The organism is Micromonospora sp. NPDC005710, from assembly GCF_040630995.1.
Classification (GTDB): Bacteria; Actinomycetota; Actinomycetes; order Mycobacteriales; family Micromonosporaceae; genus Micromonospora.
In genome coordinates, this window is the sequence record NZ_JBEXYP010000022.1 from 1 (window position 1) to 54793 (window position 54793).

Annotated in this window: 61 protein-coding genes, 1 pseudogene and 1 riboswitch (1 of these 63 cut by a window edge); of the genes and pseudogenes, 23 read left to right on the forward strand and 39 right to left on the reverse strand. The window is 70.8% G+C overall.

Going from position 1 to position 54793, the window contains the following annotated elements; translation table 11 throughout:
- Positions 1–88: pseudogene (locus ABZ406_RS24955) on the forward strand (phytochelatin synthase); the annotation flags it as partial.
- 528 nt (positions 89–616) lie between these two features.
- Here the strand turns inward: ABZ406_RS24955 and dusB are convergent.
- The 4 genes from dusB to ABZ406_RS24975 all read right to left on the reverse strand — a co-directional run bounded on the left by dusB (position 617) and on the right by ABZ406_RS24975 (position 4191).
- Positions 617–1789, reverse strand: coding sequence for a tRNA dihydrouridine synthase DusB (gene dusB / locus ABZ406_RS24960; RefSeq protein ID WP_357766156.1), 1173 nt, complete (start codon positions 1787–1789; stop codon positions 617–619).
- A gap of 64 nt (positions 1790–1853) precedes the next feature.
- Entirely contained in the window at positions 1854–3233 is a 1380-nt protein-coding gene (locus ABZ406_RS24965) for a glycine--tRNA ligase (RefSeq protein WP_357766159.1), read from the reverse strand.
- A 112-nt stretch (positions 3234–3345) separates the two neighbouring features.
- On the reverse strand, positions 3346–3825 hold the full coding sequence (locus ABZ406_RS24970) for a hypothetical protein (protein ID WP_357766161.1): 480 nt from the start codon (positions 3823–3825) through the stop codon (positions 3346–3348).
- 24 nt (positions 3826–3849) lie between these two features.
- Positions 3850–4191, reverse strand: coding sequence for an antibiotic biosynthesis monooxygenase (locus ABZ406_RS24975; protein ID WP_357766164.1), 342 nt, complete (start codon positions 4189–4191; stop codon positions 3850–3852).
- Positions 4192–4220: 29 nt separating this feature from the next.
- Here ABZ406_RS24975 and ABZ406_RS24980 point away from each other — a divergent pair, with 29 nt between their 5' ends.
- Genes ABZ406_RS24980 through ABZ406_RS25005 form a run of 6 tightly spaced genes read left to right on the forward strand, consistent with a single transcriptional unit; the run spans position 4221 to position 7845 of the window.
- Entirely contained in the window at positions 4221–4478 is a 258-nt protein-coding gene (locus tag ABZ406_RS24980; RefSeq protein WP_357766167.1) for a hypothetical protein, read from the forward strand.
- A gap of 54 nt (positions 4479–4532) precedes the next feature.
- A complete protein-coding gene (locus ABZ406_RS24985; RefSeq protein WP_357766170.1) occupies positions 4533–5480 on the forward strand; it encodes a metal ABC transporter substrate-binding protein in 948 nt (315 codons plus the stop codon).
- Entirely contained in the window at positions 5477–6238 is a 762-nt protein-coding gene (locus ABZ406_RS24990; protein ID WP_357766173.1) for a metal ABC transporter ATP-binding protein, read from the forward strand. Before ABZ406_RS24985 ends, ABZ406_RS24990 begins: the two co-directional genes overlap by 4 nt.
- A gap of 2 nt (positions 6239–6240) precedes the next feature.
- Positions 6241–7107, forward strand: coding sequence for a metal ABC transporter permease (locus ABZ406_RS24995; protein ID WP_357766176.1), 867 nt, complete (start codon positions 6241–6243; stop codon positions 7105–7107).
- 43 nt (positions 7108–7150) lie between these two features.
- Positions 7151–7450 carry a metalloregulator ArsR/SmtB family transcription factor gene (locus ABZ406_RS25000; protein ID WP_330438583.1) on the forward strand — a complete coding sequence of 100 codons (300 nt, stop codon included), beginning with the start codon at positions 7151–7153 and terminating at the stop codon, positions 7448–7450.
- The gene (locus ABZ406_RS25005; RefSeq protein ID WP_357766178.1) at positions 7447–7845 is read left to right on the forward strand and encodes a Fur family transcriptional regulator; all 399 of its coding nucleotides are present in this window, start codon (positions 7447–7449) and stop codon (positions 7843–7845) included. The genes ABZ406_RS25000 and ABZ406_RS25005 overlap by 4 nt, the downstream gene beginning before the upstream one ends.
- Before the next feature lie 87 nt (positions 7846–7932).
- Here ABZ406_RS25005 and ABZ406_RS25010 read toward each other — a convergent pair whose 3' ends face one another.
- The gene (locus tag ABZ406_RS25010; RefSeq protein ID WP_357766180.1) at positions 7933–8820 is read right to left on the reverse strand and encodes a hypothetical protein; all 888 of its coding nucleotides are present in this window, start codon (positions 8818–8820) and stop codon (positions 7933–7935) included.
- 218 nt (positions 8821–9038) lie between these two features.
- On the opposite strand from ABZ406_RS25010, the gene ABZ406_RS25015 reads away from it, so the two are divergent.
- Entirely contained in the window at positions 9039–9647 is a 609-nt protein-coding gene (locus ABZ406_RS25015; RefSeq protein WP_357766183.1) for a hypothetical protein, read from the forward strand.
- A 271-nt stretch (positions 9648–9918) separates the two neighbouring features.
- Positions 9919–10086, forward strand: coding sequence for a hypothetical protein (locus tag ABZ406_RS25020; protein ID WP_357766186.1), 168 nt, complete (start codon positions 9919–9921; stop codon positions 10084–10086).
- A gap of 85 nt (positions 10087–10171) precedes the next feature.
- Here the strand turns inward: ABZ406_RS25020 and ABZ406_RS25025 are convergent, their stop codons facing one another.
- The 5 genes from ABZ406_RS25025 to ABZ406_RS25045 all read right to left on the reverse strand — a co-directional run bounded on the left by ABZ406_RS25025 (position 10172) and on the right by ABZ406_RS25045 (position 15329).
- Positions 10172–12169, reverse strand: a complete 1998-nt coding sequence (locus ABZ406_RS25025; RefSeq protein WP_357766190.1) for an acyl-CoA dehydrogenase family protein — start codon at positions 12167–12169, stop codon at positions 10172–10174.
- Positions 12170–12255: 86 nt separating this feature from the next.
- Positions 12256–12759, reverse strand: a complete 504-nt coding sequence (locus ABZ406_RS25030) for a DUF6328 family protein (RefSeq protein ID WP_357766192.1) — start codon at positions 12757–12759, stop codon at positions 12256–12258.
- A gap of 140 nt (positions 12760–12899) precedes the next feature.
- Positions 12900–13649, reverse strand: a complete 750-nt coding sequence (locus tag ABZ406_RS25035; protein ID WP_357766195.1) for an SIS domain-containing protein — start codon at positions 13647–13649, stop codon at positions 12900–12902.
- Positions 13646–14452, reverse strand: coding sequence for an AAC(3) family N-acetyltransferase (locus ABZ406_RS25040; RefSeq protein WP_357766198.1), 807 nt, complete (start codon positions 14450–14452; stop codon positions 13646–13648). Before ABZ406_RS25040 ends, ABZ406_RS25035 begins: the two co-directional genes overlap by 4 nt.
- Positions 14453–14480: 28 nt before the next feature.
- Positions 14481–15329 carry an alpha/beta fold hydrolase gene (locus tag ABZ406_RS25045; RefSeq protein ID WP_357766201.1) on the reverse strand — a complete coding sequence of 283 codons (849 nt, stop codon included), beginning with the start codon at positions 15327–15329 and terminating at the stop codon, positions 14481–14483.
- 106 nt (positions 15330–15435) lie between these two features.
- Positions 15436–15541, forward strand: a riboswitch (TPP riboswitch).
- Positions 15542–15615: 74 nt separating this feature from the next.
- Between ABZ406_RS25045 and ABZ406_RS25050 the strand changes: the two genes are divergently transcribed.
- The 3 genes from ABZ406_RS25050 (at position 15616) to ABZ406_RS25060 (ending at position 18541) form a co-directional block, all read left to right on the forward strand.
- Complete coding sequence (locus ABZ406_RS25050; protein ID WP_357766204.1) at positions 15616–16209, forward strand: ECF transporter S component; 594 nt, start codon at positions 15616–15618, stop codon at positions 16207–16209.
- A gap of 104 nt (positions 16210–16313) precedes the next feature.
- Positions 16314–17744, forward strand: coding sequence for an ABC transporter ATP-binding protein (locus ABZ406_RS25055; RefSeq protein WP_357766207.1), 1431 nt, complete (start codon positions 16314–16316; stop codon positions 17742–17744).
- Positions 17741–18541, forward strand: coding sequence for an energy-coupling factor transporter transmembrane component T (locus ABZ406_RS25060; RefSeq protein WP_357766209.1), 801 nt, complete (start codon positions 17741–17743; stop codon positions 18539–18541). The genes ABZ406_RS25055 and ABZ406_RS25060 overlap by 4 nt, the downstream gene beginning before the upstream one ends.
- 347 nt (positions 18542–18888) lie before the next feature.
- Here the strand turns inward: ABZ406_RS25060 and ABZ406_RS25065 are convergent, their stop codons facing one another.
- Positions 18889–19317 carry a hypothetical protein gene (locus ABZ406_RS25065; RefSeq protein ID WP_357766213.1) on the reverse strand — a complete coding sequence of 143 codons (429 nt, stop codon included), beginning with the start codon at positions 19315–19317 and terminating at the stop codon, positions 18889–18891.
- A gap of 292 nt (positions 19318–19609) precedes the next feature.
- Here ABZ406_RS25065 and ABZ406_RS25070 point away from each other — a divergent pair, with 292 nt between their 5' ends.
- Positions 19610–19906, forward strand: a complete 297-nt coding sequence (locus ABZ406_RS25070) for a thiamine-binding protein (protein WP_196919265.1) — start codon at positions 19610–19612, stop codon at positions 19904–19906.
- A 189-nt stretch (positions 19907–20095) separates the two neighbouring features.
- Positions 20096–21538: an NADP-dependent phosphogluconate dehydrogenase gene (gene gndA / locus ABZ406_RS25075; protein WP_357766216.1), complete on the forward strand. Its 1443-nt coding sequence runs from the start codon at positions 20096–20098 to the stop codon at positions 21536–21538.
- Between the two features lie 126 nt (positions 21539–21664).
- On the opposite strand, the gene ABZ406_RS25080 is transcribed toward gndA, so the two are convergent.
- The 5 genes from ABZ406_RS25080 to recO all read right to left on the reverse strand — a co-directional run bounded on the left by ABZ406_RS25080 (position 21665) and on the right by recO (position 24731).
- The gene (locus tag ABZ406_RS25080) at positions 21665–22426 is read right to left on the reverse strand and encodes a pirin family protein (protein WP_357766219.1); all 762 of its coding nucleotides are present in this window, start codon (positions 22424–22426) and stop codon (positions 21665–21667) included.
- A complete protein-coding gene (locus ABZ406_RS25085; protein ID WP_238690171.1) occupies positions 22423–22650 on the reverse strand; it encodes a thioredoxin reductase in 228 nt (75 codons plus the stop codon). Before ABZ406_RS25085 ends, ABZ406_RS25080 begins: the two co-directional genes overlap by 4 nt.
- 140 nt (positions 22651–22790) lie before the next feature.
- Positions 22791–22976, reverse strand: coding sequence for a hypothetical protein (locus ABZ406_RS25090; RefSeq protein WP_124820420.1), 186 nt, complete (start codon positions 22974–22976; stop codon positions 22791–22793).
- A gap of 71 nt (positions 22977–23047) precedes the next feature.
- A complete protein-coding gene (locus ABZ406_RS25095; RefSeq protein ID WP_357766223.1) occupies positions 23048–23860 on the reverse strand; it encodes an isoprenyl transferase in 813 nt (270 codons plus the stop codon).
- Positions 23861–23864: 4 nt separating this feature from the next.
- Complete coding sequence (gene recO / locus ABZ406_RS25100) at positions 23865–24731, reverse strand: DNA repair protein RecO (RefSeq protein ID WP_357766225.1); 867 nt, start codon at positions 24729–24731, stop codon at positions 23865–23867.
- Between the two features lie 102 nt (positions 24732–24833).
- Here recO and ABZ406_RS25105 point away from each other — a divergent pair, with 102 nt between their 5' ends.
- Complete coding sequence (locus tag ABZ406_RS25105) at positions 24834–25640, forward strand: DUF4097 family beta strand repeat-containing protein (protein WP_357766228.1); 807 nt, start codon at positions 24834–24836, stop codon at positions 25638–25640.
- Positions 25641–25766: 126 nt separating this feature from the next.
- On the opposite strand, the gene era is transcribed toward ABZ406_RS25105, so the two are convergent.
- The 7 genes from era to ABZ406_RS25140 form a co-directional block, all read right to left on the reverse strand.
- Positions 25767–26672 (reverse strand): GTPase Era, encoded by a 906-nt coding sequence (gene era, locus ABZ406_RS25110; RefSeq protein ID WP_357766231.1) that lies wholly within the window; start codon positions 26670–26672, stop codon positions 25767–25769.
- Positions 26669–27055 carry a cytidine deaminase gene (locus ABZ406_RS25115; RefSeq protein WP_357766234.1) on the reverse strand — a complete coding sequence of 129 codons (387 nt, stop codon included), beginning with the start codon at positions 27053–27055 and terminating at the stop codon, positions 26669–26671. Before ABZ406_RS25115 ends, era begins: the two co-directional genes overlap by 4 nt.
- Positions 27048–28472, reverse strand: coding sequence for a hemolysin family protein (locus ABZ406_RS25120; RefSeq protein ID WP_357766417.1), 1425 nt, complete (start codon positions 28470–28472; stop codon positions 27048–27050). Before ABZ406_RS25120 ends, ABZ406_RS25115 begins: the two co-directional genes overlap by 8 nt.
- Positions 28448–28921 (reverse strand): rRNA maturation RNase YbeY, encoded by a 474-nt coding sequence (ybeY, locus tag ABZ406_RS25125; RefSeq protein ID WP_357766236.1) that lies wholly within the window; start codon positions 28919–28921, stop codon positions 28448–28450. The genes ABZ406_RS25120 and ybeY overlap by 25 nt, the downstream gene beginning before the upstream one ends.
- A gap of 15 nt (positions 28922–28936) precedes the next feature.
- Entirely contained in the window at positions 28937–29995 is a 1059-nt protein-coding gene (locus ABZ406_RS25130) for a PhoH family protein (protein ID WP_357766240.1), read from the reverse strand.
- Between the two features lie 131 nt (positions 29996–30126).
- Positions 30127–31521 carry a serine hydrolase domain-containing protein gene (locus tag ABZ406_RS25135; RefSeq protein ID WP_357766243.1) on the reverse strand — a complete coding sequence of 465 codons (1395 nt, stop codon included), beginning with the start codon at positions 31519–31521 and terminating at the stop codon, positions 30127–30129.
- Positions 31518–31877, reverse strand: coding sequence for a histidine triad nucleotide-binding protein (locus tag ABZ406_RS25140; RefSeq protein WP_124774517.1), 360 nt, complete (start codon positions 31875–31877; stop codon positions 31518–31520). The genes ABZ406_RS25135 and ABZ406_RS25140 overlap by 4 nt, the downstream gene beginning before the upstream one ends.
- Before the next feature lie 91 nt (positions 31878–31968).
- On the opposite strand from ABZ406_RS25140, the gene ABZ406_RS25145 reads away from it, so the two are divergent.
- Positions 31969–32730 (forward strand): SDR family oxidoreductase, encoded by a 762-nt coding sequence (locus ABZ406_RS25145; protein ID WP_357766246.1) that lies wholly within the window; start codon positions 31969–31971, stop codon positions 32728–32730.
- 32 nt (positions 32731–32762) lie between these two features.
- On the opposite strand, the gene ABZ406_RS25150 is transcribed toward ABZ406_RS25145, so the two are convergent.
- Positions 32763–33443: a hypothetical protein gene (locus ABZ406_RS25150; RefSeq protein ID WP_357766249.1), complete on the reverse strand. Its 681-nt coding sequence runs from the start codon at positions 33441–33443 to the stop codon at positions 32763–32765.
- A 168-nt stretch (positions 33444–33611) separates the two neighbouring features.
- On the opposite strand from ABZ406_RS25150, the gene ppk2 reads away from it, so the two are divergent.
- Complete coding sequence (ppk2, locus tag ABZ406_RS25155) at positions 33612–34523, forward strand: polyphosphate kinase 2 (RefSeq protein WP_357766252.1); 912 nt, start codon at positions 33612–33614, stop codon at positions 34521–34523.
- Between the two features lie 111 nt (positions 34524–34634).
- On the opposite strand, the gene ABZ406_RS25160 is transcribed toward ppk2, so the two are convergent.
- Both ABZ406_RS25160 and ABZ406_RS25165 read right to left on the reverse strand, forming a co-directional pair.
- Complete coding sequence (locus ABZ406_RS25160; protein ID WP_357766254.1) at positions 34635–34829, reverse strand: DUF397 domain-containing protein; 195 nt, start codon at positions 34827–34829, stop codon at positions 34635–34637.
- A complete protein-coding gene (locus tag ABZ406_RS25165) occupies positions 34817–35563 on the reverse strand; it encodes a DUF5753 domain-containing protein (protein WP_357766256.1) in 747 nt (248 codons plus the stop codon). The genes ABZ406_RS25160 and ABZ406_RS25165 overlap by 13 nt, the downstream gene beginning before the upstream one ends.
- Before the next feature lie 309 nt (positions 35564–35872).
- On the opposite strand from ABZ406_RS25165, the gene ABZ406_RS25170 reads away from it, so the two are divergent.
- A complete protein-coding gene (locus ABZ406_RS25170) occupies positions 35873–36094 on the forward strand; it encodes a hypothetical protein (protein ID WP_357766421.1) in 222 nt (73 codons plus the stop codon).
- 276 nt (positions 36095–36370) lie between these two features.
- On the opposite strand, the gene ABZ406_RS25175 is transcribed toward ABZ406_RS25170, so the two are convergent.
- The 3 genes from ABZ406_RS25175 to hrcA all read right to left on the reverse strand — a co-directional run bounded on the left by ABZ406_RS25175 (position 36371) and on the right by hrcA (position 39350).
- Positions 36371–37105, reverse strand: a complete 735-nt coding sequence (locus ABZ406_RS25175) for a 16S rRNA (uracil(1498)-N(3))-methyltransferase (RefSeq protein ID WP_357766258.1) — start codon at positions 37103–37105, stop codon at positions 36371–36373.
- Position 37106: 1 nt separating this feature from the next.
- Complete coding sequence (gene dnaJ / locus ABZ406_RS25180) at positions 37107–38252, reverse strand: molecular chaperone DnaJ (RefSeq protein ID WP_203124704.1); 1146 nt, start codon at positions 38250–38252, stop codon at positions 37107–37109.
- A gap of 75 nt (positions 38253–38327) precedes the next feature.
- Positions 38328–39350: a heat-inducible transcriptional repressor HrcA gene (hrcA, locus tag ABZ406_RS25185; RefSeq protein ID WP_354946410.1), complete on the reverse strand. Its 1023-nt coding sequence runs from the start codon at positions 39348–39350 to the stop codon at positions 38328–38330.
- A gap of 224 nt (positions 39351–39574) precedes the next feature.
- Here hrcA and ABZ406_RS25190 point away from each other — a divergent pair, with 224 nt between their 5' ends.
- Positions 39575–40201, forward strand: a complete 627-nt coding sequence (locus tag ABZ406_RS25190; protein WP_357766262.1) for a DUF4870 domain-containing protein — start codon at positions 39575–39577, stop codon at positions 40199–40201.
- A 66-nt stretch (positions 40202–40267) separates the two neighbouring features.
- Here the strand turns inward: ABZ406_RS25190 and hemW are convergent, their stop codons facing one another.
- Positions 40268–41491, reverse strand: a complete 1224-nt coding sequence (gene hemW / locus ABZ406_RS25195; RefSeq protein ID WP_357766264.1) for a radical SAM family heme chaperone HemW — start codon at positions 41489–41491, stop codon at positions 40268–40270.
- A 19-nt stretch (positions 41492–41510) separates the two neighbouring features.
- Here hemW and ABZ406_RS25200 point away from each other — a divergent pair, with 19 nt between their 5' ends.
- Entirely contained in the window at positions 41511–42299 is a 789-nt protein-coding gene (locus ABZ406_RS25200; protein WP_357766266.1) for an enoyl-CoA hydratase-related protein, read from the forward strand.
- Between the two features lie 49 nt (positions 42300–42348).
- Here ABZ406_RS25200 and ABZ406_RS25205 read toward each other — a convergent pair whose 3' ends face one another.
- Positions 42349–43113 carry an SDR family NAD(P)-dependent oxidoreductase gene (locus ABZ406_RS25205; protein WP_357766269.1) on the reverse strand — a complete coding sequence of 255 codons (765 nt, stop codon included), beginning with the start codon at positions 43111–43113 and terminating at the stop codon, positions 42349–42351.
- 323 nt (positions 43114–43436) lie between these two features.
- Between ABZ406_RS25205 and ABZ406_RS25210 the strand changes: the two genes are divergently transcribed.
- Positions 43437–44297: a hypothetical protein gene (locus ABZ406_RS25210; protein ID WP_357766272.1), complete on the forward strand. Its 861-nt coding sequence runs from the start codon at positions 43437–43439 to the stop codon at positions 44295–44297.
- 222 nt (positions 44298–44519) lie between these two features.
- Positions 44520–45422: a phytanoyl-CoA dioxygenase family protein gene (locus tag ABZ406_RS25215; protein WP_272613023.1), complete on the forward strand. Its 903-nt coding sequence runs from the start codon at positions 44520–44522 to the stop codon at positions 45420–45422.
- Between the two features lie 137 nt (positions 45423–45559).
- Here ABZ406_RS25215 and ABZ406_RS25220 read toward each other — a convergent pair whose 3' ends face one another.
- From ABZ406_RS25220 to ABZ406_RS25255, 8 genes are all read right to left on the reverse strand, one after another.
- A complete protein-coding gene (locus ABZ406_RS25220) occupies positions 45560–46201 on the reverse strand; it encodes an MOSC domain-containing protein (RefSeq protein WP_357766275.1) in 642 nt (213 codons plus the stop codon).
- Between the two features lie 100 nt (positions 46202–46301).
- Complete coding sequence (locus ABZ406_RS25225) at positions 46302–47132, reverse strand: carbohydrate ABC transporter permease (RefSeq protein ID WP_327034365.1); 831 nt, start codon at positions 47130–47132, stop codon at positions 46302–46304.
- Positions 47129–48115 (reverse strand): sugar ABC transporter permease, encoded by a 987-nt coding sequence (locus tag ABZ406_RS25230; RefSeq protein ID WP_357766279.1) that lies wholly within the window; start codon positions 48113–48115, stop codon positions 47129–47131. Before ABZ406_RS25230 ends, ABZ406_RS25225 begins: the two co-directional genes overlap by 4 nt.
- Entirely contained in the window at positions 48112–49398 is a 1287-nt protein-coding gene (locus ABZ406_RS25235) for a sugar ABC transporter substrate-binding protein (protein ID WP_357766282.1), read from the reverse strand. The genes ABZ406_RS25230 and ABZ406_RS25235 overlap by 4 nt, the downstream gene beginning before the upstream one ends.
- Before the next feature lie 249 nt (positions 49399–49647).
- Positions 49648–49932 carry a GlsB/YeaQ/YmgE family stress response membrane protein gene (locus tag ABZ406_RS25240; protein ID WP_179780541.1) on the reverse strand — a complete coding sequence of 95 codons (285 nt, stop codon included), beginning with the start codon at positions 49930–49932 and terminating at the stop codon, positions 49648–49650.
- 633 nt (positions 49933–50565) lie between these two features.
- On the reverse strand, positions 50566–50850 hold the full coding sequence (locus ABZ406_RS25245; protein ID WP_357766285.1) for a GlsB/YeaQ/YmgE family stress response membrane protein: 285 nt from the start codon (positions 50848–50850) through the stop codon (positions 50566–50568).
- Between the two features lie 503 nt (positions 50851–51353).
- Positions 51354–53231, reverse strand: a complete 1878-nt coding sequence (gene lepA / locus ABZ406_RS25250) for a translation elongation factor 4 (RefSeq protein WP_357766288.1) — start codon at positions 53229–53231, stop codon at positions 51354–51356.
- A 116-nt stretch (positions 53232–53347) separates the two neighbouring features.
- Positions 53348–53884, reverse strand: a complete 537-nt coding sequence (locus ABZ406_RS25255) for a DUF4240 domain-containing protein (protein ID WP_357766291.1) — start codon at positions 53882–53884, stop codon at positions 53348–53350.
- Between the two features lie 61 nt (positions 53885–53945).
- Here ABZ406_RS25255 and ABZ406_RS25260 point away from each other — a divergent pair, with 61 nt between their 5' ends.
- Positions 53946–54793, forward strand: the 5' portion of a protein-coding gene (locus tag ABZ406_RS25260; RefSeq protein WP_357766294.1) for an aminoglycoside phosphotransferase family protein. It continues 139 nt past the right edge of the window; only the first 848 of its 987 coding nucleotides appear in the window; it begins with the start codon at positions 53946–53948; its stop codon lies off the right edge, out of view.

A 54793-nucleotide genomic window follows, 5' to 3' on the forward strand; every position in this document is an offset into this window, starting at 1 on the left:
CTCCGCCGACCCCAACCAAGCCGCCTACCAAATCAGCGTCGAACACCTCGCCGACTGGATCGCCACCCGCGGCTACACCACCAACTGACACCACCGCACCAACACGCACGAAGCGAAGGGCCGGACCCCCACCACGGGGCCCGGCCCTTCGGTGTGCCCGGCTCACTGTCCAGACCACCACGGCGGCGACCCCATCTACTGAGGTACGGGTCCTCTGGAGCTGATGCCGTAGACGAATCAGGGGATGGCCGACCGAGCCGGGCGGATGATTCGTTAACGACATCAGCTCGACAGGGCGCAGTACTGAGATGTCAGCCGTACCGTCGAGGCCGCGCTCGGGAAGGAACCGGCCTCCACCAAGGGGGTGTCGGAGGTAGACGCGCCGGTGGCCGTCGCTGCTCGAGCGAACCAGCACGCTCAGCCACCGGCAGGGCTGCGCCGCCGCAAGGGCACAGCCCTCGCAGCGGCCGGCCGCCGCAAGGGCCAGCCAACGCGAGGGCCAGCCAACGCGAGGGCCAGCCAACGCGAGGCTGCACCACCGGAAGGGCTGCGCCCCAGCGATGGCCCAGCCGCCGCAAGGGCCATCCGGGCAAGGGCCGCCATCCGCCGGATCGGCTCAGCCGCCGGAGTCGTCCATCTCGGCGCCCTCGGGAACCGTGTCGTCGTCCCGGCTGGCCAGCCAGCCTTCTGGCAGGAAGACCTTGCCCGGTGAGTTGGTACGCCCGCGCGGCTGGCCAAGGGCGGTAACTGGGAACGGCTCCGCCGGGTCGAGTTTGCCGAGCAGGTCGTCGAGCTGGGCCAGGCTTTCGATCATCGCCAGCGAGCGGCGCAGTTCGCCGCCGACCGGGAAGCCCTTGAGGTACCAGGCGACGTGCTTGCGGAAGTCGGTGCAGCCGTCGCGTTCGCCTCGGGCCGGGTTGCGGGCGCCGGCCTGGAACTGGTCGACAAGCAGCTCGGCGTGCCGGCGCATGGTCACCGCCACCTCGCCGAGGGTGGGCAGCCGCCGCTCCGGTCGACCGTTGAAGGCGGCCTCCAGGTCGGCGAAGAGCCACGGTCGGCCCAGGCAGCCGCGCCCGATGACCACGCCGTCGACGCCGGTGTGGGCCACCATGCGCAGGGCGTCGTCAGCTTCCCAGATGTCGCCGTTGCCGAGGACCGGCACGTCGAGGGCCTGCTTCAGCGTGGCGATCGCATCCCAGTCGGCGGTGCCCGAGTAACGCTGCGCGGCCGTCCGCCCGTGCAGGGCCACAGCGGCCACGCCGGCTTCCTGGGCGGCGAGCCCGGCTTCGACGTACGTCAGGTGGTCGTCGTCGATGCCCTTGCGCATCTTGACCGTGACCGGCACGCCGGACGGTGCGGCGGCGGCCACCGCGGCCCGCACGAGGCGCCCGAAGAGCCGGCGCCGCCACGGGAGGGCCGCGCCGCCGCCACGCCGGGTGACCTTGGGTACGGGGCAGCCGAAGTTGAGGTCGATGTGGTCGGCCAGGTTGCGTTCGACGACGATCCGCACGGCGGCGGCGGTGATCTCCGGGTCGGTGCCGTAGAGCTGGAGGCTGCGGGGATTCTCGTCGTCGCCGAACGCGATCATGCGCAGCGTCTTCGGGTTGCGCTCGACGAGCGCCCGGGTGGTGATCATCTCGCAGACGTAGATGCCGCCACCCTGCTCGCGGCAGAGCCGACGGAACCCGATGTTGGTGATCCCGGCCATCGGCGCGAGCACGACCGGCGGCCACACCTGGTGCTGGCCGAGCGTCAGCGGGCGCAACGCGGGCACGGTCGAGGCAGTCACCGGACAAGTGTACGGGGCCCCGACCGGCGCTTATCGCGTCGGCCGAGGCCCCGTGCGCAGAGCCTCAGCAGCCGGGGAGACGCTCGATCAGGTAGCGCTCGACCTGGTCCAGGGAGACGCGCTCCTGAGCCATGGTGTCGCGGTTGCGTACCGTCACCGCGTTGTCGTCCAGCGTGTCGAAGTCGACGGTCACGCAGAACGGGGTGCCGATCTCGTCCTGCCGGCGGTAGCGGCGCCCGATCGCCTGGGAGTCGTCGAACTCCACCACCCAGCGCTTACGCAGCAGCGTCGCGAGGTCCTTGGCCTTCGGCGACAGCGCCTCGTTGCGGGACAGCGGCAGCACCGCCACCTTGACCGGGGCAAGCCGGGGGTCGAACCGCATCACGGTGCGCTTGTCCACGCCGCCCTTGGTGTTCGGCGCCTCGTCCTCGTCGTACGCCTCCAACAGGAAGGCGAGCACCGCGCGGGTCAGACCCGCGGCCGGTTCGATGACGTACGGCATCCAGCGCTCACTCTTGCCCTGGTCGAAGTACGACAGGTCGACGCCGGAGTGCTTGCTGTGCGTGGAGAGGTCGAAGTCGGTGCGGTTGGCGACACCCTCCAGCTCGGCGAACTCGGTGCCACCGAACTGGAAGCGGTACTCGATGTCGACGGTCCGCTTCGAGTAGTGCGACAGCTTCTCCTGGGGGTGCTCGAAGAGCCGCAGATTGTCCGCCGAGAGGCCGAGGTCGAGGTACCAGTTCCAGCGCTCCTGGAGCCAGTACTCGTGCCACTGCTCGTCGGTGCCCGGCTCGACGAAGAACTCCATCTCCATCTGCTCGAACTCGCGGGTCCGGAAGATGAAGTTGCCCGGGGTGATCTCGTTGCGGAACGACTTGCCGGTCTGCGCGATGCCGAACGGCGGCTTCTTACGGGCGACCGTCTCCACGTTCTTGTAGTTGACGAAGATGCCCTGCGCGGTCTCCGGGCGCAGGTAGTGCAGCCCTTCGTCGCTCTCCACCGGGCCCAGGTAGGTCTTCATCAGGCCGTTGAACATCTTCGGCTCGGTGAAGGTGCCCTTGTTGCCGCAGTTGGGGCAGTTCAGCTCGGCCAACGAGGTGAGCGGCCTGCCGTGCTTCTCGGCGTACGCCTCTTCCAGGTGGTCCGCCCGGAACCGCTTGTGACAGAACTGGCACTCGGTGAGCGGGTCGACGAACTCGGCGATGTGGCCGGACGCCTCCCACACCTTGCGGGACAGGATCACTGCGGAGTCCAGGCCGACGACGTCGTCGCGCTGCTGGACCATCGTCTTCCACCACTGCCGGCGGACGTTCTCCTTGAGCTCCACGCCGAGCGGGCCGTAGTCCCACGCCGATCGGGTGCCTCCGTAGATCTCACTGGAGGGGAAAACGAAGCCCCGGCGCTTGGCGAGGCTGACGACGGCGTCGATACGGTCGGCTGGCATGTTTCCTCCTACGCCGGCTGGCGGTCGGCGGGGGCGAGATGGATGGAACGGTCGGTTCGGGACAACGGTACGACCACCGTCCCCCCGAGCCCAGCAGAATACCGGTGGCGGGTCAGTTGACCTCGCAGACCTCCACGCCGCCGGTCTGCCCGTCCTGACCGAGGCTGACCTGCTGCTGTTCCCGGTCACCGCCGGCGAGGGTCACGTCCACCGGCACGGTCAGGTAGGTCTGGTCCACCTCGCCGACACGGAACGCGGTCACCTGTGGTTCGGCGGCGGCACGTCGCTCGAACTCGGGGCGGGACTCACGCCGCTGCGCGTCGTCGCAGAGCTGGTCGTACGCCCGCCCGTAGTTCCGTTCGACGAGCGCCTGGTAGTAGTCGCTCGTCACGGTGCGGGCCTGTTCCCGGATCGCCTGGACTCCGCTGACGGCGAGGCCGACGACGGCGGTGCCACCCCCGCCGCAGCAGAGCACCACGGCGAGCGCGCCGACGCCGAGGCCGATCCAGAGCCGATTCCGGCGACCCTCGGTGGGTGGCGCGGCGAACGGCGGAGCCACCCCGGGACCGGGTGGCGGGGCGGGTGCGGTCATAGGAGCAGCGTAGTGTCCGGCGGCTCAGCGGTAAGGACCCGCAGCCCGATCACTCTCGGCGACGACCACTGCCCCGCCGGGGGCGGCGGTGGCCAGCGCCTCGTAGGCGGAGGGTTCGTCGACGGACTCGGCGAGCAACGGTACGGCGCTGACCTTGACCTCGAAGGCGCCGAGCGCCCGGCGGTACGTGCCGACCGACTCCCATTCGGTGACAAGTGTCCAGTGCCGGGGGTCGTCCAGCGCCCGGACCAGTTGGCCGCGCAGGTAGCCGGGGCGGGCGGCCAGCGCGGTGAGGGCGGCGTACGCCCGTTCGGTGAAGCCGTCGGCGGCATCGACGTCGACCACGAACCGGTTGGTCACCAGCACCGGGGGTTCCTCCTCGTAGAGTCTGTGGGATGCAGCGTACGCAGCGCCCTCTGCTCGCCCGGTTGGCCGGGGCGAACCCGACGTCGGTGTTCCTGCTCACCCTGGTGGTGGTGCTGGTGGCGTTCTTCATGCCGGGGGTGATCGGCGGGCTGCTGACGCTCGCGCTCGCCGGGGTGCTGATCGCCCTGTTGGCGACGACCTGGGCGGTTCAGGCGCCGCAGACCCGGCTGATCCGACTGGTGATGCTGACCCTGCTGGTGGCGGTGGGTCTCGTGAAGCTCCTCTGACATGCAATCATGCGTTTTTGACAATCATTATCGTTACCACGGACAGTTGACGACATGACCAACCGCGCCACGTACCGTGTCCTCGCCGCCGCGACCGCCCTGCTCACCCTGGGCGCCGGGGCCGGCTGCTCCACCGACGGCGCCGCCGGCGCCGACCCCAAGCGGGTCGACGTGGTGGCCGCGTTCTACCCCCTCCAGTTCCTGGCCGAGCGGATCGGCGGCGACGCGGTCCGGGTGACCAACCTGGCCAAGCCGGGTGCCGAGCCGCACGACCTGGAACTCAGCCCGAGCCAGGTCGGTGAGGTGAGCGACGCCGAGCTGATCGTCTACCTCAAGGGGTTCCAGCCGGCGGTGGACGACGCCGTGGCCCAGAACGGCGGCGACCGGGCGTTCGACGTGACGAGCGTGCAGCCGCTGTTGGACGCGTCCGCCGGCGGGCACAACCACGAGGGCGAGGAGGGGCACGCCGAGGAGGGCAACCGCGGCAAGGACCCGCACGTCTGGCTCGACCCCACCCGACTGGCCGGCATCGGCGACCAGTTCGCCCAGCGGCTCGGCAAAGCCGACCCGGACCACGCCGCCGACTACACCGCTCGCGCCGCCGCCCTGCGCGCCGACCTGACGACCCTGGACGGCGAGTTCAAGAACGGCCTGGCGACCTGCCAGCGGCGGGAGATCGTGACCAGCCACGCCGCGTTCGGCTACCTCGCCGACCGGTACCAGCTCGACCAGGTCGGCATCACCGGGCTGAGCCCGGACGTCGAGCCCTCGCCGCAGCGCCTCGCGCACGTGATCGAGGAGGCGAAGGAGCACCAGACCACCACGATCTTCTTCGAGACCCTGGTCAGCCCGAAGGTGGCCGAGACCATCGCCGGTCAGGTCGGCGCGAAGACCGCCGTGCTCGACCCGATCGAAGGGCTCGCCGCCGGCAGCGACGGGGACTACCTTTCGGTGATGCGCACCAACCTGCGGACCCTGCAGACGGCCTTGAGCTGCTCGTGACCTCACCTGTCATCACCGTCGAGCACGGGGTGGTCGGCTACGACGGCCGCCCCGTGCTCCGGGACATCTCGCTCACAGTGACCGCCGGCGAGGTGGCGGCGATCCTCGGCGCCAACGGCTCCGGCAAGTCCACCCTGATCCGCTCCGTGCTCGGGCTGGTGCCGATCAGCGCCGGCTCGGTCACCCTCTTCGACCGGCCGTTGCGCCGGTTCCGGCAGTGGGCGCGCATCGGGTACGTCCCGCAGCGCCTGGGCGCCGGCGGGGGTGTGCCGGCCACCGTCCGCGAGGTGGTGGCCTCCGGCCGGCTGGCCCGCCGTGGCGTGTTGCGCCCGCCGGGTCGGGCCGACCGGTCCGCGGTCGACGACGCGCTGCGCGCGGTCGGGCTCGCCGACCGGGCCGGTGACCCGGTGTCCACCCTCTCCGGCGGCCAGCAACAGCGCACCCTCATCGCCCGCGCCCTGGCCGGCCAGCCGGAACTGCTGGTCCTCGACGAGCCCACCGCCGGGGTGGACGCGGCCAGCCAGGAGGCGTTCGCCGGCGCGCTGCGCGACTTCGTCGCCGGCGGCGGAACGGTGCTGCTCGTCGCCCACGAGCTGGGCCCGCTGCGACCGGTGATCAGCCGGGCTGTCGTCGTCCACGAGGGTCGCATCGCGCACGACGGCGCGGTGCCGGACCCGGCCGGCCATCACGCGGAACCGGACCACGACCACGTGCACCCGCACTGCTACGACGAGCCCGCCGGGCTGTGGAGCAACTGACGATGGAACTCTTCCAGTACCCCTACATGCAGCGTGCCCTGATCGGCGCGCTGGTGATCGGCCTGGCCGCACCGGCGCTCGGCATCTACCTGGTGCAGCGTCGGCTGGCGTTGATCGGCGACGGGGTGGGGCACGTGGCGCTCACCGGTGTCGGGGCGGGGCTGCTGCTCAACCGTTCGCCGGTGCTGGTCGCGGTGATCGTCGCCACCATCGGCGCGATCGCCATCGAGATCGTCCGGGCCCGTGGGCGTACCTCGGGTGACCTGGCCCTGGCCCTGCTCTTCTACGGCGGCATCGCGGGTGGCGTACTCCTTGTCGGCCTCTCCGACGCGACGAGCGCGAACCTCAACGCCTACCTGTTCGGGTCGTTGACCACCATCTCGCCGGCCGACCTGACCACGATCGCGGTGCTCGGCGCGGCGATCCTGGTCACGATGATCGCGTTGCGGCCGGCGCTCTTCGCGGTCAGTCACGACGAGGAGTACGCCCGGGTCTCCGGCCTGCCGGTCCGCACGCTGAACCTGCTGATCGCGGTCGCCACAGCGGTCACCGTGACCATCGCCATGCGGGCCGTCGGAGTGCTGCTGATCAGCGCGTTGATGGTGGTGCCGGTCGCCACCGCCCAGCAGGTGACCAGGGGGTTCCGCAGCACGATGGCCGCCGCGATGGCGCTGGGGCTCTTCGCCGCCGGCTCCGGTGTCTGGGTGGCGGCCACGGCGGACACCGCGCCGGGCGCCTCGGTGGTGCTGGTCGCGATCGCCTCGTTCCTGGTGGTGGCCGTGGCCGGGGCTGCCTGGCGGGTGGTGCGCCGCCGGGCGACGCCTACCGCCGCGGCGGCTCCGGAACCGCACGAGGTCGTGCTGAGTTGAGCCTGATCAGCGGAGCGTCGGTGGTATTGGTTACCGTTGCGGGATGACCGGCGCGACAGGCTACGACGGGTTCGACGGGGCCAGCGAGTTGCTCCGCGCCCTGTCCGCGCCCATCCGGCTGGCCATCGTCAGTGAGCTGGCCGGCGGCGAGCGGTGCGTGCACGAGTTGGTGGAGAAGCTCGGTGCGGCGCAACCACTTGTCTCCCAGCACCTGCGGGTGTTGCGCGGGGCGGGCGTGGTGCGGGGCTCCCGCCGGGGCCGGGAGATCGCCTACAGCCTGGTCGACGAGCACGTCGCGCACATCGTGGCGGACGCGGTGAGCCACGCCGGGGAGGGATCATGAGCGAGAGCAGCACCGCGGTGCGCAACACCCGGCAGCGTTCGGCGGTGAGCGCGCTGCTGGGCGAGATGGAGGGTTTCCACAGCGCCCAGGACCTGCACGCGATGCTGCGCCAGCGCGGCGAGCGGGTCGGCCTGACCACCGTCTACCGCACCCTTCAGGGGCTCGCCGACGCGGGTGAGATCGACGTGATGCGTCCGCCGGGCGGCGAGCACCTCTACCGCCGGTGCAGCGAGGGGCACCACCATCACCTGGTCTGCCGGGTGTGCGGGCGCACCGTCGAGGTGGCCGGCCCGGCCGTGGAGAGCTGGGCCGAGCGGGTCGCCGCGCAGCACGGCTACGCCGACGTCAGCCACACCCTGGAGATCTTCGGCACCTGCCCGACCTGCGTTCGCTGACCACACGCTGCGCGGGTCGGCCACGGGAAAGCCCCCGACCAGGTCGCCGGGGGCTTTCGTCGCAGTGGTTCGGCGCTGCGCCGACAGTTACTTCTCCCACTCGGGTTTTCCGCCCTGCAGGACGATCCGGCTCGCCGGAACCGGTACGGCGAAGGCCGGGTTGACCCGGCCCGCTCCGATCACGACCGCCGTGAGGTCGATGATGACGTGCGCCGTCGCGTTGGTGTAGACGTTTATCAGATCGGTGACGTACGAGGTGTTGAACTCCGCGCCGACGCCGCAGACGAAGGCGTTGGAGAGGACCTGACCCGACGCGTAGTTGATCGTCGAGAAGTTGGCTGGTCGGGCCACTCCGTAGGGGAAGACCTGCGCGAAGCCGTTGGCCAGCGGCTGCACCACTGTCACCGTCCCGAAGATCGCGTCGGCTTGGTACATGTAATCGGTGAGCCGGAGACTGATCTGTTGACCGCCCAGCAGTCGGCCGCTGGAGTCGAACTTGCCGTGCGGGTAAGGGACCAACTCCCGGGAGCTGGCGTATCGGGTGTCGAGCACCCGCTGCGGCACCAGCGGCACGATGCGGTTGCTGTTCGCTGTGGTGTGGACGACGTGGGCTTCGGTGCTGTCGCCGGTGCTCTTGGTGACGAGCCAGATGTTGCCCTCGACGTCGACGCTGATCGCACCGGCCTCGGCGATGTTGACGATCGTGCTACCGCTCGGCTTGATCCGCAGAGCCGGTTCCGCCATGACCCTGCCGTCCATCGCGGGCCAGGTCGTCAGGGTCTCCAGCCGGAGGGCCGCCTGCACCCCGGTGTTCCGCAGCGTGGTGGCGCCCTTGACGATGTTGAACTCCCCCTGGATCACCGGGTCACCCGCGGCGGCCTGCGCGGGAGCCGCGGCGGCGATGCCCGCCACTCCACCACCGGCAACTCCGGCCGCGACGGTGCCCGCCCGGCGGAGCATCACTCGACGGTCCATGGTGTCTTCCGGGTGCTGTTCTTCGGACATGACGACCCCCATGTGGTGCTGTGCGAACCGATCATTGCGCATCGACAATAAACGGCCACGTCAGTACCTGGTGCCCCGTCGACGGCTCGGCGGCCACCACCGAACCGGTCGGGACACCGGCCCGGCCACTGGGGAACGCTCCGTTGCACTGGTGCCCGGCCGGGGCCGTTCGTGACACGCTGTGCGACGTGAAAATCTATGCTGATCGGTTTCCGACCGCCGCCCGTCAGTTGCTCACCGACCTGCTCGTCGTCGCCTGGGTGTACGTGGCGATCCGCGGCGCGCTGTGGCTGCACGACCTGGTGCAGAAGCTCGCCGTACCGGGGCAGAAGTTGGAGGGCGCGGGCAGTGGGCTCGCCGACAACCTCGCCGACGCCGGCAACAAGGTCCGTCGGGTGCCGCTGGTCGGTGACGAACTGACCGCGCCGTTCCGGCAGGCCGCCGACGCCGCCCGAGGGCTCGCCGACGCCGGCCGCGACCAGCAGCACCTGGTCGACCAGCTCGCCCTGGCCCTCGCCGTCGCGGTGCTGATCTTCCCGCTCGGCATCGTGTTGTTCGGTTGGCTGCCGCTGCGGGTGCGCTGGATGCGCCGGGCCGGATCAGCGGCGAAGCTGGCCGCCGGGCCGGCCGGCCGGGACCTGCTCGCCCTGCGCGCCCTGGCCACCCAGCCACTGGGTCAGCTGACCCGGATCGGCCCGGACGTCGCCGAGGCGTGGCGGCGCGGCGACGACGCGACAGTCGACGCCCTGGCCGCGCTGGAGCTGCGCCAACTCGGCCTACGCGGCCGGAACCGCTGACCGAACCGCCGCCACGCCGCGCCGCGCCGATCTTGCAGTTTCGGCTGTCGATATGAGTTGGAATACCCCCTGTGTCGCGACAGTAAGTGCAAGATCGCGGAGCAGGGACCGCCCTGCCCTGCCGATCAAGGAGCTGTGGTGCCTGTTCTGGCAATCGACGGGTGTTTTGTCACCCACCACAACTCCATGATCGACCAGGCGAGGTGGGCTGACGACAACCCTTCCGCCGGTCGCAGTTCCAGCCCGACAAGGGTGTCGTTAAAGTCATCGGGTGTTCTTCTTCCTCGTCGTCATCGCCGTCCTACTGCTCGGCTACGCCGCCGTCCTGATCTCCTTCGTACGCCGGGGCAGGAAGATCCCACCTGCGGCGTACCTGGCCCTGGCCGGGCTCAACGGCCTGATCCTGGCGGGGGTGCTGGCCTGGGCGGTCTCCCGCTGACCGGAGCGGCGAGCCCGCACGGCACTGCGAGGGCACGCCGGCGCGAGAGCACGCCCGCAGCGCGCCGCCGCCCGCACGATCCGGTTCACGGCTTCGGAGGGATGCGGCGGCGGACGTCCTCAGCCGTCGACGGGCCGGGCGACCAGCGGGCCACCCAGGGCAGCTCGTCGGACGGGGTGAGCACACCCTCCTCCAGCCCGGCGTACCGGCCGGCGAGGATGCGCTTCGCGGCGACGGTGTCGACCGAGTCGGTGTTGTCCCAGAGTGCGGCGAACAGGGCGTCGACCCGCACCCGTGCCTGCCGGCAGAACAGGTCGGCCAGCTCGACATTTTCCGGGCGGCTGCCCCGTTCGGCGGTGGCCCGCACGCAGACCGCTGACATCGCGAACAACTCGGCGCCGATGTCCACGATCCGGCCGAGGAACGCCTGCTTCCGCTCCATCTTTCCCTGCCAGCGGGACATCGCGTAGAACGTCGACCGGGCCAGCTTGCGCGACGAGCGCTCCACCTGTCGCAGGTGCGCGGCGAGTGGGCCGAACTCGGCGTACGCCGAAGGGCTCTGCCCTCGACCCACGGCCAGGGTGGGTAGCCACTTCGCGTAGAAGGCGCCCGCCCGCGCGGCGGTGCGGGCCTTGCGGCCCAGCCCGGCGTCCGGGTCGATGATGTCGCCGGCCACCGACAGGTGGGCGTCGACCGCCTCCCTCGCGATCAGCAGGTGCATGATCTCGGTGGAGCCCTCGAAGATCCGGTTGATCCGCATGTCGCGCAGCATCTGCTCGACGGCGGCCGGGCGTTCGCCGCGGGCGGCGAGTGAGTCGGCCGTCTCGTAGCCGCGCCCGCCCCGGATCTGGATCAGCTCGTCGGCGATCTTCCAGCCCATCTCGCTCGCGTACAGCTTGACCAGCGCCGCTTCGATCCGGATGTCGTTGCGGTCGTCGTCGGCGAGCAGGCAGCACAGGTCGAGCATGGTTTCCATGCCGTACGTGGTGGCGGCGATGAAGGAGAGCTTCTGGGCGACAGCCTCGTGCTCGCCCACCGACCGCCCCCACTGCACCCGGTCGGCGGCCCACCCTCGGGCCACGTTCAACGCCCACTTGCCGGCCCCCACGCACATGGCCGGCAGTGAGAGCCGGCCGGTGTTCAGGGTGGTGAGGGCGATCTTCAGCCCCTTGCCCTCGCCGCCGATGACGTTCTCGGCGGGGACGATCACGTCGTGGAACCGGGTCAGGCTGTTTTCCAGCCCGCGCAGGCCGACAAACTCGTTGCGCCGCTCGATGGTGATGCCGGGGCTGTCGCCGTCGACCACGAACGCGGTGATCCCGCCGCGACGGCCCTCCGTGGCCGGCACCCGGGCCATCACCACCAGCAGGGTGGCCACGGTGCCGTTGGTGGCCCAGAGCTTCACCCCGTTGAGCCGGTAACCGGTGCCGTCCTCGGTCGGCTCGGCGATGGTGGCCAGCCGGGCGGGGTCGGAGCCGACGTCGGGCTCGGTGAGCAGGAACGCGGACACCTCGCCGGCCGCGAGCCGGGGCAGGAAACGGTGCTTCTGCTCGGTGGTGCCGAACATCTTCAGTGGTTGGGGCACCCCGATCGACTGGTGTGCCGAGAGCAGCGCGCCGATGGCCGGGCTGACCGAGCCGGCCAGCATGAGCGCCCGGCAGTAGTGCAGGTTGCTCAACCCGAGCCCGCCGTACTTCCGGTCGACCTTCATGCCGAACGCGCCGAGGTCGGCCAGGCCGTGGAACACCGAGTCAGGTATGGACACGTCCCGCTCGATGGCCGCACCATCCACCTCGGAGGTCAGGAAGGCGCGGAAACGACCGAGGAACTCCTCCGCGCGAGCCACCTCGTCCGGATCGGGTTGGGGCCACGGGTCGATCAGGTCGAGCCGGAACCGGCCGAGGAACAGTTCCTTGCCGAAGCTGGGCCGGTCCCAGGTGGACTCGCGGGCGGCCTCGGCGACCTGCCGGGCCTCCTTCTCGGAGACCTGTCCGGCTTCCGCGGGAAGGGGTGCCGCAGCACCGGCCGTGGTTTCGGAGTCGGGGCCGTCCGGTGCCGGTCGGCCGTTCTGCGTCGTGGTCACGGCTGCCCCCTCGAAGCTCGATGCGGCTACCGCCACGCTACCCCCGGTTGTTACCCAGGGGTAGCGCTGCGTGAAGGTCGACGCTCTCAGTTGCCCACTGTCGTGTCCGGGTCGTCGTCGTCATCGTCGATGTCGTCGTCACCCCAGTTGCGCCGGGCGAACGGCAGCAGCATCCAGAAGGTGAGGAACCAGAGCCCGGTCAGGGCGCTGAGCAGGAACGCGATGGGGCGGTCCAGGACGAAGTCGGTGATCAGCAGCACGGCGCTGACCATCGCGATGAGCATGAACGCGAGGCCGCCGGTCGCCATGCGGTGGGCGAAGCGGACCAACTCCGGCTTGCGCCCCTGCCGGAACAACGCCCGGTGGAACGCCACCGGCGAGATGATCATCGCGGTGGCGGCGGCCGCCGCGAGCAACGCCACGATGTAGACGTCCCGTTGGAACTCCGTGGTCTCGCTGAAGCCGTTGCTGAACGGCAGGGTGAGCAGGAAGGCGAAGAGGATCTGCACGCCGGTCTGGGCGACCCGCAACTCCTGCAGCAGGTCGGCGAAGTTGCGCTGCCAGCGCTGCTTCTCGGTCTCCTTGGACACGCGCTACCTCCGGTGAGACGCTACTGCCGGCGGTCCCGGCCGCCGGCAGCAACGCCAATGCCCCACCCGGCCGAGCGCGAAACAGGTTCACGACATCAGCCGTTCACCTCGACGACTCGAACCGGCCACCAGCCGGGGCGTCAGGACCCGCGTCGGATCCGGCCCGCGTACCGCGCCTCCAGCTCGTTGTTGTGCGCGTCGCCGTCCGGGATGTTGGCCGACAGGTAGACCGGGGGCCTCTCCCCCGCCGCCAACAACCGCGCCACCACCTCCACCGTCACCTGCTGGGCCAGCAGCGCCGCGGTGATCGAGGAGACCGCGCCGACCGCGCCACCGCCGGGCAGGGGCAGCGTCGCGTCGCCGTACGGCGCGCCGTTGTCGAGCACCACGTCGGCGAGGTCGCTCAGCTTGCGCCCCGACGGGTGCCGGGAGGTCATCCGGCCAGAGTGCTGCGCCGAGGTGATCGCCACCAACCCGTGACCGCGCTCCTTGACCACTGTGGCGAACTCCACCATCGCGCCGTTGACCCCGGAGTTCGAGGCGAGCACGAAGACATCGGTGGGTCGTACCGGGGCCAGCTCGTAGAGGCGGTGCGCGACGGCCGGATCCCGTTCCAGCAGCGGGCCTAGCCGTTCGGCCGGTTCGCCGCCGAGCAGCACCAGGTCGCGTAGCGCGATCCGGTTGGTGGGCACCAACCCACCGGCCCGACCGGCGATCTCCATGGCGAGGGCCTCCGAGTGGCCGGTGCCGAACGCGTGCACCACGCCGTCGGCTCGGACGGCCTCGGCGATCAGGTCGGCGGCCCGCCCCACCGCCTCCCGTTGGCTGGCGGCCACCCGGCCGATCGTCTCGGTCACCACGGCCAGATAGTCCTCGGCGCTCACCGTCATACGTCCTCCGTCGTCCGATTGCGGGCCAGCCAACGAACAGCGAAGTCCACGGCCGCCCGCTGGCGCATCAACCTGCCGGTCCCGGTGCCGACAGGTGCGGTGCGGACCGCCCCGGTGGCCTCCAGGTCCTCGCCCAACGCGGCAAAGTCGTCCGCGTCGAGCCGTACGTCCTGCCACCACACCCATTCCCGACCACCGTCGCCGGTGCGCACCGCGGCACCGACCCGCTCGCGGGACGAGCCTGGGCAGCGGTACTCGGCCAGGTGCAGCGAGGTGCTCACCGAGTGGTCCACGCCGAGCAGCAACACGTCGGCGTCCAGGTCGTAGAGGCGGGCCAGCGGGGAGCCCTCGCCGAGCATGTCCGCCAGCGTGTGCCCGGCCACCACCTGTTCGGCGGCCGGGCCCAGCGCGGCGAACGACACCTGCGGATGGGAGCTGCGCAGGGCACCGGGCCAGGCGCGGACCGTCTCGGCGAGCGCACCCATGAACCGGCTCGGGGTGACCGCCGGGTCGAAGCCCGGCATCTCCGAGCGGATCAGCGGCCACCAGTCCGCCGGCACCGGCGGGTTGCGCCACTGCGCGGGGTCGCTGTTGTCCGGCGTGTGGGTGGGCACGACGATCGTGCCGTCCGGGCCGAGCGCGTCGCGCAGGGCGAGCACCACCGCGTGCGGGCCGCCGCTGACGAACCCCAACGGACGCAGGGAGGCGTGCACCAACAGCGTCGCGCCGGGGCGTACGCCCAGCACGCGCAGCTGGGCGGCGATCGAGCGACGGCTGCCCGGCCCGGTGGCGTCAGTCGTCACGACGGGTCTCCCCCGCTGACCCGCACGCTCAGGCCGTCCCGCCGGTTCGGGCCGTTCCGCCGGCCCGGGCCAGGATCGCCTCGGCGAGCAGGGCCGGGGCCGCGTCCGGGATCCAGTGACTCACTCCGGACAACTGCACGAAGCGGTAGTCGCCGGTGACGTGCTGCGCGCACGCCTCGGCGGCGGTCCGGCCGATGGCGACGTCCTTGTCACTCCAGACGTACGTGGTGGGCACCGCGATCGGGCCGACACCGGCCAGGTCGGCGCGGGACATCGCCCGGTACCAGTTCAGGGCGGCGGTGAGCGCGCCCGGCTCACGCATCGGGTCGGCGTACCGGTCCACCCGGGAGGTGTCGCCCACTCCGCCGAGCAGCTTGCGCAGCGCGGTGGCATGCCACGCCAGGAGCACCTTCTCCGCCTTGTCCGGCTTGCGGAACAGCGCGATGTACGACGAGCGGGCCTTCTGTTGGCCGTCGGTGGCCAGGGCGTGCGCCATGGCCGCCGGGTGCGGTACGGACACCGCTGTCAACGTGTGGACCCGCTCGGGATGCCGGGCGGCGACCGCCCACGCCACTATCGCGCCCCAGTCGTGCCCGACCAGGTGGACCGCGGTCAGCCCGAGCGCGTCGAGCACCGCCACCACGTCGGCGACGAGTTCGGGGATGCGGTAGTCGGCCACCCCGGTGGGCCGGGCACCCGGTGAGTAACCGCGCTGGTCCAGCGCGTACGTGCGCAGCCCGCCCGCGTGCAGCGCCGGCACCACGTCGTCCCACTCGCCGCTGTGCTGGGGGAAACCGTGCAGCAGCAGGACGGGTACGCCGTCCGTCGGACCGCCGACGGTCACCTCGAACGTGAAGCCTCGCGCGTCAACCCGCATGATCGGAAGCGTACCCAGAAGCGGGGGGCCACTCGCTGTCGCAGGTCAGGCCGGTGCCCTGCTGGGCTCACTCCCCCCGTCGGTGTTAGCGTCAGCGAGACAACTTCATATCCGACAGGGGAGCGCACAGCGCTGAGAGTGCGGGCAACGCCCGCAGACCCTCGAACCTGATCTGGGTAATGCCAGCGCAGGGAGTTCGGTCGACCTCCAGCCGCGCCGCAGTCCGGTGCCACCAGACGCGGCGTGCGTCTTCTCCTGGTTCGCACTCACGAACTGGGAGCAACACATGAAATTCACCACCGACACCCACCGTTGGCGGACCGTCGACATCCTGGTCGCCTCGGTGATCGCGGTTGCCTTCGGTGTCATCTTCTGGGCCTGGGGCCTGGTCTGGAGTGCCACCGAGGGCGCGTTCGCCTTCTTCCCGCCGGCGCAGACGCTGCTCTACGGCGTCTGGCTGATGCCTGCGGTGATCGGCGGGCTGGTCATCCGCAAACCCGGTGCCGCGCTCTACTGCGAGACAGTGGCCGCCGTTCTGTCCGCGCTGCTGGGCAGCCAGTGGGCCGGCACGGTGATCCCGCAGGGCATCGTGCAGGGCATCGGCGCGGAGCTGGCGTTCGCCGCCTTCCGGTACCGGTCGTTCCGGCTGCCGACTGCGGTGTTCGCCGGCGCGCTGACCGGCCTCAGCGCCGCGCTGTTCGACTTCTTCGTCTGGAACGTCGACTACGCGCTGGGTGACTATCGCATCCCGTACGCGCTGCTCACCATCGTCAGCGCCACAGTGATCGCCGGCCTGGGCGGCTGGCTGCTGACGAAGGCCCTGGCCAACACCGGCGTCCTGGACCGGTTCCCCGCAGGCCGAAACCGAGCCCTGGTCTGACCCCACCTGATCGCGTTGATCAAGAGGTTTGCGTCAACGGACGGCGATTCCCTGACGCAAACCTCTTGATCAACGGACGTGAGCGCGAACCGGAAGGGGGTTCGGTGGGCGGGGTACTGCTGCGGGGGTTCGGGTGGCGGCACGCCGGGCGGCGCGCCTGGGCGGTGCGCGGGGTCGACCTGCGGGTTGAGGCTGGGGAGCGGGTTCTGCTTCTCGGGCCCTCCGGGGCCGGCAAGAGCACACTGCTCAGCGCCCTCGCCGGGCTGCTTCCCGAAGACTCCGGCGAGCAGGAGGGCACCGTCGAGATCGACGGGCTCGACCCGCGCAAGGGGCGGGAACGGGTCGGCATCGTCTTCCAGGACCCGGAAACCCAACTGGTGATGGCCCGCTGCGGCGACGACGTCGCGTTCGGGCTGGAGAACCGGGGCGTACCCGCCGACGAGATCTGGCCCCGGGTGGACGAGGCGCTGCACCGGGTCGGCTTCCCGTACCCCCGCGACCGCCACACCGCGGCGCTCTCCGGCGGCGAACAGCAACGCCTCGCCCTGGCCGGCGCGCTGGCCCTGCGCCCCGCCCTGCTGCTGCTCGACGAGCCGACCGCGAACCTCGACCCGGCCGGAGCCGACCTGGTCCGGCACGCGGTGACCGGCGCGCTGGACGCCGACACCACACTGATCCTGGTCGAGCACCGGGTCACCGAGGCGCTGCCACTCGTCGACCGGGTGGTCGTCCTGGAACCGGGCGGCGGCGTCCGCGCCGACGGCACACCCGAGGCGGTCTTCGCCGCCCACGGCGCCGCCCTGGCCGCCGAGGGGGTCTGGGTGCCCGGTCACCCCATTGCACCCCGGGCCGCCACCGCCGGCCCCGGGGAGTTGTTGCTCACCGCCGACCGGCTCGGCCTGGCGCCCCGGCTGGGCTCCACCGACCTCGAGGTACGCGCCGGGGAAGCACTCGCCGTACGCGGACCGAACGGCGCCGGCAAGTCCACCCTGGCGTTGCTGCTCGGCGGTCTGCTCCGGCCGGGCAGCGGACGGGTCACCGCGTCCGCCGAGTTGGCCGGCCCCGACCACCGCACTCCCCCACACCGCTGGCGGGCCCCCGCACTGGCCCGGCGGATCGGGTCGGTCTTCCAGGATCCGGAACACCAGTTCGTCACCAGCACCGTCTTCGACGAGCTGGCGCTCGGCCCACGCCGTACCGGTCAACCCGAGGCGGTCGTCACGGAAACAGTGGCCGGGCTGCTGGAACGACTGCGACTGGCCCGACTCGCCGCAGCCAACCCGTACACCCTCTCCGGTGGTGAGGCACGGCGGCTGAGCGTGGCGACCGCCCTGGCCACCGCGCCCCGCCTTCTGATCTGCGACGAACCCACCTTCGGCCAGGACCGGCGGACCTGGCGGGAGCTGGTCGACCTCTTCGCCGACCTGCGCGACGCCGGGCACGGCGTGGTCACCGTCACCCACGACGCGGACTTCGTGGCCGCGCTCGCCAACCGCACCGTCACCCTGCAACGCTCTCCGGACGACCACCGATGATCAGCATCGAGCCGGTCGCCGCCCCGGACGCGCCGTTGGCCCGCCGCAACCCGGTGGCGAAGGTCGCCGCCGCACTCGTCTTCTCGTTCACCCTCCTGGCGACCCTGGACCCGGTCGCCCCGGCGATCGCCATCGCCCTCGAACTGGCCGTCCTGCCACTGTTCGGAATCCGCTACCGGGTGCTGGCCCGACGAGCCTGGCCACTGCTGCTCAGCGCCGCCGGCATCCTCGTCACCCTGGTGCTGTTCGCGGCCGACCGGTCCGGTCGGGTCCTGCTGGACGCCGGGCCGGTGCTGGTGAGCACCGGCGTGCTCGTCACCGCCCTCGGCCTGGTACTCCGGGTGTTCGCGGTGGCGCTGCCCGGTGTGATCGTCTTCGCGACCACCGACCCCACCGACCTGGCCGACGCGCTGATCCAGAACGCGAAGGCGCCGGCCCGGTTCGCCATCGGGGCGCTCGCCGCGTTCCGGCTGGTACCACTGCTCGGTCAGGAGTGGCAGATGATCAGCATGGCTCGCCGCGCCCGGGGCGTCGACGCGGGCCGCAACCCGGTGGCGAAACTGCGGCTCTTCGCCTCCACCGCGTTCGCGCTGCTGGTGGGGGCGATCCGTCGAGGCACCCGACTGGCGGTGGCGATGGACGCCCGAGGCTTCGACGCCGGCACACCCCGCACCATCGCCCGCCGACAACACTTCACCCGAGCCGACACCCTCCTCATCGCGGGAGCCGTCGCGCTGGCCGGGGCCGCCCTCACCACGAGCGTCCTCCTGGGCACCTTCCGCCCCCTGATCAGCTGACCCAACTCCCAGTCGCCGCCTGTCGCCCGCCGTCCAGGGGCTCGCCCGGCTGGGCCGCTCCGCCGTCGCCCGCCGTGCGGCGGCTCGCCCGGCGGGGCGGGAGGGCCGGAGGGCGGCGGCAAGATCCGCACAACATCAGGGATGTAGTGGCCTAACCGGCGTCGGAGGCCACTACATCCCTGATGTTGCTGTCACCGCCCGGCACCCGCACGCCACCCCCGTCGATCTTGCAGTTTCTGTTATTCATTCATCCTGATTTGTCGATTACGCGAGGACAGGAAGTGCAAGATCGACGGACAAGAGGGCGGGCCGGACGGGGCGGGGTGGGGTGGGGTGGGGTGGCTCTTTTAGCTGCGGCGGAAGGCGTAGCGGCGGGCCTGGCCGGCCTGTTGGCTACGGCCGGCGGCGGAGCCTTTGCCGCCACCGTGGGGCGGGCCGGCCGTTGGTGCCGATGGTCGGGCGGTCGACTTCGGCAGATCGTCAACCGTCGGCGCGTCGACCGCTGCCGGAACGTCGAGAGGCAGCGCCACCTCGTCCGGAACAACCGGCGGCAGCGCCACCTTGTCCAGGAAAGCCGCGGGCAGAGCCGGCTCGGCAAGCACCGCGGGCAGAGCCGGCTCGGCCAGCGGGCCCGGTTCCACCAACGGCGCCGGAAGGGCCGGTTCGACCTCGTGGTCGAGGGCGGGTGGGGGTGGGCCGTTGCCGGCCGCCGGGTCGACGCCGAGCGGCGTCGCTTCAGGGGTACGGTTCTTCTTCGGATTACGCCTGGTGGGCATCCGGGCCTCCTTCAGTGCCGACCGGCTCGGCCGGTCCCGCGCTGCGGCGGTCGGTCGGATCGGCTGGTGACCGCCGTAACGCGACGGTCGGGTAGGGAAGGGACTGCTCACCGGGGATCAGGTTCGGCCCTGCGCCGCCGAATGGCGGGGAGGACTGCGGGACGCCCGGGAGCGCACGGACCGCGACGCGGGACGGCGGGCCGGTTCGGAAGATGGGGCGTCAGTTACGCATGGCGAGACCCTAACCGCGCCCCGGCCGGACGTGCACCCGATTTACTGGCACGATCGGCACATGCTGATCGCGTTCTCGATCACCCCGCTCGGCGGTGACGACTCCGTGGGTGATCTGGTCGCCGAGGCGGTGCGGGTGGTCCGTGCGTCCGGCCTGCCCAACCGGACCGATGCCATGTTCACCACCGTGGAGGGTGAGTGGGACGAGGTGATGGCGGTGGTGAAGCAGGCGGTCGACGTGGTCGCCGCGCGGGCGCCCCGGGTGAGTGTGGTGCTCAAGGCGGACGTCCGCCCGGGGGTCACCGACGCGCTGACCGGGAAGATCGCCCGAATCGAAGCCCGTCTCGCCGAAGGCTGACGTACGCGGCGCGGGATGACGACACGTTTCCCTGCGCGGGCGTCGCCGACCACTGCCGAGGGTCCGCGCAGCCAGCGGCAACGTCCACGTCACGTGCGGTAACGGGACGTCGATCACTGCTCCGTATCGGCTCACATCACGGTAAGTTTCCAAACGCTGATAGTGGTGTGACGAGAGGTGGCGGCACGAATGGCTGATCAGGCGAGGGCACAGATCGGTGTGACCGGGCTGGCGGTGATGGGTCGTAACGTGGCCCGCAATCTGGCCCGCAACGGTTTCACTGTGGCAGTACACAATCGCTCGCCGGAGCGCACCCGCAGCCTGGTCGCCGAGCACGGCGACGAGGGCACGTTCCTGCCGGGTGAGACGATGGCCGATTTCGTGGCGTCCCTCGAACGACCCCGCGCGGTGATCGTCATGGTCAAGGCCGGCGCGCCCACCGACGCGGTGATCGACGAGTTGGTGCCGCTGCTCGACGAGGGTGACATCATCGTCGACTGCGGCAACGCCCACTTCGCCGACACTCGCCGCCGGGAGGAGGCGCTGCGGGCGCAGGGGCTGCACTTCAGCGGCACCGGTGTCTCCGGTGGCGAGGAGGGCGCGTTGCGCGGGCCGAGCATCATGCCGGGCGGCTCCGCCGAGTCGTACGCGAAGCTTGGGCCGATGTTCGAGAAGATCGCCGCCCAGGTGGACGGTGTGCCGTGTTGCACGCACGTCGGGCCGGACGGCGCCGGGCACTTCGTCAAGATGGTGCACAACGGCATCGAGTACGCCGACATGCAGCTCATCGCCGAGGCGTACGACCTGCTCAGGGCGGGCCTGGACGCGTCGCCGGCCGAGATCGCGGAGATCTTCCGGGAGTGGAACAACGGCGAGCTGGAGTCGTTCCTCATCGAGATCACGGCCGACGTGCTCGCGCACACCGATGCGGCGACGGGCCGGTCGTTCGTGGACATCGTGCAGGACCGGGCCGAGCAGAAGGGCACCGGCCGGTGGACCGTGCAGAGTGCCCTGGACCTGGGCATTCCGATCACCGGGATCGCCGAGGCGACGTTCGCCCGCTCGCTCTCCGGGCACGTCGACCAGCGCGAGGCGGCCCGCCGGGCGTTCCCCGACGCGGGTGACAAGTGGCAGGTCACCGACCGGGAGACGTTCGTCGAGGACGTCCGCCGGGCGCTGCTCGCTTCGAAGATCGTGGCGTACGCGCAGGGCTTCGACCACATCCGCGCGGGCAGCCAGGAATACGACTGGGACATCGACCTCGGTGGCACCGCGACGATCTGGCGGGGAGGCTGCATCATCCGGGCCCGGTTCCTCAACCGGATCCGCGAGGCGTACGACGAGCAGCCGGACCTGCCGACGCTGCTGGTGGCGCCGTACTTCGCCGAGGCGGTGAGTGCTGGCGTGCCGAGCTGGCGGCGGGTGGTGGCCGACGCGACCCGGGCCGGTGTGCCGACGCCCGCGTTCTCGTCGTCGTTGGCGTACTTCGACGCGTTGCGGGCGGAGCGGCTGCCTGCCGCGCTGATCCAGGGGCTGCGGGACAACTTCGGCGCGCACACCTATCAGCGGGTGGACCGCGAGGGTTCGTTCCACACCACCTGGGCCGCCGACCGCACCGAGTCCCCGGCCTAGTCACCCAGCACCACCGCATGATCGTGCTCGATCCATGATGTAGTGGCCTCCCCATCTCGGGAGGCCACTACATCCATCTTCGAGCGAGATCGTGGGAGCCCGACGTGCTCCCGAGGCGGCCAAGGGTCAGGCGACCGTTGCGTGCATCTCCCAGACCAGGATTTCGGCTGGTGCGTCGGCGGTGACGCGGCGTCCGCCGGTCATGGTGAGCCGGGCGGCGTCGCCGCTGCCGAGAGGGCCGCTGCCCTCCAGGGTCACGGTGCCGTCGGGCACGTAGAGGTGAACGTAGGGCGCGTCGGGGATGGTGACCTCGTCGCCGGGGGCGAGACGGGCGGCGTGCAGCGTCGCGTACCGGTTGCGGATCCGGATCGCGGACGCGCCGTCGTAGCGGTCCATCCCGGAGGCGATCGGCACCAGGGCCCCGCTGAGCAACTCGTCCTCGATCTCCAACTGTTCGTAGCCGGGGTCGACGCCCTGCTCGTCAGGGAGAACCCACATCTGCACGAAGTGCACCGGGTCGCTGTGCGGCTCCTGGTTGTCGAGGCGCCAGGCGTCGTTCTTCTCCGAGTGCAGGATGCCGGTGCCGGCGCTCATCCGTTGGGCCAGCCCCGGGTAGATCACCCCGGAGTGCCCGGTGGAGTCCTGGTGCACGAGGGAACCGCGTAGCACCCAGGTCACGATCTCCATGTCCTGGTGCGGGTGGGTCTCGAACCCGGCCCCCGGTCGGACCACGTCGTCGTTGTTGACGAGAAGCAGGCCGTGGTGGGTGTTGGCCGGGTCGTAGTGCCGGGAGAACGAGAAGGAGTGCTTGGAGTCCAGCCAGGAGATCCGGGTGGCGAAGCGGTCGTCGGCGCGTCGGATGTCGACGGCGGGTGCGGGTGCTGTCACCAGGCACGCTGCCCGGCGTCGGGGGTCGACGGCGCCCAGGTCAGGGCCGGCTCGCCGGTGGCCAGTTCGGCGATCTCACCGGTCCGCAGTTGCGGTGTGTGGCCGAACTCGGCGCAGTGCTGCTCGGCGATCTCGGCGCAGATCTCGGCCACCTGCTCGCACATCGGGTCGCCCAGGTCGGCGGCGTTCAACGCCATGATCATCTTGAACCGGAGATCCCGCATCTCGCCCCCAACCGCCGTCAGCCCCCACCTCCGGACCCTACCCGCCGCCCCTGCACGGCATTCCGAAACAGCCGCACGGGGTGCAGATGGGGCGGCGCCGCCCGCACGGGAGTTCGGGCGGCGCCGGAGAAGCTGGTGGGTCAGAAGAAGCGGCGGCGCTTGGCCTTCTGCGGACGCATCAGGTCCGCCCCCTTGGTCAGCAACCGGGTCGCCCCGGAGGGACCACGCCGGGCCTCCAGGGTGTGGCTGAGCCGGCGGGCACCGGCCGCGGCCAGCGGCACCGCGACCGCCATCACCGCCCACTGGGCAATGCGCTTCTGGATCATGTGGGTTCACCTCCGTCAGTGGCTTCTGACGTCTCTGATACCCAGAGTGACGTGCGCGTAAGCGCGTCTGCTCAGAGAACCGGGGCGACCGGGTTGGGCAGCGCGCCGCCGAAGCGTCGGTCCCGCTGGGCGTACAGCTCGCACGCGTACCAGAGGTGGCGGCGGTCGAAGTCTGGCCAGAGGGTGTCCAGGAACACCAACTCGGCGTACGCGGTCTGCCAGAGCAGGAAGTTGGAAATCCGCTCCTCACCGGAGGGGCGCAGGAACAGGTCCACCTCCGGGATCTCCGGGTGGTAGAGGTACTTCGCCACGGTCTTCTCGGTGACCTTCGCCGGATCCAGCCGGCCGGCTGCCACGTCCCGGGCGATAGCGGCGGCGGCGTCACCGATCTCGGCCTGCCCGCCGTAGTTGACGCAGAACTGCAGGGTCAACGTCGAGTTGTCGCGGGACATCTCCTCGGCGGTCTGCAACTCGGAGATGACGCTCTTCCACAGCCGACCGGGCCGGCCCGACCACACCACCCGTACGCCGAGGTCGACCAGCTGGTCACGACGGCGACGGATCACGTCCCGGTTGAACCCCATCAGGAACCGGACCTCGTCGGGCGAGCGCCGCCAGTTCTCGGTGGAGAACGCGTACGCCGACAGGTACGGGATGCCCATCTCGATGGCGCCCTCGATGGTGTCGAAGAGGCTGTGCTCCCCCGCCTCGTGGCCCTTGGTGCGGGGCAGCCCGCGGTCCTTGGCCCAGCGGCCGTTGCCGTCCATCACCACCGCCACGTGCTTCGGCACCGCCTCGGTGGGCAGCGCCGGGGGTCGGGCCCCGGACGGGTGTGGCACCGGCGGGGTCGGCTCGCGCCGGCCGGCCTTCTTCGATCGGATCACCTGGTCACTCCCTGCTCGCGCCGTCCGCCCCGGCCTCGACGTCGCCACGTGGCCGAAGCACCACGGCCCCGGTGCCTTCCGGCGGCGGGGCCGTGCCGGCCGCCGAGGAACCCCGGTCGACCAGCGGCAGCGAGCGTAGCGCGCGCTCCAGGTGCCACTGCAGGTGAGCTGCGACCAGCCCACTGCACTCCCGACGGATGGCGGCGTCGGTGGCGTCGGCGATCACCCAGTCGCCGGTGGTCAGCGCGGACATCAGGTCGATGGTGGCCGGCGCGGGGTGCGCCGCACCGGGTGGCCGACAGTCCGGGCAGACCGCGCCGCCGGCCGGCACGGAGAACGCCCGGTGCCGCCCGGGCGTGCCACAGACCGCGCAGGCGACGAGCGCCGGCGCCCAGCCGGCCAGGGACATTCCACGCAGCAGGTACGCGTCGAGCACCAGGGTGGTGGCGTGTTCGCCCCGGGACAGCGCCTTCAGCGCGCCGATGGTGAGCTGGAACAGCCGCAGCGACGGCTCCCGCTCCACCGGCGTCAGCCGCTCGGCGGTCTCGGCTATCGCGCTGGCCGCCGTGTAGCGCGGGTAGTCGCCCAGGAACCGTTTGCCGTACAGGTCGATGCCCTCGACCTGGCTCACTGTGTGCAGAGAGCTGCCGTGGTTGCCCTTCGGGTCACCGGCGAGTTGGAGGTCGACGTGGCCGAACGGCTCCAGCCGGGCGCCGAACTTGCTCATGGTGCGGCGGATCCCCCGAGCCACCGCGCGCAGCCGGCCGTGCCGGCGGGTGAGCAGAGTGATGATCCGGTCGGACTCGCCGAGTTTCTGCACACGCAGGACCACCGCGTCGTCGCGGTAGAGCTGTCGGCGATACCCGGCCATCGGGCCATTCTCCCTCGGGGTGCGAAATCAGGGTTGGTTCGGGGTGCAAGCGCGGATGAACCCCGATGTGGTCAGCTCGTGCCCGGCCGTAGCGTGCGGGTCATGGCACTGCAGCTGACCACCACCCCGCGCCGTCGACGCGCCGCCGCTCCCGTCGCGCTCGGGCTGGCCACCACCCTCATCGTGCTCGCCGGGTGCGACAACCTGGCCATGCGCCGGCTCGACTACGACGACACAGAGGCAGTGAAGATCACCACCATCAGGGTGTTGCCGGGCGCCGGTGATGTGATCGTCCGCGGCACCGGCACGGCCGCCGAGGCACGGATCAAGCGGGTGGTGCGCTACCAGGGCGGCGAGCCGAAGGTCCGGTACGAGGTCAAGGGCAGCGAGTTGGTGCTGGACACCGACTGTGGTGACCGGTGCAGCGTCTCGTACGAGGTTGTCGTGCCGGAGGGCGTGGCCCTTCAGGGCGAGTCCGGCTCCGGCGACGTCGAGCTGAGCCGCGTCGGCGCGGTTGATCTGCGGCTGGGCTCCGGTGATGTTCGGATCACCGGCGCCTCCGGTGCGGTCGGGGTGGAGACCGGCTCCGGGAACATCGAGGTGAGCGAGGCCAGCGGGGCCATTCGCCTGCGCGCGGGTTCAGGGGACATCACGGCCCGCCGCCTCGATGGCGCGGCGGACGCCGAGGCCGGCTCCGGCAACGTCGTCGTCGAGCTGGACAAGCCCGCCTCGGCGCGGGCGCACGCCTCCAGCGGCGACGTCACGATGCTCGTACCGGCGGGCAGGTACCAGGTGCGCTCCAGCACCGGTTCCGGCGACGCGCGGATCACCGTCACGCACGACCCCGCCGCGACCGACGTGCTCGATGGTTCGGCCGGCAGCGGCGACGTCACGATCAGCCAGCGCTGACGTCGCTCGGTGCCACCGCAGTCCGCCGCGGTGGCACCGAGCGCCCACGCGCCCCGAACGGGAGATTCCGCCGCTGCCCGACCGAGCGCGATCGTGCCGCCGCTCGGGTGCCGCCGACGAGGTGGGTCAGAAGCCCAGCTTGCGCAGTTGCCTCGGGTCGCGCTGCCAGTCCTTCGCTACCCGCACGTGCAGGTCGAGGTAGACCCGGCCGCCGAGCAGCTCCTCGATCTGCTTGCGGGCGTTGGTGCCGACCTCCTTGAGCCGACTCGCCTTGTGCCCGAGCACGATCGCCTTCTGGCTGGGCCGCTCCACGTACAGGTCGGCGTAGATCTTCATGACCTGGCCCTCGGGGATCATCTCCTCCACCACCACGGCGATGGAGTGCGGCAGCTCGTCGCGGACCCCCTCCAGGGCAGCCTCCCGGATCAGCTCGGCGACCATCACCTGCTCGGGATCGTCGGTGAGCATGTCGTCCGGGTAGAGCTGCGGCGACGGCGGCAGGTACTTGGTCATCACGTCGACGAGAGTGTCCACCTGGTGCCCGGACACCGCGCTCACCGGCACGATCTCGGCGAACTCCCCCATCTTGCTGACCGCCAGCAGCTGCTCCGCCAGGCGACGCTTGTCCACCAGGTCGGTCTTGGTGACCACCGCCAGCACTGTCGCCTTCAACTCGGCCAGCTCACCGGTGATGAACCGGTCACCCCGCCCGACCGGCTCGTCGGCCGGGATGCACAGGCCGATCACGTCGACCTCGGTCCAGGTGGACCGGACCAGGTCGTTGAGCCGTTCGCCGAGCAGCGTACGGGGGCGGTGCAGGCCGGGAGTGTCGACGAGGACCAGCTGCGACTCCGGACGGTGCAGCACTGCCCGGATGACGTGCCGGGTGGTCTGCGGCTTGTTGGACGTGATGGCGATCTTGGTGCCGATGATGGCGTTGGTGAGCGTCGACTTGCCGGCGTTGGGGCGACCGACGAAGCAGCCGAACCCGGCCCGGTACGGTCGCGCCTGCGGATCCTGCACGGGGCTCACTCGGTCACCGTGCCGAGGACCGTGCCATCCGGAGCGGCCACGTGCACCGGTGCGTCCGCCGCGAGGTCGCGTACCGCCGCGTGCCCGGCACCGTCGAGGGTCGACGCCTCGGTCACCACCACCGCCGCCTCCAGCCGGCTGGCCCCGGCCGCCACGGCCGAGGCGACAGCCAATTGCAACGCGGTGAGCGTCAGCGACGGCAGCGCGACACTTGCCGCCGCGTACGTCCGGCCGTCCTGGTCGCGAACGGCGGCGCCCTCCACGGCGCCGACCCGCGCGCGGGCTCCCCGGGCCAGGACGACGAGCTTGCCGTCCTCGGCGCTCAGCGCGCCCGACGCGGTCAGGGTGGGCCGGGCGGCCGGCGCGGCGGGTGTGTCAGGCATCGGCGGGTTGCCTCTCGTCGTCTCGGTTGTTGTCCGTGTCGTCCCCGGGGTCGGCGTGGTCGCCGCGCCCCGCACTGCCCTGCTCGTGGCCCGGCTCGACCCGGCTGACCAGCACGGTGTCGATCCGGTTGCGCCGGCCGGTGGTGCCCTCGGCGACCAGTCGGAGGCCGGCGACCTCCGCCTCGGCACCCGGGATCGGCACCCGCCCCAGCGACTGGGCGAGCAGGCCGCCGACCGTCTCCACCTCGTCGGCGGGCAGGTCGGTGTCGAACATCTCGCCCAGATTCTCCACCGGCAGGCGAGCGGTCACCCGCACCGAGGAGTCCGCAAGCCGTTCGACGGGCGGGCGCTCGACATCGTACTCGTCGGTGATCTCACCGACGATCTCCTCCAGGATGTCCTCGATGGTGACCAGACCGCCGGTGCCGCCGTACTCGTCGACGACGATGACCAGGTGGTTGCGGGCTGCCTGCATCTCGGACAGCAGGTCGTCGACCGGCTTGGACTCCGGTACGAAGGTCGCCGGGCGCATCAGCTCGGCCACCGGCACCTGCTCGGCTCCCGGGTCACCGCCGCGGGAACGCCGGATCAGGTCCTTGAGGTAGAGCACGCCCAGCACGTCATCGACGCTCTCGCCGATCACCGGGATGCGGGAGAAGCCGGAGCGCAGGAAGAGCACGAGCGCCTGGGCGAGAGTCTTGCCCTCTTCGATCCACACCATCTCGGTGCGGGGCACCATGACCTCACGGGCGATGGTGTCACCGAGTGCGAAGACCGAGTGGATCATCTGGCGCTCGCCATGCTCGACCACGCCGCGCTGCTCGGCCAGGTCGACAAGCTCCCGCAGCTCCACCTGACTGGCGAACGGGCCCTCCCGGAAGCCGCGCCCCGGGGTGACCGCGTTGCCGATCAGGATCAGCAACGACGCGAGCGGGTTGAGCGCCCGCCCCAGCCAACGGACCAGCGGCGCCACCGCACGGCCCACGGCGTAGGCGTGCTGCCGGCCGATGGTGCGCGGGGCGACGCCCACCACCACGAAGCTGACCACTGTCATCGCTCCGGCGGTCACCAGCGCGGCCCGCCAGCCGGCGCCGAAGCTGTCCACCGCGACGAGCGCCACCAGCGTGGTGGCCGTCAGCTCGGCGAGCAGCCGCAACAGGAGGAGCAGGTTGAGGTGCCGGACGACGTCGCCGGCGACGACCTGGAGGGTACGGGCGCCGCGCACGCCGTCGCGGGCCAGCTCGGCGGCTCGGGCCGGTGAGACCGCGGCGAGGGCCGCCTCGGTCATCGCGATCAGGCCGGCCAACACCACCAGGCCGGCCGCGAAGACGATCAGCTGGAAGTCGGGGAGGCCGGCGGTGGCGCCGGCCGCGAGTAACGGAGGAGTGGACATCACTGGGTGCGGGTCGACCGCCAGCTCGCCAGCAGACGAGCCTGGAGGGCGAACATCTCCCGCTCCTCCTCGGGCTCGGCGTGGTCGTAGCCGAGCAGGTGCAGCACCCCGTGCACGGTGAGCAGGTGCAGCTCGTCGGCGGGGGCGTGGCCGGCGGTCGCCGCCTGCTTGGCAGCCACCTCCGGGCACAGCACGATGTCGCCGAGCAGGGCGGGCTCCCCGCCGGCCGGAGCGGACTCACCGGGGCCGTGGTCGACGCTGCCCTCGTCCATGGGGAAGGCGAGCACGTCGGTCGGGCCGTCGCCACCCATCCAGCGGTGGTTCAGCTCGGTCATGTAGCCGATGTCGACAAGCAGCACGGACAGCTCGGCGAGGGGGTTGACCCCCATCTCGTCGAGAGCGTGCCGGGCGACGGCGAGCACGGCGTCGGTGTCGACGTCGACACCGGACTCGTTGGCGATCTCGATGGACAACTGCTTTCCTCTGCTTTAGCGGCGGCGGCCGGCCCTGCCGCCCTGGGCGGGTCGCCCAGGCACGGCGTGAACGCCAGCCGCCTGCTGGTTCTCCCGCTCGGCGTCCCAGCGGGCGTACGCGTCGACGATCTCCCCGACCAGCTTGTGGCGGACCACGTCGGAGCTGGACAGCTGGGAGAAGTGCACGTCGTCGACGTTTTCCAGGATCTCCCGAACCACCCGCAGGCCGCTGCTCGTCCCGCCGGGAAGGTCCACCTGGGTGATGTCACCGGTCACGACGATCTTGGAGTTGAAGCCGAGTCGGGTGAGGAACATCTTCATCTGCTCGGGCGTCGTGTTCTGCGCCTCGTCCAGGATGATGAACGCGTCCGAGAGCGTACGGCCCCGCATGTAGGCCAGTGGGGCGACCTCGATCGTCCCCTGGGCCATCAGCTTCGGGATCGTCTCCGGGTCGAGCATCTCGTGCAGCGCGTCGTAGAGCGGGCGCAGGTACGGGTCGATCTTCTCGTTGAGCGTGCCGGGCAGGAAGCCCAGTCGCTCGCCCGCCTCGACCGCCGGCCGGGTGAGGATGATCCGGTTGACCTGTTTGGCCTGCAACGCCTGGACGGCCTTCGCCATCGCCAGGTAGGTCTTTCCGGTGCCGGCCGGGCCGATGCCGAAGACGATGGTGTGGGTGTCGATCGCGTCGACGTACTTCTTCTGCCCGAGCGTCTTGGGGCGGATGGTGCGCCCGCGATGGGAGAGGATGTTGAGGGTCAGGACCTCGGCGGGCCGCTCGGCGCTGCCCTGCTCGATCATGCCGACGGTACGCCGGACGGCGTCAGTGGTCAGGGTCTCGCCTTTCTCGATGAGTTCGAGGAGTTCGCTGAAGACCCGCTCAGCGAGGGCGTTGTCCGCGGGGTCACCGGTGATGGTGATCTCGTTGCCGCGAACGTGCACGTCACTGTTGACCGAACGTTCGACGAGTCGGAGGATCTCGTCGCCTGCGCCGAGCAGATTGACCATGATCTTCGGGTCGGGCACGGTGATCCTGGTCTGCACCCGGGGCGGGCCGGGAGGTGGGGTGCCGGTCATAGGTTGGGCCGAAGGGCCCTGCGCACCTGCTCTCGATCTCGGCGCCCGGCCTGCTGGCCTGGCGTGCGGACGTTACACCCATCGTATCGGTTCAACGCATGCCGCATCGCGCCCATTTCCGCTGGCCGCGATCAACCTCCGGCCCGGAAGTCGTACCTGTCGAAGGTCTCCTGGTGGCGGGTGAACCGGTACGTCGCCCAGTGCATCCGGACCACGGCGCCGGCCTCGTCGCGGGTCAGCCGCAGCAGCTCACCCACCTCCCGACCGGAGACCACCCGGAACACGTCCGGCCGGTCCGGCAGCGGATCGAAGATCGCCGGTGGACGGCCGGCCGGGTCACCGACCCGGCGCGCCCGCAGGGCGCTGTCGTGCCAGGAGAAGACGTACTCGGAGCCCTCGCCCCACCAGCGCCCGAGCACACCTCGCAGGGCCGCCGGCGCGGGTGCGCCAGGCCGCCACGGCTCGATCTCGGCCGGGTCGTGCTCCACAGCCGTGGCGAGCAGCCGGTGCGGCAGATCGAACAGTTCGCCCGCCGTACCGGACGAGCCGAGCACTGCGGCGCCCATCGCGCCGGCCGTGCCGTCGCCACCGCGGCGGCCGTACACGCCGGCGAGGAAACCGGGCATCGCCCCGTCGTGCCCCACGTGCATCACCCGCTCCCCCTGTGGGATCAGGATCAGCCCGAGCCCGAAGCCCGCGCCCCAGAGCGTCTCGTCGGTGGTCGTCAACGGCCAGCGCATCTCGTCGAGGGTGGCCGGGGCGAGGACCACGCCCGCCGGGTCCAGCGCCGCCGGGTCGGCCAGGAACGCCGCCCAACGGGCCATGTCGGTCGCGGTGCTCCAGAGCTGGGCGGCCGGGCCGACCGCGCCGAAGTCGGTCGGCGGCTCCGGGTGCGCCTCGTCGGAGTACGCATCGACGAGGAACCCGGTGGCGGCCGTCGGCCGGGGGGCCCACGTGGTGTCGGTGAGCCCCAGCGGCGTCAGGACCCGCTCGGTGAGCGCCCGCGCCCAACTGCCGCCCCGGAGCCGGGCGACGAGTTGACCGAGCACGGCCATGCCCAGGTTGGAGTAGTGGAACCGCCGGCCGGTCGGCAGCACCCGCTCGGCCCGGTCCAGCTCGGCGACCAGTTGGTCGTCATCCGGCGCGCGCAGGCTGTCCCAGACATCGCCGAACGGCTCGCGTTGCAGGCCACCGGTGTGCGACAGCAGCCGGCGTACGGTCAGCTCACCGTGCGCCGGGAGGTCCAGGCGCCGGCCCACCGGATCGTCCAGGTCCAGCAGCCCGTCGTCGCGGCACTGGAGGACGAGCACCGCGGTGAACGTCTTGGTGACGGAGCCGATCCGGAACTGGGTGCCCGGCACCAGCGGGCTGTCGGTGCCGGTCCCGCCGACGGTGCAGGTCCAGAGCGGGCGGTCGACCCGGTGCAGCGCCGCCGACACCGCCGGCACCCGCGCTTCGGCCTGCACCTGGCGCACCAACCGGTTCAGGTGCTCAACGGCGCGGCCGTCGGGACCGCGCTCGCTCACGCCAGGTTCCGGGCGAGCATCGGGCCGAGCGGCGCACCACCGAGCAGGTGCGCGTGCACGTGGAAGACCTCCTGCCCGCCGTACGCGCCGGTGTTGAACATGAGCCGGAAACCGTCGCCGAGCAGGCCCTCGTCCTCGGCGACTGCCGCTGACGTCGCCAGCACGTCGGCGGCCAGCGCCGGGTCGCCCTGGGCGAGCGTGGCGACGTCGGCGTAGTGCTCTTTCGGAATGACCAGGACGTGCACCGGCGCCTTCGGGTCGATGTCCCGGAAGGCGAGGGTGGTGTCGGTCTCCCGGACCACTGTGGCCGGGATCTCCCCGGCGACGATGCGGCAGAACAGGCAGTCGGATCCCATCGGGGCAGTGTAAGGACAAGCGGGCCGGGGGCGCTCCGGCCTGGCATGCCCGTTCGCAGGGGAGAGCCACGGCTGAGGCAGGATGGCCGGCATGACGGATCGGGCGGTACTCGTGACCGGGGCCTCGCGCGGGATCGGCCGCGCGGTGGCGGAGGCGTTCGCGGCCGGCGGCGACCGGGTGGCCATCCACCACCGCGACTCCGCCGACGCGGCCGAGCGGGTACGCGCGCAGCTGCCCGGCGACGGGCACGTGGTGGTCCGTGCCGACCTCACCGACCCGGACGCGGTCCGGGTCATGGTGGACCGGGCCGCCGAACTGCTCGGCGGGCTGGACGTGCTCGTCAACAACGCCGGGACGTACGGCGACCGCGACGACCCGCACCCGATCTTCGGCGCCTCTTACGAGGAGTGGCAGCAACGCTGGCGACAGGTGCTGGAGACGAACCTGACCGGTGCCGGCAACGTCATCTGGTGCGCCGCCCAGTACATGCGCGAACGCGGCGGACGAATCGTCAACGTCTCGTCCCGTGGCGCGTTCCGCGGCGAGCCGCACCAGCCGGCGTACGGCGCCAGCAAGGCGGGGCTGAACGCGCTGGGCCAGTCCCTCGCCGTGGCGCTCGCGCCGTACGGCATCGGGGTCGCCACCGTCGCCCCGGGCTTCGTGGCGACCGACATGGTCACCGAGTACCTGCGCGGTGCGGAGGGCGCTGCCGTCCGGGCGCAGAGCCCGTTCGACCGGGTGGGCCGGCCCGAGGAGATCGCCGCCGCCGTGCACTGGCTGGCCTCGCCGCAGGCCGAGTGGGCCTCGGGCACGATCGTCGACCTCAACGGGGCCTCCTACCTGCGCAGTTGAGGTCGACACCGCGAAGCGGGTAACAGGTGTGCCTACCGGTAGATGAGGAAGGCCACGAAGATCGCCACAGCGACAACCAGGGCGATCGTGGCTGCAATACGGAACCTTGATCTGCTGCGATAGTTCATCGCCCGCAGCTCCATCTCCTTTTCGAGCCTCGCTCTCGCCGCCGCACGTTGCCGGTCACGGATGGTGCGGGGTTCGATCACCGCCCAACGATCATCGCGTCGCACCCGTGTCGGTGGCTCACGGTTGAGTTTGCTCCAGCGCAAACCAGAGGCGTCGGTGAAATAGATCCCGATCGCCAGATCACCGGTCTTGGCCCTCCGTGCGACGTCAACCCCCGGCACCTCCAGATAGGAGAAGCTCCCCGCGACCTCCCCCATCAGGACGTGCAGGGCGGACGGATAGCTGCCGATCAACCGCTCATTCCTCAGGAGCATGACCTGAAGGTCGTAGAACGGCACGCCACTGTAATTGGCGATGGTGAAGCTTCGCACCTCGTCAGGGCCCTGCGGCAGGTCACCCAACACCGGAACGATCAGCCGCGCCTGAGCTGCCTCATTGTCGCGTTGTTCCTCTCGCCGCACCTGGATCTCGTGGCGAAACAGAAGCCAGGTAGCCATTGCGGCGAGACCCGACAACAGCAGGCCGATGACACTTCCCCACGCCTGCATCCAGTCGGTGATCTTCGGAGCCTCGGCAGCGAGCACCGCGCCAGGGTACGCGCGACCGTCCACAAAGGCTGATCGACTGTCGGCCATTGGACGCTCCCTCGCGCCCACGCTCGCGCGGCCGCGGCGTTCCCTCGTGGCGACCAGCCGCAGATCACTCGACCGGGGAGGTGGTTGACAGTTCGCGGGCGGGTAAGTCCCACCGACATGGCCGACTCCGCGCTGCTGGACCTGACCGCCGACTACCGGGTGGCCGATGGCCACGACGACGACCCCGTCCTGCTCCGTCCCGACGGCACCCCCGTCGAGACCTGGCGCGAGGACTACCCGTACGACGAGCGGTTGGACCGCGACGAGTACGACCGCGACAAGCGGCTGCTCCAGATCGAGCTGCTGAAACTCCAGGACTGGATCAAGGAGTCCGGCGAGCGGCTGGTGATCATCTTCGAGGGCCGGGACGCAGCCGGCAAGGGCGGCACCATCAAACGCTTCATGGAGCACCTCAACCCGCGCGGCGCGTCGGTGGTGGCGCTCGCCAAGCCGGACGAGCGGGAAGCCGGCCAGTGGTACTTCCAGCGGTGGCTGGCGCACCTGCCGGCGGCCGGCGAGATCGTGCTGTTCGACCGTTCCTGGTACAACCGGGCCGGCGTGGAGCGGGTGATGGGCTTCTGTAGCCGCAAGGAGTACCTGGAGTTCCTGCGGCAGGCCCCGGAGCTGGAACGGATGCTGGTGCGCTCGGGCATCCGGTTGGTCAAGTTCTGGTTCTCCGTCTCCCAGAACGAGCAGCGCACCCGGTTCGCGATCCGCCAGGTCGACCCGGTCCGGCAGTGGAAGCTGTCCCCCATGGACATCGCCTCGCTCGACCGCTGGGACGAGTACACCGAGGCCAAGGAGGCGATGTTCTTCTGGACCGACACGGCCGACGCGCCGTGGACGGTGGTGAAGAGCAACGACAAGAAGCGGGCCCGCCTCGAGGCGATTCGGCACGTGCTGCACCGCTTCGACTACACCGGCAAGGACCCTGAGGTGGTGGGCACACCGGACCCGCAGATCATCGGCCCGGCCGGGCTGGACCTGGGGCCGGAGGAAGAGGTGGTGCCGGTGTTTCCCCGGCCCTGAACGGGCCCGAGCCCTCTGTTACCAGCGGCCAAGGCGGGTGGCGAGCACGCTGAGGGCTGCCACCCCGGCGGTGGGGGTGCGCAGCACCGCCTGGCCTACGTCAAGCGACGGTTACGACCGCTCGGCCACCTGGCCGACGAACGCGACCCACGCGGCCGGAGGGAAGGTCAGCGCTGGACCCGACGGGTCCTTCGAGTCGCGCACCGCGACGACGCCCGGAAGGTTGTCGGAAACCTCAACGCAGTCGCCGCCGTTGGAGCTGCTACGCGTGCTCTTGCGCCACAGGGCGCCGGTCAGATCAGCCATGACCTTGCCTCTAGGTAGTCGATGGTTTGGCGGCGTGGGAGAGCCACTGAGCGCAGCGTATCCCAGGTGGCCCAAAGGGTGGCGGTGTCGTTGGTCAGCCGCCCCGCAGCCTGGTCGTCTAGATACGCGACATCGCCGTCTTCGGTTGTGGCGATGACGAATGGCCCCGCCTGCCCGGCGTGGAGGCCCGCGTCCAACGGCAGCACATGAAGAAGCACGTTCGGCCGCTGAGCCATCCTTACCAGGTGGTCTAGCTGCGGATTCATGATCTCGGGGTCGCCACGACGAAGGGCGAACTCGTCAATCACCGCAACGAAGAGTGGGGGCTTTCGTCGATCGAGCACCGCCGTTTGCCGCCGTAGCCGGGTCTCGACGTAGTCCGCAACCTCGTCCGGGTCGAGCACTCCACTGGCCAGCACCGCCGAGGCGTAATCCGGAGTTTGCAACAAGCCGGGGATGACCGCTACCTGAAAAGACCGCAGGGCGGACGCCTGAAGCTCGGTCTCCACCCACGGGCGTAGCCACGCCGGTTCCCGCCGCTTCAAGACGTCCGGCCAAACGTCCTCAACCTCCCGGCCGAGCGCAGCGGCTGCGGCTGCGCGGTGGCGCGGGTGTGGAACTCGGCCGGGGTTGACCCAGCGCGCCACCGTCTTCGGGTCTACGCCTACCTGCTCGGCAAGACTCTCAACGCTCTCACCCGCGTCGGCCAACGCCGCCCGTAGCGCCTGGTTCACACCCACCTCCTAGCGAACGTCTTCAACGTCTATAGAACGTATAGCTACGTGGTGTAGTCGTCCAGCTCCAATGGGCAAGGTGCTTTGTAGACGGCGCGGCCGGTAGGGACTTCAAGACTCGGCGGACGCGTTCGTACCGGGGCCGCCCCTGGTGGGCGAGCACCAACTGGGGCGGCCCTCTCCACAGCGACGATCGGAGGAAGCACCTTGCCGGACGAGCCACCCGAATCGAAGCCCGACCCGCGGCCCCTGCCGAAGGTCAAGACGGGCGACGTCCTGCGCCTGACCTGCGCCGCGAGTGTGCAGTTCATGCGCCCGATCGTCGTCCGCGTGATCCGGCCGTTGCGCTGGCCCACCTATGACGGGTGGTTGTGGATTGACGCGTACGAGTTGGGGGCGCGCGGCGACGCGGTCGCGCGGCGCACCCTGTTCGTCATGACCGCCGGCCTCGTCTGGCAGGACCCGCCGACCCAACCCGGCCGGAAGACCACCCGCGGTCCGGTCGCTCGCAAGCCAATGCGGGTCGGCTGATGCGTGGCAAGCCTGAGCACAAGCCATTACGCCCATCGTGGCGTTGCCCTAACTGCGGCATCTTATGGCCCTGCTCGGCCGCGAAGCTGCGCCTCCTCGGCGAGTTCCGCCAGGATCGGCCGGGCCTGCTGGTGCACTTGGCGAAGATTCAGGAGGAGGCGACGGCCGACCTGACAAAGCTCAACCCGAACGCCAGACTGCCGGACCTGACCCCGCGATTCGTTGGCTGGGCTGAACGCCGGTAGCCCCTCTCGAAAGCTCGCCCGCGCGGTCAGCTCACCAGCGGCCGAGGCGGGTGGCGAGCACGCTGAGGGCTGCCACCCCGGCGGTGGAGGTGCGCAGCACCGCCGGCCCGAGGCGTACGGGTCGCCCGCCGGCCTCGGCGAAGGCGGTCAGCTCGGCCGGGGCGATGCCACCCTCGGGGCCGACCACGAGCACTATCTCACCGGCGGTCGGCAGCTCGGCGGTGGTGAGCCGGTCCCCGGCCTCCTCGTGCAGCACGAACGCGGCGGCCGCACCGGCGATCCGGCGGGCCACCGTTGCGGTGGACTCGTCCGGCGCACCGGCCACCACCGGCAGCCACGGCCGGCGGGCCTGCTTCGCCGCCTCCCGGGCGGTGGCCACCCATTTCTCCCGGGCGCGTACGCCCCGGTCGCCGCGCCACTGGACCACCGAGCGCGACGCCGCCCAGGGCACGATCTCGTCCACCCCGACCTCGGTCATCGCCTGCACGGCCAGTTCGCCCCGGTCGCCCTTGGCGATGCCCTGCACCGTCACCAGACGGGGCACCGACGCGTCCGCGTACCCCCGGGAGGTGACGGTTACCTCGAGGCTGCCCCGGCCGACGGCCGTGACCACCGCGGTGGCCGTGCCACCCCGGCCGTCGGCGAGCAGCAGTTCCTCGCCGACGCGCAGTCGCTGCACCGTGGCGGCGTGGTGCCCCTCCGGGCCGTCCAGAGTCAGGGCGGTGCCGGTGGGCAGTGCCTCCACCAGGAACAGCGGTGCGGACACCTCAGGCGTGCCCGTTGAACGCGTCGCGCATCCGGGAGAAGAAGCCGCCCTGCTTGGATAACTCGGCGACCTCCTCACCGCGGGTCTTGGCGAAGTCGCGCAGCATCTTCTCCTGGTCCGGGTCGAGCTTGGTCGGCGTGCGCACGTCCAGGTGCACGTAGAGGTCGCCTCGGCCGGTGCCGCGCAGGTGCGGCACGCCCCGCGCGCGCAGCCGCAGCGTGCTGGCCGGCTGGGTGCCGGCCTTGACGTCGAGCGTCTCCTCGCTGTCGAGGGTCTTGATGGTCAGCCGGGTGCCCAGCGCCGCCGCGGTCATCGGAACGGTGACCCGGCAGTGCAGGTCGTCGCCCTTGCGGGAGTACACGTCGTGCGGGCGCTCGTGGATCTCCACGTAGAGGTCGCCGGCGGTGCCGCCGCCGGGGCCGACCTCGCCCTGCTGGGCCAGCCGGATCCGCATGCCGTCCTCGACGCCCGCCGGGATCTTGACGGTGAGCGACCGGCGGGTCCGCACCCGGCCGTCGCCGGCGCAGGTGGGGCAGGGGTGCGGGATGGTGGTGCCGTAGCCCTGGCACACGGTGCACGGCCTGGCGGAGACCACCTGGCCGAGGAAGGTGCGCTGCACCGACTGCACCTCACCCCGACCGCCGCACGCCTCGCAGGTCGCCAGGTGCGTGCCGGCCGCCGTGCCGGCGCCGGAGCAGGTGGTGCAGAGCACAGCGGTGTCGACGGTGATCGGGGCCTCGACGCCGAACGCCGTCTCGTGCAGGTCGAGTTCGAGTCGCAGGATCGCGTCGGCGCCCGGCCGGGTACGCGGCCGGGGGCCACGGGCGCCACCGCCCGCACCGCCGAAGAACGCGTCCATGATGTCCTGGAAACCGACGAACGGGCCGGCGCCTCCGGGGCCACCAGGGCCGCCGGCACCGCCCCCGCCCGGGGCGAGCGGGTCGCCACCCAGGTCGACGATCTGCCGCTTCCGATCGTCCGAGAGGACCTCGTACGCGGCGTTGATGTCCTTGAACTTCTCCTGAGCCTCCGGGTCCGGATTGACGTCCGGGTGGAACTGGCGTGCCAGCTTGCGGTAGGCGCGCTTGATCTCGTCATCGGAGGCTTCCCGGCTCACACCGAGAATGCCGTAGTAGTCCCTGGCCACTGCGTTCCGTGTCCTCATGTTCGTCTCGCGTTGCGCCGGTCGGCGGCCGCAGCCGGCCGCATCGGCCCTGACCAATCAGTTCTGGGCCAGCAACTCGCCCACGTAGCGTGCCACGGCGCGCACCGTGGCGATGTTGCCGGGGTAGTCCATCCGGGTGGGCCCCAGCACCCCCAGGCCGCCCAGGATCGTGGTGCCCGGGCCGTACCCGGTGCTGACCACCGAGGCGGCGCGCAGGTTGTCGAACTCGTTCTCGTCGCCGATCAGCACCCGGGTCGTGCTCGGCTCGGTCTCACCGATGAGCTTGAGCAGCACGACCTCCTCCTCCAGAGCCTCCAGGATCGGCCGCAGGGACCCCTGGAAGTCGAGCAGGCCACCCCGGGTGAGGTTCGCGGTGCCGGCGAGGGCGATCCGCTCCTCGTGCCGCTCGACGAGTGTCTCCAGCAGGACGGTGGCGAGGGTGGTCATCGTCGGACGCAGCCCGGTCGGCGCTTCCTCGACGAGCGCCTGCACCAGCGGCGGCGTCTCGGACAGCCGGGCGTTGGCGAGCTTCTCGTTGATCAGTCGGCGCAGATCGGTGACGTCGTCGGCGGGCACCGGCCCGGGCAGCTCCACGAGCCGCTGCTCCACCCGCCCGGTGTCCGCGATCATGACGAGCATCAGCCGGGTGGTGGAGATCGGCACCAACTCCAGGTGACGCACCGAGGAGCGGGCCAGGCTCGGGTACTGCACGACGGCGACCTGCCTGGTCAGTTGGGCGAGCAGTCGTACCGTGCGGTGCACCACGTCGTCGAGGTCGACGGCGCCGACCAGGAAACGCTCGATGGCCCGGCGTTCGGCCGGGCTGAGCGGCTTGACCCGGGACAACCTGTCGACGAAGAGGCGGTAGCCGCGGTCGGTGGGCACCCGGCCGGCACTCGTGTGCGGCTGCCGGATGTAGCCCTCCTCCTCCAGCACCGCCATGTCGTTGCGGACCGTGGCCGGGGAGACCCCGAGCTGGTGCCTCTCGACGAGAGCCTTGCTGCCGACCGGCTCCTGGGTGGAGACGTAGTCCTCGACGATGGCGCGGAGCACGGCGAGTTTCCGGTCGTCGAGACCCATCCTCCGCACCTCCTGTCGCACGTCGGCCGCCGGCCTCGGGGCCGGCCGGGCCGTCCTGGCACTCGACTGTAGCGAGTGCCAGTCTACGTCGGCAGGCCCGCCGACGCGATGATCAACGGCCACCGGTCGGTGCGGCCCCCGCCACCCCGCTGGGCCGATCGGCCCACACCACCCGGCGATGTCGCTCTGGTGCGGCGTTGCCACCGGCCCCTACCGTGACATCCATGACTGAACCTCCTCGCCCTCCCGGGTCGGGCGACCCCGGCAACTACCCGCCGGAGCCCACCTCGCCGGGCCCGTTCCCGTCGACCGAGCCGCCCACCGCACCACTGTCCGGGGCTCCCGGCCCGGCCGGCTATCCCCCGCCCGGTGGCTATCCGCCGCCCACCGGTGACCAACCGCCGTCAGGTGGCTACCCTCCGGCAGGCGGCTACCCCCCGCCCGGGGGTTATCCCCCGCCCGGCGGCTACCCGACCGGCGGCGCCTACGGCGGCCCCGGCGGTGGCTATGCCAACAACGAGGACAAGACCTGGGCGCTCGTCGCGCACTTCGGCGGCGCGCTCGGCGCGCTGGTCAGCTTCGGCCCGCTGGGCTTCGTCGCCCCGCTGATCGCCTACCTGGCCCGGGGTCAGCAGTCGCCGACCGTCCGGGCGCACGCCCTGGCCGCCCTGAACTTCCAGATTCTCTGGTCGATCATCGCGTTCGTGCTGCTCTTCGTGAGCTGGTGCCTGCTCTTCCTGCCCAGCATCGCCGTCGTGGTGATCCAGATCCTGTTCGGGATCATCGCCGGCATGAAGGCCAACGAGGGCACCCCGTACCGCTACCCGATGACCGCGAACTTCATCAAGTGAACCGTGCCGGCCGCTCCCCCGGCCGGCCCGGAACACCGCCGCCCCGACCCCGGGGCAGCGGGCCACTCAGGGCAGCAGGTCGCGGACGACAGCGTCGGCGAGCAGCCGCCCACGCAGTGTGAGCACCGCCCGGCCGCCGGCGTACTCGTCGGCGGCCAGCAGGCCGCCGGCAAGCGCTCGCTCGGCGCCGGCCCGGCCGGTGGCGTCGAGCACCGACAGCGGGAGACCACTGGCCAGCCGCAACCGGAGCATCACGTCCTCCATGTGCGCCTCGTCGACGGTGAGCACCTCCCGGGCCAGGCCGGGAGACGCACCGGCGGCCAACCGCTTGGCGTACGCCGAGGGGTGCTTCACGTTCCACCAGCGCACCCCGCCGACGTGGCTGTGCGCCCCCGGGCCCAGCCCCCACCAGTCCGCGCCGGTCCAGTAGAGCAGGTTGTGCCGGCAGCGGGCCTCCTCGGTGCGGGCCCAGTTGGAGACCTCGTACCAGGAGAGCCCGGCCGCGTCGAGTGCGGCCTCCGCGGCCAGGTAGCGGTCCGCTGCCACGTCGTCACTGGGGTACGCCAGCTCGCCGCGCCGCATCCGGGCGGCGAGCCGGGTGCCGTCCTCGACGATCAGGGCGTACGCGCTGACATGGTCCACCCCGGCGGCGACGACCTGCTCCAGCGAGGCGGCGAAGTCCTCGGCCCGCTCCCCCGGGGTGCCGTAGATCAGGTCCAGGTTGACGTGCGCGAACCCGGCGTCGCGCGCTTCCAGGGCGGCGGCGGTGGCCCGGCCGGCGCTGTGGTTGCGGTCCAGGATCGCCAGCACCCCCGGGGAGGCGGACTGCATGCCCAGCGAGATCCGGGTGTAGCCGGCGGCCCGCAGCGCCGTCAACGATTCCGGGGTGACCGACTCGGGGTTGGCCTCGGTGGTCACCTCGGCGTCGGCGGCCAGCCCCCAGGTGCGGTCGATGCCGTCGAGGATGCGGGCCAGATCGTCGGCGGGGAGCAGGGTGGGCGTGCCGCCGCCGACGAAGACGGTGTCGACCCGGGGCGGCGGGTTGTCGCCGAGCACCCGGGCGGCGAGCGTCAGCTCGGCCAGGACGGTGTCGGCGTACCCCTCGCGGCTCGCGCCGCCGCCCAGCTCGGCGGCCGTGTAGGTGTTGAAGTCGCAGTACCCGCAGCGGCTGGCGCAGAACGGGACGTGCACGTACACGCCGAAGCCGCGCGCGCCGACCGCCGTGGTGGCGGTGGCGGGCAACGATCCGTCGACGGGGACGGTCTCACCATCTGGAAGGACGCCGGGCATGGCCACTAGTGTGCCCGGCATGACCTCTCCCGACGTCCTCGTGCGGGTCGCCACGGCTCGTGGGGTGACCACCCTCACCCTGGACAGCCCGCACAACCGCAACGCGCTCTCCACCGGTCTGATGACCCAGCTGCTGGCCGGGTTGGCGGACGCGGTCGCCGACGAGGCGGTCCGGGTGATCGTGCTCGACCACACCGGCCCGGTCTTCTGCTCCGGCGCGGACCTGAAGGAGACGGCCGCGGCGTACGCCAGCGGTTCGGTGCCGGCCGGCATGCTGGCTGACGTGCTCGCGGCGCTCTGGGAGTGCCCGAAGCCGGTGCTGGCCCGGGTCGGTGGGCCCGCGCGGGCCGGCGGGCTGGGCCTGATCGCCGCCGCTGACCTGGCGGTCTGCGCCGACGAGGCGACGTTCGCGTTCACCGAGGTACGCATCGGGGTGATCCCGGCGGTGATCTCGGCGACGGTGCTGCCCCGGCTGCACCCCCGCGCCGCCGCCGAGCTGTACCTGACCGGCGACACCTTCGACGGTCGCCGGGCGGCCGAGATCGGCCTGGTGACGGCCTCGGTCCCGGTGGACGGGCTGGACGACGCGCTCCGGGGCTACTGCGACTCGGTGGTGCGCGGCGCGCCCGGGGCGCTGGCCGGCGCGAAGGAGTTGCTGCGCCGACCGGGCACCGCCGAGTTGCGCGCCGACCTGGCCCGGCTCTCCGCCGTCTCGACCGGCTACTTCCTCTCCGACGAGGGACGTGAGGGGGTCACCGCGTTCCGCGAACGTCGACCGGCGCGCTGGGTTCCCGCTCTCGAGGACTGACGGTGTGGGCGCCGCCGTCGTTCGGCGGCGCCCACGGTGTCCGGCCGGGTCACCAGGCGGTGGCGCCGCCGTCGACCGGGTAGTTCGCCCCGGTGATGTACGACGCCCGGTCGGAGGCGAGGAAGACCACCAGCTCGACGACCTCCTCGGGGCGCGCGAAGCGCTTGAGAAGCGTCTTGGCCGTGATGGCGTCCCGCGCCTCCTGGTTGTCACCGAGGTCGCGTTCGCTGGCCGGGGTGAGGGTGGGCCCGGGGCTGACCGCCACCGCGCGGATCCCGTGCGGTGCGCCTTCGAGGGCGAGCTGTCGCGTCATGCCGATGATTCCGGCGTTCGCTGCGGTGTGACCGACCATCGGCGGGACGTGGCCACCGATCATCCCGGCCATGGAGGCGGCGCTGATGATCACACCGCCACCGCGCCGCACGAGGTGCGGCCAGGCGAACTTCGACACGAAGTACGGAATGTCGAGTTCTCCGGTAATGGTGTAGCGCCAGTCCTCCACGGAGAAGTCGGGCATCGGGCCGAAGCGGAGCGCGGCGGCGTTGTTGTAGACCACATCGAGCCCGCCGTAGGCGGCGGCAGCGTCGTCGACGAGCTTGCGTACCTGCTCGGGGTCGGTGAGGTCGACGGGTGCGATGCCTGTCATCTCACCGCCGGCGCTGCGGACGAGGTCGACCGTCTCGTCGTTGCCGGCGACCTGGAGGTCGGCTCCGACGACCTTCGCGCCCTCGCGGGCGAAGGTCAGCGCGGCGACGCGGCCGAGACCACCGCCGGTGCCGGTGATCAGCACGACCTTGCCATCGAGCGTTCCCATGGAACTCCCCCTTGTTCGGTGACCAACGCGTCCGGCTATGCGGCGGTAGGTCGGATTGATATGTCAACTGGGTTAAGCCAGTGACCGGTCAATCGCTTCCCGTCGTCACCTACCCGGTGACGCGCGCGACAGCCCCGCACCGGGTCGGGCGACGGGACGACACAGCAGGTGAGATCGCGACCAGAGGGGGAACGTCGCCAACCGGTACGCCGCAACGCAGCCGATCCCGAACCGGTCGAAGTCGGCCGGCCCGGCCCCGAACCGCTCGGACGACCCGGAGGGTGCCTGCGGGGACGTACGCTTGTCAGACTGTCGATCTGGGGGTGTGGGTGCGAACTCGGGCAACCGTGGCGGGTGGAGTGGTGCTCATCCTCGTCGCCGTGATCGCGATCTGGCTCGTCGTACGGCAGGTCGGCGACAACCTCACGTTGCCGCTGATGGCACGGAAGTGCACAGTGCAGGCCGACGGGCGGGTCGCCCTGGACGCCGACCAGATGGCAAACGCGGCGACCATCGCGGCGATCGGCGCCAAGCGCGGAATGCCCGAGCGGGCTGTCGTGGTCGCGCTCTCCACCGCATACCAGGAGTCGGGGCTGCGCAACCTCGCCGACGGCGACCGCGACTCGGTCGGCCTGTTCCAGCAGCGACCGAGCCAGGGCTGGGGCACCCCGGAGCAGATCCGCGACCCGCGGTACGCGGCCAACCGGTTCTACGCCGCCCTCAAGAAGGTGCGCGGCTGGGAGAAGATGCGCGTCACCGACGCCGCCCAGCGGGTGCAGCGCTCGGCGTTCCCCGAGGCGTACCAGAAGTGGGCCGACGACTCCGAGGTGCTCAGCCGGGCCCTGCTCGGCGACGCCAGCGGCGCTGTCGCCTGCACGGTGGGGCGTACCCCGGTGATGCACGGCGCGGCGGCGGCCGCCCAGTTGACCCGCAACCTGGTGCTGGACTGGGGGTTGAAGGGCACCGACCCGACCGACCAGACCGGGTTGGCGGTGACTCCGGGCGACCAACGGGACGGCTGGCGGTACGCGCACTGGCTGGTGTCGCACGCCCAGGACCACGGGGTGAAGCGGGTCCGCTTCGGCGACCTGGAGTGGACCGCCCGCGACGGCTCGTGGGGCCGGGTGGACGGCCAGCAGAACCCCGCCGGCCAGGTGGTGGCCGAGGTGTTCAACGAGGGCTGACCGGCCCGGATCTCTTAACCGGCAGTCACCGCACAATCGGGCAATACGCATTGAGTTGCACTATTGAGCACGCGAATCTCACTCTGTGCGTTTCTCTCGCTGCGTGGGGTCCCACCGCGGCCAAATCCCGCACCGCACCCCTCCCCGACGCCTGGACGGCCGCGTTACGATCGGCGGCCTGTGCCAGAAAAGTTTTCACCTCATGGGGAGGGGTACGACGCGGTGTTCGATTACGGCGACCGGACCGGTTACGAACCGATCAGCGACACTGACCGCAAGGAGTTCCACGAGCAGGGTTTCCTCCTGCTGCGCAACGTCCTGACGGAGGACCACCGGGCGGCGCTGGAGGCGGCTGTCGACCGCGTCTACGCGGAGGAGCAGGCGAAGGGCACCACCAAGAAGGACGGCACCCTGCACCTGCTGGGCTTCCTGGAGCGCGACGAACTGTTCGGTGAGCTGCTGACCCACCCGATCGCCTTCCCGTACATGTGGGGGCTGGCCGGCTGGAACATCTACACCCACCACAACCACCTGGACGTCACCCCGCCGGCCGCCGAGCCGGAGAAGCCGTACTGGGGGTGGCACCAGGACGGGTACCGGCAGAACTCCGACCCGGAGACGATGGACCCGAACCTGCCTCGCCCGATGTTCTCGCTGAAGGTCGCGTACGTGCTGTCGGACCTCTCCGAGACCGGCCGCGGCGCCACCAAGGTCATCCCGGGCAGCCACCTGAAGAACTCGCTGCCCCGGCCGGCGGACCTCACGGTGCAGAACCCCGACCCGGAGGGCACTGTCGAGATCACCGCCAACCCGGGCGACGCCTTCATCTTCGACCGCCGGCAGTGGCACTCCCGGTCGACGAACCTGTCGACGATCACCCGCAAGATGCTCTTCGTCGGCTACACCTACCGGTGGATCCGTCCGCTGGACGAGCTGCACCCCGACGTGGACGGCGAGTGGTACCGCAACCGCACCCCCGTGCAGCGCCAGCTGATCGGTGAGGGCACCCACACCGCCAACTACTGGGGCATCAACTGGGACGGGTACGTCGACGACGAGATCCCACTGCGCAAGGAGCTCAAGGAGCGCGGTCTACTCGACCGCAACATCCCCTGGCTCCGCTGATCCACCGCTCGTAGGACGGCCCCCCGCCGACGCCCAGCGTTGGCGGGGGGCCGTTCCACGTGTCGACCACGGCAGTCGGCCGGCCGTTCCACGTGTCGACCAGCGCGGTCGGCCGGCAGCGAGGGCTGATCGGCGAGCTAGCCCCGGGAGGCGAGGCGTCGACGGGCCTTCTCCCGGATCGGCTCCGGCAGATCCTCGGCGTCGAGCAACCGCGGCAACAACTCCGGCTCCAGGCTGGTCGCCCGGAACACCTCGCCGATCGTCACCCCGTGCGCCGGCCGGTCCACCACAGCGATCGGGTCGCCCGCGCCGACCTCCCCCTCGCGCAACACCCGCAGGTAGGCCCCGGGCGACGCCCGGACCGTGAACCGCTTGATCAGATCCGGTACGCCCCAGAACCCGGCGAAGGTGGTGCAGGGGGTGCGCGGCTTGGTGACCTGGAGCAGTGCGGAACCGACCTGCCACTGCTCACCGATCACCGCGCCGGTGACGTCGACCGCGTACGTGGTCAGGTTCTCGCCGAAGCCACCCGGCCCCATGTCCCGTCCGAGTTCGGCAGTCCACCAGGCGGCGTCCTCCTCCGCGTAGACGTAGACCGCCTGGTCAGGGCCACCGTGATGGGCTCGCTCGGCGATGAAGTCGCCCGCCAGACCGCCCGCGAGCACCGACACCGGGCCGTCGACCGGCCGTTTGTCGATGCCGCTGCGACCGCTCGCGTCGCCGGCCCACCCCGCCTCGGTCACGATGCCGAGGTTCACCGCTGCCACCCTGCCCGTCATGGCCGTCAGCCTAGTGGCGACCGACACCGGTCAGCCTGCTCGCGCGGGGGTCGTCGGTCCGGACGCGGGCCGGCGTCGTGTCGGCTGTCGCGGCGCGGGCTCAGCCCTTGACGGCGCCGGCCACCAGACCGGAGACCATCCGACGCTGGACCAGCAGGAAGAAGATGATGACCGGCAGGGTGAACAGGGTCGACGCGGCCATCACCGGCCCCCAGTTGGTGTCGTCCCGACCGAAGAAGAAGGTCATCGCCACCGGCAGCGTGTAGCTGCCCTGGTCGTTGATGAACGTCAACGCGAAGATCAGCTCGTTCCACGCGGTGATGAAGGAGAAGATGCTGGTGGCCACCAGGCCAGGCGCGACAAGAGGAAAGAGCACCCGGCGGAAGATCTGGGCCCGGCTCGCCCCGTCGATCGCCGCCGCCTCCTCCAACTCCTTCGGCACCGCGGCGACGAACCCGCGCAGCATCCAGACCGCGAACGGCAGCGAGAAACCGAGGTACGTGAGGATCAGGCTGGGCAGTGTGTTGTAGAGCCCCAGCCGCTGGATCATCAGGAACAGCGGGATGACGAGCGCCTCCAGCGGGATCATCTGCACCACCAGCAGCATGATCAGGAAGCTGGTCCGCAGCCGGAACCGGAACCGGGCCACCGCTGTCGCGGCGAGCAACGCCACCAGACCACTGAGCACCACAGTGGAGACCGCGACGAGCGCGCTGTTGAGGAAGAAGTCGAGGAAGCTGACGCCGGGGATCAGGTTGCCGGTCAGGATCTCCCGGTAGTGCGCCAACGTCGGATGGGTCGGCACCGGCTGCGGGGTGGCCGAGAAGATCTCGTTGCTCGGCTTCAGCGAGGTGGAGATCATCCAGTAGACCGGGAACGCCGCGAACAGCGCGACAAGCAGCCCGGCGCCGTTGAGGGCGACCTTCTTCACGACTCGTCCTCCTGCCTGAGCACCATCCGTACGTAGAAGCCGGTGACCACGAGCAGGATCAGCGTGAGGATCACCGCGATGGCCGCGCCGAGCCCGTACTTGGGCGGCGGAGAGAAGGCCTCGGCGTACGAGTAGATGGCGAGCATGAACGTCGGCCGGTCCTGGGTGCCGCCGGCCAACACGAACTGCTGGGTGAAGACCTTGAAGTCCCAGATCGTGGAGAGCACGATCAGGATCCCGAAGACCGGGCGCAGCAACGGGAAGGTGATCTGCCAGAAGACCCGCCACGGGCTGGCACCATCCACCCGGGCCGCCTCGTGCAGCTCACTCGGCACGCTCTTCAGACCGGCGAGCACGCTCACCGCGATGAACGGGAACGAGTGCCAGACCACCACCAGGGTGAGGATGGCGAAGAAGAGCAGCGGCGAGTTGAACCAGCCGTAGCCCGTCCAGTCGCTGCGGCCGAACAGACTGTTCGAGAGCCCGTCCGGCAACACGTTGAACAGCCACGTGACCAGGCCGCTGGTGTCGTCGAAGATCCATTTCCAGACGATGGTGCCGGTGAGTGCCGGCGTGGCCCAGGCGAGCATCACGCAACTGGCCACGAACGTCGCCATCTTGCGACCGAGCCGGTTGAGCAGCAGCCCCACCAGCGTGCCGAGCACCATGGTGAGCAGCACGTTGGCGGCGGCGAACAGCACCGTGTTGCGCAGCACGGTCAGGAAGAACGGGTCGGAGAGGATGTCGGTGTAGTTGCCGAGCCCCACCCACGGCCACTCCCGATCGCCGCGCAACTGCCGGACGCTGTTCAACCGGAAGAAGGACATCACCACCACCTGGCCGAGCGGCCAGAGCAGCAGCACCCCGATGATCAGCAGGGCGGGCAGGAGCAGCAGGTAGGGCAGGCGGTCAACTCGGCGACGCCGCCGCGCGGGGGTCTCCCGCGCGGCAGCCGTCTCCGGGCTTGTTGTCTGTGTGCTCACTTGCTGTTCAGGATGCTTTCCATCTCACCGGCCGCATCGGCGGTAGCCTTCTCGACCGTCTTCTGGCCCTTCATGACCGAGCTGTTCATCGCCTGGGTCACCGTCTTCGTCCGGCTGACCTCCACCCACTTCGGAGTGAGCGGCGTGAGCTTGGTGTTCTGCATCGTGGTGGCGAACGACGCCATGACCTTGTCGTTGGCGTACGCGTCACCGGAGACCAGATCCTGGTAGACCGGGAAGAAACCGAGGCTGCTGGCGAAACTCTGCGAGTTCTTCTTGTTCAGCAGCACGGTCAGGTAGTCCCAGGCCAGGTCCTGCCGCTCGCTGTCCTTCCAGATCGCCACGTCCGAGCCGCCGGCGAAACCGGGAGCCGCCTTGCCGTCCGGGCCGGGGATCGGGAACGTACCCCAAACCTTCTCGATCTCGGGGTTGTCCTTCTTGATGGCGCCCTGCTGCCAACTGCCGGCGAAGGCCATCGCGGCCTTGCCCGTGGCGAACTGGGTACGCGCGTCGATTTCGTTCCAACCCGCCGCCGCCGGCGGGGCGACCTTGTGGACCGTCACCAGGTCAGTCCAGAACTTGACGGCCCGCTGCGCCTCCGGCGTGGTGTAACCCGACTTCCAGGTGCCGCCCTGGTTGCTGGCGATCTCACCGCCCGCGCCCCAGAGGAAGGAGTAGAAGGGCAGCTCGGAGTTGCCGGGCAGCGCGATGCCGTAGGTGCCCTTCTTCTTCGCCTGCACGGCCTTCGCCACCGTGACCAGCTCGTCCCAGGTCTTCGGGGGCTGCACGCCGGCCTCGGCGAACCAGTCGGTGCGGTAGTAGATGGCCCGGACACCGGCGTACCAGGGCACTCCGTACTGCTTGCCGTCGAGCTGCGCGTTGCGCACCAGGTCGGGCAGCAGATCCTTGCCGTCGGCCCAGCCGCCCATCCGACCACTCACGTCGGCCAGCGCCTCCTGGGCGGCCCAACCCTGGGTCTCGGTGTTGCCCAGCTCGGTGATGTCCGGCCCCTCACCGCCGGCGAGGGCGGCCTGGAACTTCTTGGGCGCCTCCAGCCAGGGGATGTACTGCACGACCACATCGGTGTCGGGGTGCTTCTGGCGGAACTCGGCCTCGACTCCGTCGAGGAAGGAGTTCTGCGCGTCCCCGCCCTCGCCCATCATCCAGACCGTGAGCTTGCTGTCGTCGGCCGCGTCGTCGCCGGAGCCCCCACAGCCGGTCAGCACCATCGCGGCCGAGGCCACCATGGCGGTGACCGGGGCCAGCCGCTTCCACCTGTTCACGCCACTTCTCCCCTCGCGCCGCCTGGAACTAACCTTCTCCGCCGCACCCTAGTACGAAGAATTCCTTTACGACAGTGGGCAGGACTGGCCAAAGCGTGGCGACCGCACCCCAGAGGCCCGACCACCGGCGCTCCAAAATCGGGCCAAAGCTGGGTTTTCAGCACGAAAGAGCGCCCGGCTGTTGGCCGGGCGCTCTTTCGGTAGTGCTGTCCTGCACGTCGTGCGGTGTTACCAGATGATGCTGGGTCGTTATCGGGTCACGCGACGGCGGCCACCCACACCGGCCACCAGCGCGACAGCGATCGCCGCAACGACGACCTGCACCAGCAGCTCGCCCCAGTCGACACCGTTCGTCTCGGTCGCGATGCCGATGGCCCGCGCCAGGACGGTGCCCAGCAGCGCGGCGCCCACACCGATCAGCAGGTGCAGCCAGATCGGCATGTTCTGCCGGCCCGGAACGACCAAGCGGCCGAGCGCGCCGACGATGAGACCAACAACGATCGCAGTGATGATGCCCCACACGGTGAGCTCCACGGCCACCCTCCTTCAAAAAGAATGTCTGCCACACGAGGTGTGTGCTTCCTGTCGTGACCGTTAATTGCCCGACCCACCAAAAATCCAAACCGACTTCGCTCACGAAACGATCACGACTTGGCCAACAGGAGCACGTACCACCGCCCACGCCGCCAGCCAGCGCGACCCGCCAGGCCCCGCCCCGCAGGTCGCCCGTCCGCAAGGGACCGCGCAGCCAGGCCGCTGACCTGCACGGCACCGCGCCGCACGGTCGCACGGCACCGCGCCGCCAGGCCGCCGCGCCGCCGGGCCGCCAGGCCGCCAGGCCGCCAGGCCGCCAGGCCGCCAGGCCGCATGATCCACTCGGGTTCCTGGATGTCGCGGCATCAGACCGACCGGGACATCCCGATATCAAGAAACCCGAGTGGATCTCCACGATCCAGCACGGCCCGCCAGCGCGACCACCAACGCACGCGGCGACCGACCCGCAACCGCACCACCACCGACGGAGCGCGGCGATCGACCGTCCCACCAGCACGACGCCGACGGAGCAGACGATCGACTACCCCGACAGCGGAATGCCGATGGGCGCCCGACCTGTCGGTCGGGCGCCCATCGGAGGTGTCGCGGTTGGTACGGGCTGGTGCCGTGGTGTTACCGGGTGACGCGGCGGCGGCCACCCACGCCGGCGACCAGCGCGACAGCGATCGCGGCCAGCACGACCTGGACCAGCAGCTCGCCCCAGTCGACACCGTTCGTCTCGGTCGCGATGCCGATGGCCCGCGCCAGGACGGTGCCCAGCAGGGCGGCGCCGATGCCGATGAGCATGTGCAGCCAGATCGGCATGTTCTGCCGGCCCGGAACGACCAGGCGGCCGAGCGCGCCGACGATGAGACCAACAACGATCGCAGTGATGATGCCCCACACGGTGAACTCCACGGTCGCCCTCCTTCAAAAGAATGTCTGACACACGAGGTGTGTGCTTCCTGTCGTGACGGCTAAGTGCCCGACCCACCGAAAACCCAAACCGACTCAGCTCAACCGAGAGCGCCGATCGTCGATGTTTCGGAGGTGCGTCGGTTGACGCGCGGGGACGTCCACACAGGTGAGAGGCCATCTCGTCGACCCGCCGGCCCCACCGCAGCGACCGAAAAATTTTCCGCACGCCGCTGTCACACCCGCCGTACCGACGCGGGCGACAGTCAAAAGCGGCGGCCCGACAGGCCCGGCGGGTGGGCCTCCTCGCCGGAGGTGCCGTACCGACCGTGGCCGCACGATGCCCGGGCCCGCCGGTGACCGGAGGCACCGCGGCGACCGTCGTCACGCACCATCCCCGGGCCCGTGACTGACTGAAGGCACCGGGGCGACCGAGGCAGCTGAGGTCTCCAATAACGCGACGCGCCCGGGTGCCTGTGGCACCCGGGCGCGTACGGCGTCGCGAACTACTTCTTGCCGGCGGCCTTGCTGTCACCGGAGTCGGAGGAGAGGGCGGCGATGAAGGCTTCCTGCGGCACCTCGACCCGGCCGACCATCTTCATCCGCTTCTTGCCTTCCTTTTGCTTCTCCAGCAGCTTGCGCTTGCGGCTGATGTCGCCGCCGTAGCACTTGGCGAGGACGTCCTTGCGGATCGCCCGGATGGTTTCCCGGGCGATGACCCGGCTGCCGATGGCTGCCTGGATCGGTACCTCGAACTGCTGGCGCGGGATCAGGGTACGCAGCTTGGCGGCGATGGTGACGCCGTAGTTGTACGCCTTGTCCTTGTGCACGATGGCGCTGAACGCGTCCACCGGCTCGCCGTGCAGGAGGATGTCCACCTTCACCAGGTCGGACGCCTGCTCGCCGGAGGGCTCGTAGTCGAGCGAGGCGTAACCCTTGGTACGGCTCTTCAGCTGGTCGAAGAAGTCGTAGATGATCTCCGCGAGGGGCAGCGTGTAGCGCAGCTCCACCCGGTCGGCGGAGAGGTAGTCCATGCCGAGCAGGGTGCCCCGTCGACCCTGGCAGAGCTCCATGACCGCGCCCACGTAGTCGTTTGGCGTCAGCACGGTGGCCCGGACCACCGGCTCGTACACCTCGGCGATCTTGCCGGTGGGGTACTCGCTCGGGTTGGTCACGACGATCTCGTCGCCGTCGTCAGTGAGCGCCCGGTAGACGACGTTGGGCGCGGTGGAGATCAGGTCGAGGTTGTACTCGCGCTCCAGCCGCTCCTGGATGATCTCCAGGTGGAGCAGGCCGAGGAAGCCGCAGCGGAAGCCGAAGCCCAGTGCGCCGGAGGTCTCCGGCTCGTAGTCCAGTGCGGCGTCGTTGAGCTTGAGCTTGTCCAGAGCCTCCCGCAGGTTCGGGTAGTCGGACCCGTCGATCGGGTAGAGGCCGGAGTAGACCATCGGCTTCGGGTCCTTGTAACCACCCAGAGCCTCGGTCGCCGGCCGGCTGTTGATGGTGACCGTGTCACCGACCCGGGACTGCCGGACGTCCTTCACACCGGTGATCAGGTAGCCGACCTCGCCGACGCCGAGGGCTTCGGCCTTGACCATCTCGGGTGAGATGACACCGATCTCCAGCAGCTCGTGCACCGCCCCGGTCGACATCATCTTGATCCGGTCGCGGGCGCTGATCCGCCCGTCGATGACCCGGACGTAGGTGACGACGCCGCGGTAGACGTCGTACACCGAATCGAAGATCATTGCCCGGGCGGGCATCGCGGCGTCGCCGACCGGTGGGATGAACTGCCGGACGATCTCGTCGAGCAGGTACGGGACGCCCTCGCCGGTCTTGCCGGACACCCGGATGCAGTCGGCGGGGTCACCGCCGATGAGGTGGGCCAACTCCTCGGCGTACTTCTCCGGCTGCGCGGCCGGCAGGTCGATCTTGTTGAGCACCGGGATGATGCGCAGGTCGTTTTCGAGAGCGAGGTAGAGGTTCGCGAGGGTCTGCGCCTCGATGCCCTGCGCCGCGTCGACGAGCAGCACGGCGCCCTCACAGGCAGCCAGCGACCGGGACACCTCGTAGGTGAAGTCCACGTGGCCCGGGGTGTCGATCATGTTGAGCACCGCTTGCTCGCCGGCCCGCTCGCCCTCGCGAATGGTCCACGGCATGCGGACGGCCTGGCTCTTGATGGTGATGCCGCGCTCGCGCTCGATGTCCATCCGGTCCAGGTACTGCGCGCGCATCTGCCGCGGGTCGACCACGCCGGTGAGCTGCAACATCCGGTCGGCCAGGGTCGACTTCCCGTGGTCGATGTGGGCGATGATGCCGAAGTTCCGGATGCGACCGGGGTCGGTGGCACCAGGGGCGTTCGCGCCGGGATCGAGCTTCGGTGGCACAGCGGTCCGTTCTGGTCGGCTGACGTGAACAGGCCGGCGCGCCGCCGACCCCCTCCATGTTCCCACGCCGCCGGGGTGCGCCAACTGCGCGGGCGATGGATCGGCGCGAGGAACCCTCACTCCACCGGCGGCTCGACGAAGAGCGCGGCCAGTCGGGGCAGCCGCCGACGCGCCTCATCCTCGTCGTCGAAGTCCCAGAAGTCGTTCAGGTCCGGCGTCCGCACCGGGTCACGGTCCGCCGGGAGGTCGGTAGCGGTGGCCTTGCGGTACGCGTCCCAGGGCACCGAGAGCATCTGCTCGGCCGAGAACTCCTCGCCGCTGAGCGAGGCCGCCCGCACCTGGGGCAGTTCGGCGAGCGAGTCCGGTTCGGTGACCGCGCGGGCGAAGACGGCCCGACCCTGGGTCATCAACCAGCCCCGGAAGTGTTCGAAGCCGTCGGCCGAGGCGCCACCGTTGATCAGGTACGCGGCACCCCACAGATCCGCCTTGTGCGAGGCGGCCAGCACCCGCGTCTGGTGCCGGGCGTACCCGATGATGTCCTCCGGGTCGCGCGCGGCGAGCAGCGCGACGGCCCGCGCGGCCACCGGGCCGGGCTCTCCCCCGCCGCCGGCCCGCGCCTCGTCGATCAGCTGCCAGAAGTCCTCGGTCCTCATGGCTTGGCAGTCTGGCAGTGTCACCGCGCGTCGCGCACACACCCCGGGGCAGCATGGTGGGATGTCGCCTTCCCCGCTGCCGCCGGTGCCCTACCACGCGAGCGCCCTGCGCCCGTCGTGGCAGGCGCTGCCTGTGCCGCTGCGAGCCGCCGTCGCCGACCGGCTCGGCGCGCCGGTGGTCGCCGCCCACGTCGCGGGCGCGGGCTTCACCCGAGGGTTCGCCGCCGTGCTCGACACCGCCGACGGTGGCCGGGCCTTCGTCAAGGCCGCACCCGCCGCCGAGCAACCGCATCTGGTCGACTGGTACGCCCGAGAGGCGGCGATCCTGGATCGGCTGCCGGCCGACCTGCCGGCGCCCCGCCCCCGGTGGACCCTCTCGACCGCCGGCTGGTTCGCGCTCTGCACCGACGCCGTGGACGGGCACACCCCACGCCTGCCCTGGGTGCCCGCCGAGTTGGACGCCACCCTCGCCGGGTACGCGCGGATCGCCGCCGCCCTGACCGACCCGCCGCCCGAGATGATCGCGCTCGGCCTGCCGCACCTGGCCGACCTGGCCCGGTCGGACATCCTCTGGTGGGAGGAGGTCGCCGCCGGCCGCGAACCGACCCCGCCACTGCCCGCGCCGCTGCTGAACCGGCTGCCCGAGTTGGTGGAGTTGGAGTCCCTCCTCCCCCGGTACGCCGCCGGGGTGACCGGCCTGATCCACGGCGACCTGCGGGTCGACAACGTGCTTGTCGACAGGGACGGCAACGCCTGGTTCTGCGACTGGACCTGGGCCTGCTCCGGGCCAGCCTGGTTCGACCTGGCCGGTCTGCTGCTCACCGCGCACGCCAGCGGGCTGGACGCGGACCGCCTCTTCGCCGCGCACCCGGCCACCGCCGGCGCACCCCCGGACGCGTTGGACGCGAC

Excerpts from the sequence above, each read along its gene's own strand:
- ABZ406_RS24965 (WP_357766159.1), bottom strand. The coding sequence starts at position 3,233 with ATGCCAGCCGACCGTATCGACGCCGTCGTCAGCCTCGCCAAGCGCCGG.
- ABZ406_RS24970 (WP_357766161.1), bottom strand. The coding sequence starts at position 3,825 with ATGACCGCACCCGCCCCGCCACCCGGTCCCGGGGTGGCTCCGCCGTTC.
- ABZ406_RS24980 (WP_357766167.1), top strand. The coding sequence starts at position 4,221 with ATGCAGCGTACGCAGCGCCCTCTGCTCGCCCGGTTGGCCGGGGCGAAC.
- ABZ406_RS24985 (WP_357766170.1), top strand. The coding sequence starts at position 4,533 with ATGACCAACCGCGCCACGTACCGTGTCCTCGCCGCCGCGACCGCCCTG.
- ABZ406_RS24995 (WP_357766176.1), top strand. The coding sequence starts at position 6,241 with ATGGAACTCTTCCAGTACCCCTACATGCAGCGTGCCCTGATCGGCGCG.
- ABZ406_RS25000 (WP_330438583.1), top strand. The coding sequence starts at position 7,151 with ATGACCGGCGCGACAGGCTACGACGGGTTCGACGGGGCCAGCGAGTTG.
- ABZ406_RS25005 (WP_357766178.1), top strand. The coding sequence starts at position 7,447 with ATGAGCGAGAGCAGCACCGCGGTGCGCAACACCCGGCAGCGTTCGGCG.
- ABZ406_RS25010 (WP_357766180.1), bottom strand. The coding sequence starts at position 8,820 with ATGGACCGTCGAGTGATGCTCCGCCGGGCGGGCACCGTCGCGGCCGGA.
- ABZ406_RS25035 (WP_357766195.1), bottom strand. The coding sequence starts at position 13,649 with ATGACGGTGAGCGCCGAGGACTATCTGGCCGTGGTGACCGAGACGATC.
- ABZ406_RS25045 (WP_357766201.1), bottom strand. The coding sequence starts at position 15,329 with ATGCGGGTTGACGCGCGAGGCTTCACGTTCGAGGTGACCGTCGGCGGT.
- ABZ406_RS25050 (WP_357766204.1), top strand. The coding sequence starts at position 15,616 with ATGAAATTCACCACCGACACCCACCGTTGGCGGACCGTCGACATCCTG.
- ABZ406_RS25060 (WP_357766209.1), top strand. The coding sequence starts at position 17,741 with ATGATCAGCATCGAGCCGGTCGCCGCCCCGGACGCGCCGTTGGCCCGC.
- ABZ406_RS25065 (WP_357766213.1), bottom strand. The coding sequence starts at position 19,317 with ATGCCCACCAGGCGTAATCCGAAGAAGAACCGTACCCCTGAAGCGACG.
- ABZ406_RS25070 (WP_196919265.1), top strand. The coding sequence starts at position 19,610 with ATGCTGATCGCGTTCTCGATCACCCCGCTCGGCGGTGACGACTCCGTG.
- gndA (WP_357766216.1), top strand. The coding sequence starts at position 20,096 with ATGGCTGATCAGGCGAGGGCACAGATCGGTGTGACCGGGCTGGCGGTG.
- ABZ406_RS25085 (WP_238690171.1), bottom strand. The coding sequence starts at position 22,650 with ATGCGGGATCTCCGGTTCAAGATGATCATGGCGTTGAACGCCGCCGAC.
- ABZ406_RS25090 (WP_124820420.1), bottom strand. The coding sequence starts at position 22,976 with ATGATCCAGAAGCGCATTGCCCAGTGGGCGGTGATGGCGGTCGCGGTG.
- recO (WP_357766225.1), bottom strand. The coding sequence starts at position 24,731 with ATGGCCGGGTATCGCCGACAGCTCTACCGCGACGACGCGGTGGTCCTG.
- ABZ406_RS25105 (WP_357766228.1), top strand. The coding sequence starts at position 24,834 with ATGGCACTGCAGCTGACCACCACCCCGCGCCGTCGACGCGCCGCCGCT.
- ABZ406_RS25115 (WP_357766234.1), bottom strand. The coding sequence starts at position 27,055 with ATGCCTGACACACCCGCCGCGCCGGCCGCCCGGCCCACCCTGACCGCG.
- ABZ406_RS25130 (WP_357766240.1), bottom strand. The coding sequence starts at position 29,995 with ATGACCGGCACCCCACCTCCCGGCCCGCCCCGGGTGCAGACCAGGATC.
- ABZ406_RS25140 (WP_124774517.1), bottom strand. The coding sequence starts at position 31,877 with ATGGGATCCGACTGCCTGTTCTGCCGCATCGTCGCCGGGGAGATCCCG.
- ABZ406_RS25145 (WP_357766246.1), top strand. The coding sequence starts at position 31,969 with ATGACGGATCGGGCGGTACTCGTGACCGGGGCCTCGCGCGGGATCGGC.
- ppk2 (WP_357766252.1), top strand. The coding sequence starts at position 33,612 with ATGGCCGACTCCGCGCTGCTGGACCTGACCGCCGACTACCGGGTGGCC.
- ABZ406_RS25160 (WP_357766254.1), bottom strand. The coding sequence starts at position 34,829 with ATGGCTGATCTGACCGGCGCCCTGTGGCGCAAGAGCACGCGTAGCAGC.
- ABZ406_RS25170 (WP_357766421.1), top strand. The coding sequence starts at position 35,873 with ATGCGCCCGATCGTCGTCCGCGTGATCCGGCCGTTGCGCTGGCCCACC.
- hrcA (WP_354946410.1), bottom strand. The coding sequence starts at position 39,350 with ATGGGTCTCGACGACCGGAAACTCGCCGTGCTCCGCGCCATCGTCGAG.
- ABZ406_RS25190 (WP_357766262.1), top strand. The coding sequence starts at position 39,575 with ATGACTGAACCTCCTCGCCCTCCCGGGTCGGGCGACCCCGGCAACTAC.
- hemW (WP_357766264.1), bottom strand. The coding sequence starts at position 41,491 with ATGCCCGGCGTCCTTCCAGATGGTGAGACCGTCCCCGTCGACGGATCG.
- ABZ406_RS25200 (WP_357766266.1), top strand. The coding sequence starts at position 41,511 with ATGACCTCTCCCGACGTCCTCGTGCGGGTCGCCACGGCTCGTGGGGTG.
- ABZ406_RS25205 (WP_357766269.1), bottom strand. The coding sequence starts at position 43,113 with ATGGGAACGCTCGATGGCAAGGTCGTGCTGATCACCGGCACCGGCGGT.
- ABZ406_RS25220 (WP_357766275.1), bottom strand. The coding sequence starts at position 46,201 with ATGACGGGCAGGGTGGCAGCGGTGAACCTCGGCATCGTGACCGAGGCG.
- ABZ406_RS25255 (WP_357766291.1), bottom strand. The coding sequence starts at position 53,884 with ATGAGGACCGAGGACTTCTGGCAGCTGATCGACGAGGCGCGGGCCGGC.